Source organism: Methylobacterium sp. E-046 (assembly GCF_022829625.1).
Taxonomy (GTDB): domain Bacteria; phylum Pseudomonadota; class Alphaproteobacteria; order Rhizobiales; family Beijerinckiaceae; genus Methylobacterium; species Methylobacterium longum.
The window spans coordinates 1-49,772 of the sequence record NZ_JAKSYP010000072.1 but is presented as its reverse complement, the minus strand read 5'-3'; the positions used below and the strand labels follow the sequence as shown (position 1 = coordinate 49,772).

Here is a 49,772-nt window from a genome sequence, read left to right as displayed (position 1 = left end):
GCCGTGGAAAGCCGGGCCGCCGGAGCAGGTCGCGGGGAACTCATCACGATACAGCGCCCCATCCTGCCAGCCCGCCCGCGCCGCGGGGCGCGGCGCGCCCGTCAAGCGAAGACCTCCGCGAGCGCCCGCTCCACCCGGGCGGTGGAGCCGGATTCGTCCAGCGGGTTCCGCCGCAGGCGATGGCGCAGGGAGGCCGGTGCGATGCGGCGGATATGTTCGTCCGTGACCGCGTCGGCGCCGTCGAGGGCAGCCAGCGCCCGGGCGGTGCGCATCAGGGTGAGCTCGCCGCGCAATCCGTCGGTGCCGAGGGCAAGGCAGAGCCGCGCCGCCCGCTCCAGGGCGGCGTCCGGAACGCGCACCTCCGGCAGGCGCTCCCGCGCCAGGAGGATCCGCTTCCGGATCTTCTTCTCCTCGCCCTCCTGCGCGGCGCAGAAGGCGGCCGGGTCGCGCTCGTAGGCGTCGCGGGCGCGCACCACCGCGATGCGGGTCGGGATGTCCCTCGGGGTCACGACCTCGCAGGCGAGGCCGAACCGGTCGAGGAGCTGCGGGCGCAACTCCCCCTCCTCCGGGTTGCCGGAGCCGACCAGGACGAACCGCGCCGGATGGCGCAGGGACAGGCCCTCGCGCTCGACGGTGTTGACGCCGGAGGCCGCCACGTCGAGCAGCAGGTCGACGAGGTGGTCCTCCAGCAGGTTCACCTCGTCGATGTACAGGAACCCGCGGTTGGCCCGGGCCAGCAGGCCCGGCTCGAAGGCCTTCACGCCGGCACCCAGCGCCCGTTCCAGGTCGAGGGTGCCGACCACCCGATCCTCGGTGGCGCCGAGCGGCAGGTCCACCACCGGCACCGGTGTCTTGTGGCTCCTGCGCGGGCCGCCCGAAGCGCAGTGCGGGCAGGCCTCGGCCGGGCTGCCGGGATCGCAGCTGTACGGGCAGCCGGCCACCGCCCGCATCGGCGGCAGCAGGGCGGCGAGCGCCCGGATCGCCGTCGACTTGCCGGTGCCGCGATCGCCGAAGACCAGCACGCCGCCGACGACGGGGTCCACCGCTGCGATCAGCAGCGCCTGGCGCATCTCGTCCTGGCCGACGATCGCGGAGAAGGGGAAGGTGGGCACGCGAAGACTCGATGCTGCGGGGGGCATCCGACCCAGCCCCTCCTCCTGAGGTGCCGCAGCACAGCGGAGGCCTCGAAGGAGGCCTCCGGCGCGCGCCGCTGGCGGGAGCCCTCCTTCGAGGCCCGCTGACGCGGAGACCTCAGGATGAGGGTGCGGGTGGGAGAAGGAAACCCCTACTCCGCCGCCTTCTGCCGAAGCCCGATCCGGCCCCAGATCGTGGTCAGCGCCTCGACCAGACGGCCGATATCTGCATCCGTGTGCAGCGGCGACGGGGTGATGCGCAGGCGCTCGGTGCCGCGGGCCACAGTCGGGTAGTTGATCGGCTGCACGTAGATGCCGAACTCGTCGAGCAGGGTGTCGGAGATCGCCTTGCAGAGCACGGGATCGCAGACCATCACCGGCACGATGTGGCTGTCGTTGGGCATGGTCGGGATGTCGGCGGCCTCCAGCGCCTGTCGGACCTTCGCCACGCGCTCCTGATGCCGGGCGCGCTCGGAGCCGCTCGTCTTCAGGTGGCGGATGCTCGCCGCCGCGCCCGCCGCCACGGCGGGCGGCAGCGAGGTGGTGAAGATGAAGCCCGAGGCGAAGCTGCGCACGAAGTCGCAGAGCTTCTCGGAGGCCGTGATGTAGCCGCCGTGGACGGCGAACGCCTTGCCGAGGGTGCCCTCGATCACGTCGAGCCGGTGGGCGACCCCGTCCCGCTCCGAGATGCCGCCGCCCCGCGCCCCGTAGAGGCCGACCGCGTGGACCTCGTCCAGGTAGGTCAGCGCCCCGTGGGCCTCGGCCACGTCGCAGATCTCGGCGATCGGCGCGATGTCGCCGTCCATCGAGTACACGGATTCGAATGCCACGAGCTTCGGCCGCGACGGATCGATCAGGCCGAGCTTGCGGTTCAGATCCTCCGGGTCGTTGTGGCGGAAGATGTGGCGCTCGGCGCGGGAGAACCGGATCCCTTCGATCATCGACGCATGGTTCTCGGAATCCGAGAAGACCGCGCAGTTCGGCAGGCGCGACGCCAGGGTCCCGAGCGCCGCCCAGTTCGACACGTAGCCGGAGGTGAACAGGAGGGCCGCCTCCTTGCCGTGAAGGTCGGCGAGTTCCTGCTCCAGCAGCACGTGGTAGTGGTTGGTGCCGGAGATGTTGCGGGTGCCGCCGGCGCCCGCGCCGCAGCGGTCGATCGCCTCGTGCATCGCTCCGGTCACGGCCGGGTGCTGGCCCATGCCGAGATAATCGTTCGAGCACCAGACCGTGACCGGGCGCGTGCCGCTGGCGTGGTGGTGCGTCGCGTGCGGGAAGTTCCCGGCATGGCGCTCGAGGTCGGTGAAGACCCGGTAGCGCCCCTCCCGGTGGAGACCGGCGATCTCGGCTTCGAAGAAGGTCTCGTAGTCCATGTCGCCTCTCCCCGAACAAACCCTGCGGGTTGATCCCGCCTGTGACACCGGACTTCGCACAAGACCAGTTCCAGATTGGTGGACGTGCGTCGCCCGACTGTGATCCCCGAGGGCGTCATCCCGACGGCCGGAACGACGCTCCCTGTCTTCGTGTCCGCGCCGTCCCGGAAGCCGAAGGCCGGATACCGGGAGACGCGGACCTACACGTGATCCGGCGGTCTGGCCGTCTCCGTGGATGCCCGCGCGGGCAGGCTCCAGCGCCACAGTTCCGCCGAGGGCAGCGGCAGCATCAGGAACCAGTGCTCCAGGGTGGCGAGCGCCGTGAGCGTCGCCAGGACCGTGAAGCCGATCAACTCGTGCTCCAGCAGGTCCGGCCCCAGGGCAGCCCGCCCGAGGAGCGCCGCCGCGATGGTCCCGAGGCTTACCGAGACCGGGAACAGCAGGTTCATCGGCTTCCGGGACAGGTAGCAGGCGAGGTATCCGAGATGGTCCGGCAGGAACTCAGCGTGCAGGTTGCGCACGCCCAGGAACAGGTTGAGCCTCGCCGAGAGGTTCATCACCACCAGGGTCCCGTAGGTCCACAGGGCGAAGCGGTTCGGGCTGCCCCAGACCAGCGCCAGGATCGCGACGCCGCCGATCACGATGGCGAATTCGTGCCAGAGGCTGGTGGCGAGCGCCGCCAGGAACCGGTCGAAACCCCGCACACCGGGCGCGCAGGCGGCCGGCCGCGGGCCCGACAGGAAGCCCATGTAGTAGCTCATCTCCTGCCAGCCCCAGACCGCGAGGGCCGCCGTGAACGCCGTGTAGGCCCCCGTGGCGCTCGTATCCGCAGCACTGGCGCGGATCGCCACCAGGGCGCCGGCGAGAAGCAGCGTCGCCGCCGCCATGCTCCACGGATGGGTCCGCCGAGGGGCGTGGTCGAGCAGCAGGATCAGCCCCGTGGAGAACCACCAGAGCAGAACCGCATACAGGACCGGGGCGGCGTAGGTCCCCATGCTACCAGACCGGCTGGAGGCGGATGTCGGCCGGCAGGGCGTTGGCCTTGACGGGCAGGCAATAGAGCCGGGCGAAGGTCACGGCGGCCCGTGCGGCGTGGACGCCCTGCAGGACCTTGCCGACGGGGCCGCCCCGCGCCTTCGCGTCGGTGATCGCCCGCGAGCAGGCGAGCAGCCGATCGAGCCCCGCCTTGAACTTCGGGTTGTCGAGGTCGAGTTCCAGCGGAAAGGTCTGCCGGGAGATCTCGGAGGTGATCCGGAAGACCTTGAAGTCGTAATCGCTGGGATCGACGCCCAAGGCTTTGTGGAAAGCCGGGCGGTGATGGTCGCGCACGTACATCGTGGCGAAGACCGCCAGCAGGAAGAACCGGATCCAGTAGCGGTTCACGCCGCTCGTCAGCTTCGGGTTGGCGCGCATCAGCAGCGCGAAGGCCTCGCCGTGGCGAAACTCGTCGTTGCACCACAGCTCGAACCACTTGAAGATCGGGTGGATGCGCCGCTCCGGATGCCGCTCCAGCTCACGAAAGATGGTGATGTAGCGGGCGTAGCCGATCTTTTCCGACAGGTAAGTCGCGTAGAAAATGAACTTCGGCCGGAAAAACGTGTATTTCTTGGATTTCGTCAAGAATCCTAAGTCAACGCCGATGCCGAAATCCTTCAGCGTGTCGTTGATAAAGCCGGCGTGGCGCGCCTCGTCGCGGCTCATGAAGCCGAACAGCTCCTTGATGTCCTTGTTCTTCGCACGCTTGCGCATCTCGGCGTAGAGGACGCAGCCCGAGAACTCAGCGGTGATCGACGAGACCAGGAAGTCCAGGAATTCCTTCCGCAGCTCCGGCTCCATCCGCGAGAGGTCGCAATCGAATTCCTCGTTGCGTGTGAAGTGGCGCTTGTTCGGGTCGGCGCGCAATTCGGCGATGAGCACGTCCCAGTCGCGGCGCACCGGCTCGACGTCGGTGCGGTCAAGCTCGTCGAAATCCGTCGTGTAGAAGCGCGGGCTCAGGAACGTCGTCTCCTGCGCCGAGCGGGTCGATTCGTTGATCGGGCTCTTGGGCGGCGGGCCTTGAGGGACGGGCTGGCCGGAGGGCGGGGGGACAGGAGCGTTCACAGCTTCCTCCTCTCGGAAAAACTGACCTCGTAGAGCTCGGTCAGTTCGAGATGGGCGATGAGCTTGGTCCAGGCCCGCTCCAGCGGACCGGCCCGGGTGACGGTGGCGGTGCGGCGCACACTCAGGCGCTCGCCGTAGGGTACCGAGGTCGGCGCGTCGTGGACCTGGACCGCGTCGCCGGGCTCAATCTCGAAGCCGGCATCTAGGGTCACGTGCGCGTGCAGGCTCTCGGGGGTCTGCTCGATCTCCACCGTGCAGGGCACGGTGACGGTGCGGCTGCCGAACAGGCCCATCAGTGCGTCTCCGTGACGGGGGCCCCGGGATCGGGCAGCAGCCGGGCGAAGGCCCCGGCATTCGTCGACCCGAAGGCCTCGAGGGGCACCTGCCGGCCAGTGGCCTCGTCGGCCAGCGCGAGGCGGCCGTCATCGAATCGGGTCAGGCTGAAGGGCTGCTCTGGCCCGAGGCCCCCGCGCTGGCGGGCCTGAGCGAGGCCGCGCAGGGTCCCGCGCAGGAACCCGTCCTCACCGGGGCGGATCCAGGCGACGATCTGCCGGTCGGCGGCGTTGCGCAGGGCGATCGAGCCGTCGACCTGATCCTCGGCGCGAAATTCGAGGCGCGCCACAGCCTTGGCGGCCGGCAGGGCGACGAGGCCGACATCCTCGCTACGGCCGATCAGGACCGCCAGCATGCTGAAGCCCATCAGTGCTCCCGCGCCGATCATCAGCAGCGCCGGCGCCGGTCCCGTGGCGGCCCGAGTCCTGACGGCCTGTGCCGAGGCCAAACCGGCGCCTTCCGCCCGCTCGCCCATCTCGTCTCTCCCCCTACTCGGCCGCGACGAGGCGGCCGGGATTCTCGTTGGCGCGGCCCAACTGGGCCACCCGGACCTGCGGCGCGGCGCCGTCGGCATGCACCGCCAGCGCCCGCGCCAGCAGCGCCGCCACCGCGTCGGCATCCGGCACGGACCGCATCATGGGCTCGGTCCGGGCAAGGCGCCAGGGCCGGGCGTGCGGCCACAGTTGAAGGTAGGCGATGCGCAGCCCCGGCCGCAACCGCAGAGGCAAGTCGCCGCTCCCGTCCGTGAAGGCGCGCAGGGACGCCGTGTCGATCTGTGCGAAGGGCAGGTTGTGGGTCACCGGCAGGGCGATGCCGGCTTGCAGCACGATCCGGCGGTTCGTGACCGTGTAGAGCGTCGTGCGATGGGTCAGCCACGCGAGCAGCCAGAGCAGCGCGAGCCCGGCCGCGCCGACCGCCAGGGTCGGCGCCACGACCTTCAGCGCCGCCGCGGGCGCGCCCGCGGCGAGCCCGAACGCCAGCGCGCACACGGCGAACCACGCAATCACCAATCGGGCGTGGAACACCCGCACCAGCAGCCCCGCGGTGGTCGGCGACCCCTGCCACAGGATGCGCTCGCCCGCCGGCAGCGGACCGGGCAGCCCCCGCGGGGTGCCTTCGGGAAGGAAGTCGCCGCTCATATCAGGGGCTCCGCGCGGGCCGGCGTGGCGTAGAGCGTGCCGGCGCCGAAGTAAGACACGATCCGCTCCTCCTCCAGGAAGGTGACGCTGTCCGGGTCGCGGATCGACGGGATGTCGGCGAACTGGGCGGCGAGCAGCGCCTCGGTCTTGACGGTCTTGGTGAAGCCGCCGGCCCGGCAGAACGTCGTCGGCATCAGGCGGCGGCCCCCCGTGGGCAGCTCGACCTCGTAGTAGCGGATCAGCGATTCTCCCCGATCGACCCAGACGTCGCTGACGACACCGGCCACCGCGTTGTCGGTGCCGAACACGGTCATGCCGATCGGGTTCGGCCCATCCTCGTGGATGACGAAGTTCTTCGCGACCCGCAGGGGCACGATGCGGATCTCGTTGTCCCAGGTCCGGTCGTGCACATCGTGCCGCAGCACCCACGAGCCGGGACCGACGCCGGCCTGGAGCGACGTGTCGGTGCGCTCGTAGGGAGCGCCCGGCCAGGGCTCGACCTTGCGGGCGGGAATGCCGGTCTCGATGTCGTTGCGGCCGTGCACCGCCTGCGGCGCGTAGGTCGTCTCGCCACCGGGCAGGTGGAAGGCCTTGGACCGGGGAATCAGCACCGGATCGTCCGCCTTGCGGCGCCCGACCGTCTCGTTCTCCAGAGGGTAGCCCTCGCGCCGATCCTCGCGGCGCAGCCAGAAGACCAAGCCGGCGAAGAACAGGAAGAACGCGTAGAGCACGACCTGGGCGACGTCGACGTAACCTGTAAGTGCGCCGGTTGGCATGGCTGACCTCCCCGTCTCTTAGGCCGTCCGGCCGGCAAGATTGCCGCCGAGCCGGTCTCGAACCTCTGCACGCGCGTCCTCACGCACCAGCGGCCCGAGCGCCAGGAGCGCGGCGAACAGCAGGGCGATCTCGATGTGGTAGACGATGAGGTAGCCGATGGCGGGCTCGTTCATGCCCTCGCCGAGCACCCCCGACTGGGCGATGGCGCCGCCGACGTCGCGCACGAGGCCGCTGGCCGCGATCGACAGGCCGGCCGCGGTCGCCTGCACGGCGCCCCAGGCGCCGAGCGCCAGACCGGTATCCTCAGGGCCGGCCCGGTTCATCGAGGCGGTGAGCGTGCCGTGGGCGAACAGGCCGCCGCCGAGCCCGATCAGGCTGACGCCCGCGGCGAACAGGTCCGCCGAGGCCAGTGGCGCGGCGAAGACGACGGCCGAGAACGCCAGGATGCCGATACCCACTCCGACCGCCGAGACCCGGAACGGGTCGCCGCCGCGCCCGAGCCACCGCGCCGCGATCAGCAGCCCGAGGCCGCCGCCGGCGGCGAGGAGCGCGGTGAGGGCCGTGGTGGCCGCCACCGACAGATGCAGGATCTGGCCGCCATAGGGCTCCAGCAGGATGTCCTGCATCGAGAACCCCGCGGTGCCGAGGCCGATCGCCACGAGACGGCGGCGGGCGGTGCCCTCTCCCGCATAGGCGCGCCAGGATGCACCGAAGTCGCGCGGCTGCGCCGCCTGGGTCCGGTTAGAATCGCGTGGCTCCTGCTTCCACAGGGCGACGCCGTTCAGGACGATTGTCACGAGCGCTGCGCCCTGGATCACCTGGATCAGCCGCACGGGCGAGAAATGCGCGAGGCACAGCCCGAACACCACGGCGCTGGCCATCATGCCGAACAGCAGGGCCGCGCAGAGCAGCGCCACGACCTTGGGTCGCGCATGCGCGGGAGCGAGGTCCGTGGCGAGCGCCAGCCCGACGGTCTGGGTGGTGTGCAGGCCGGCCCCGACCAGCAGGAAGGCGAGCGCCGCCGCGAGGTCGCCCACCCAGAGCGGCCCGGTCGTGTCGCCCGACAGGATCAGCAGGGCGAAGGGCATGATCGCCAGGCCGCCGAACTGCAGCAGCGTGCCGAACCAGATGTAGGGCACCCGCCGCCAGCCCAGCACCGAGCGATGCGTGTCCGAGCGGAAGCCGACCAGCGCCCGCAACGGTGCGAAGATCAGCGGCAGCGCCAGCATCACGGCGACGATCCAGGCCGGTACACCCAGCTCGACGATCATCACCCGGTTCAGGGTGCCGATCAGCAGAACCGCGGCCATGCCGACCGTGACTTGGAACAGGGCGAGGCGCAGGAGACGCCCGAGGGGCAGCTCGACGGTGGCGGCGTCCGCGAAGGGCAGGATCGCCGGGCCGAGGCGCATCAGGGCGCGGGTCAGTTTCTGGGACGCAGCGATCATGATCGCACCCCCGGCACCGACGGGCTGCCGTTCTTCCTCGGAGACGGCGGGGAGAGGGCGCGCGTCAGCGCCACCGCGTTCGACAGGTAGAACCCGCTGTTGATCCGATGGCTCTGCGACCAGGCGAAGCCGTCGAGCGCCCGCTCGGATGAAATCCGCCGCCGCAGCCCCCTCTCCGTCACGGGCACGATCGCCGGCGACCGGTCCCCGCGCGGGAAGAACTTCCCGGCCGCATGCATCACCGTCAGCAGCGTGGTGCGCGGCGCCACCGTGAACAGCACCGATCCGTCCGTGCGCGCGCCCAGCGCCGCCAGCGCCCGGGCGATGTCGGCGGCGCGGTAGTGGATCAGTGAATCCATCGCCACCACGTAGTCGAAGCGGCCGAGCGCCGGATCGAGCATGTCGCCGACGCGGAAATCGATCCGGCCGGCGCCCGGGATCGCCGGAAGCCGCTCCCGTGCGAGGTCGATCAGGGTCGGCGAGACGTCGATGGCGACCACCTCGGCGCCGCGCCGCGCCGCCTCGACGCTGAGCGCGCCGGTGCCGCAGCCGGCATCGAGCAGACGCAGGCCGGTCATGTCGGCCGGCAGCCAGGAGAGCAGCGTCGCCCGCATGGCGTCGCGCCCGGCCCGCACCGTGGCGCGGATCCGGCTCACCGGGGCGTCCGAGGTCAGACGCGACCACGCCTCGACCGCGGTGCGGTCGAAGTAGGTGGTCAATTCGCCCCGGCGGGCGTCGTAGCTGGCGCTGGCCATCGGTCGCACCCCAAACTCAATCGAAACCGAGGAACTCGAACAGGTCGCGGTCCTTCATCGGGACCGCCTCGCAGGGCGCGGCGCCCGACCAGAGCGTCTCGGCGAGCCGCATGTACTCGGCGGTCACGGCGTCGAGTTCCGGGGACGAGTCCATCTCGAACAGGGTCGACTTCTTGAGCCGCGAGCGGCGGACCACGTCGAGGTCGGGGAAGTGGGCCAGCCGCTTCAGGCCGACTGCGTCGTTGAACCGGTCGATCTCGTCGGTCTTGGCGGAGCGGTTGGCGATGACGCCCCCCAGGCGCACCGGGTAGTTCTTCGACTTGGCGTGGATCGCCGCCACGATCCGGTTCATGGCGAAGATCGAGTCGAAATCGTTGGCGGTGACGATCAGCGCCTGGTCGGCGTGCTGGAGCGGCGAGGCGAAGCCGCCGCAGACCACGTCGCCCAGCACGTCGAACACCACGACGTCGGTGTCCTCCAGGAGATGGTGCTCCTTGAGGAGCTTCACCGTCTGGCCGACCACGTAGCCGCCGCAGCCGGTGCCGGCCGGCGGCCCGCCGGCCTCGACGCACATCACGCCGTTATAGCCCTCGACCACGAAATCCTCGACGCGCAGCTCCTCCGAGTGGAAGTTCACCGCCTCCAGGGCATCGATCACCGTCGGGGCGAGGCGCTTGGTGAGCGTGAAGGTCGAGTCGTGCTTCGGATCGCAGCCGATCTGCAGCACCCGCTTGCCGAGCTTCGAGAAGGCCACCGACAGGTTCGACGAGGTCGTCGACTTGCCGATGCCGCCCTTGCCGTAGACTGCGAAGACCTTGGCGGTCTCGATCTTCAGGTCCGGATCGAGGGCGACCTGGACGCTGCCTTCTTCCTTCCGGGCGACGACCGGATTGCGGATGGCGATGTTCATGCGGCGACTCCTGTGGTGACGCCTTCGAGACGATCCTCCAACTCCTCCTCGGCCCGGTCGAGGGCGTCCCGCATCTCTGCGTTGGGAGTCCAGAAGCCGCGCCGGTGGGCCTCGATCAGCCTTTGGGCGACCTTGGCGGAGGCGGTGGGGTTGAGGGCCGCCATGCGCTCGCGCATGGCGGGGTCGAGGACGTAGGTCTCGGTGATCCGCTCGTAGATCCAGGGCTGGACCGCGTTGGCGGTGGCCGACCAGCCGACCGTGTTGGTCAGGTGGGTCTCGATCTGGCGCACGCCCTCGTAGCCGTGGCCGAGCAGGCCCTCGTACCATTTCGGGTTGAGCATCCGGGTGCGCGTCTCCAGCGCCACCTGCTCCTCCAGGGAGCGGACGCGCCCCTCCCCGCGGGTCTGGTCGCTGATGTAGATCGGCACCGACTCGCCCTTGGCCCGGGCCACCGCCCGGCCCATGCCGCCAAGGCCGTCGAAGTAGTGGTCGACGGAGGTGACGCCGACCTCGACCGAGTCGAGGTTCTGGTAGGCCATGTCGACGGAGGCGAGCACCGCCTGCATCAGGGCGCGCTGCGGCGCCGGGCGGCCGGTGCGGCCGTACGCGAAGCTCTTGCGGCGCGAGAAGGTCTCGCACAGCTCGGCGTCATCGTCCCAGTTCCCGGAATCGACCAAGTGGTTGACGTTGGCGCCGTAGGCCCCCTCGGCGTTGGAGAAGACCCGCAGGGACGCGGTCTCCAGATCGCAGCCCTGCTCGACCTGGATCGCCAGGGCGTGCTTGCGGACGAAGTTCTGCTCCAGCGGCTCGTCGGCGGTGGCGGCGAGGTACGACGCTTCAGCCAGAAGCTTTGTCTGCAAGGGTAGCAGATCGCGAAAAATGCCCGAGAGGGTGACCACCGCGTCGATGCGCGGGCGGCCGAGGGCTTCGAGCGGGATCAGCTCGGCGCCACTGAGCCGGCCGTAGCCGTCGAAGCGGGGGCTTGCGCCGATCAGCGCGAGCGCCTGGGCGATCGGGCCGCCCTCGCTCTTGAGGTTGTCGGTGCCCCACAGGACCAGGGCGACGCTCTCCGGGCAGGGCTTTCCGTCCGCGGCGAAGCGCTCGAGGATGCGGGCCACCTGCCGGGCGCCGTCCGCCACCGCGAAGGCTGAGGGTAGGCGATAGGGATCGAACCCGTGCAGGTTGCGGCCGGTCGGCAGGATAGCGGGATTGCGCAGCAGGTCGCCGCCGGCCACCGGCGGCACGAAGCGGCCGTCGAGCGCCCGCAACAGCGCGGGGACCTCGTGGTCTTGGGCGAGCAGCCGGTCGGTCTCGGCGAGGCTCGCGAAGGCGGCGCGGGTCTCGGGATCGCCCGGCAGTCCGGAGGCCGCGAACGCCGCTTCGGTGCCGGCTCCGGCGACCAGTGCGTCGAGGCCGGCGCGGTCCGGCTTCAGCCCGTGCGAGGCTTCGGCCAGGGCGAGCAGGAGGTCGACCCGCTCCTCCGCCGGGACGCCGTCGCCGACCACGTGCAGCCCGTGCGGGATCAGGGTCTGCTCCAACTCCTGCACGGCGGACCAGAGGGCGCCGACCCGGGCGCCGAGATCGCCGGTCCAGACGGGCTCGGCGGCGACGAGATCGAGGGCCGCGCCCTGGTCCTGAATCATCCGGGCGAGGCTCTCGCGCTCGGGTCCAGCGTCGAGGTCGAGGCCGCGCCAGCGCTCCATCGAACTCTTCAGGTCGATCAGCCCGCGGTAGAGCCCGGCGGCCGCGAGGCTCGGGGTCAGGTAGCTCACGAGCGTCGCGGCCGAGCGGCGCTTGGCGAGCGTACCCTCCGACGGGTTGTTGGCCGCGTAGAGGTAGACGTTGGGCAGAGCCCCGATCAGCCGCTCCGGCCAGCAGGCTTCGGACAGGCCGGTCTGCTTGCCGGGCATGAATTCGAGCGCCCCGTGGGTGCCGAAATGCAGCACGGCGTCGGCGGAGAAATCTTCGCGCAGGTAGCGGTAGAAGGCCGAGAAGGCGTGGGTCGGCGCGAAGCCGCGCTCGAACAGCAGCCGCATCGGGTCGCCCTCGTAGCCGAAGGCGGGCTGGACCCCGACGAAGACGTTGCCGAACTGGGCGCCCAGCACGAAGATCTCGGCGCCGTTGGTCTGGTGGCGGCCCGGTGCCGGACCCCACTGGGTCTCGATCTCGGCGAGGTAGGGCTCGCGCCGCAGGTGATCCTCAGCCGGGATGCGGGCATGGACGTTGGCCTGGGTGCCGTAACGCTTGGCATTGCCGTCGAGGATCGCCGCGCGCAGGGCATCCACGCTCTCCGGCACCTCCACGGCGTAGCCGTCCGCCGCCAAGCCCTTCAGCGTGTTGAGGAGCGAGGCGTAGACCGACAGGAACGCTGCCGTGCCGGTGGCGCCGGCATTCGGCGGGAAGTTGAACAGCACCACGGCGAGCCGGCGCTGGGCCTTCGCGGTCCGGCGCAGGGACACGAGTTGCGTGACCCGCTCGGCGAGACGCATGGCCCGCTCGGGATGGACCCGCATGTCGCGGGAATTGTCGCTGCCCGATGCGGCGGAGCGGCCGCCGAACACCATCGGGGCGGTGGCGCCGTCGAGTTCGGGGATGGCGACCATCATGGTGGCCTCCACCGGCGACAGGCCGCGCTCGCCCGCCTCCCACTGCTCAAGGGTCTGGAACTCCAGCGCCTGGGCGGCGAGGTAGGGCACGTCGAGCCGGGCCAGCATCGCTTCGGCGGAAGCGGCATCGTTGTAGGCGGGGCCGCCGACCAGGGAGAAGCCGGTGAGGGACACGAGGGCGTCGATGCAGGCGCGCCCGTCCAGCATGAAGAAGGACTCCACCGCCGGGCGGTTGTCGAGGCCGCTGGCGAAGGCCGGCACCACGTCGAGGCCCTTCGCCTCCAGGGCCGCGATGACGCCGTCGTAATGGGCGGTGTTGCCGGCGAGCACGTAGCTGCGCATCACCAAGAGTCCGACACGGCCCTTCGCGCCGGGGAGGCGCGGCAGCCGGGACGGGTCGGCGCCGATCCGGCCGGGCAGGCGCGGGTGGTAGAGACCGGTCTCGGGGTAGTCGAGGGGCGCGGGGGGCGCCGGCCCGTCGCGCCACGCCGCCCGCGCGCCCGCCGCGTAGCGGTGCACGAGGAAGCGCACCAGGGCGGCGACGTTCTCGTCGGAGCCCGCCAGCCAGTATTGCAGGGTGAGGAAGTAGGCACGCACGTCCTGCGCCGAACCCGGGATGAAGCGCAGGATCTTCGGCAGCTTGCGCACCAGGGCCATCTGCCGGCCGGCATTGCCTTGCTGGCCGGGCTTGCCGCGCAGCTTCTTGAGGAAGTCGAGGGCGCTGCGCTTGTTGCCACTCATGTCGAAGCGGCCGAGCCGCGTCGTCTTCACCACGTCGCTCGCCGAGAGGCAGCCGATCATCGCGTCGCAGGCCTCGCGCCGGGCCGCGAGCGCCGGCAGGATCGCCCGGACATGCTCGTCCATGAACAGCATGGCCGAGAGCACGATGTCGGCCTGCGCGATGTCGGCCCGGCAGGCTTCCAGCGTCGACGGGTCGGTCTCCCACTCGGCCGCCGCGTGGAAGCCCAGCAGCAGTCCGGGCATCTCGGACCGGAGGCGCAGGCGCGCCCGTTCCACCGCGCTCGCCAAGTGATTGTCGAGCGTGACGATGACGATGCGGATCGGCGGCCTAGCGGCCGTAATGCGCTTTGGCATCGTAGAGGGTCTCGATGGTGATGAGCGGCAGGTGCCGCTCTCGGGCGAAGGTCTCGGTGTTGGTGCGGGCCTTGCCGCGCACGAAGAACGGGATCTTTCTCAGTTCCTTCTCGGCTTCCGGCGACCACGCAGTCGCCACCGCCCTGTCCAGCAGGATCGGAACGGGCGCCGGCGTCGGAGGGGTGTCGGCCGGCGCCGGTTCCGCAGGCCCGGACGCCTCGTCCGCCTGAGTCCCGAAGGACTTGCCGCCGAGATGCGAGGGGCCGACGCCGTCGTGAAATTCGGGGTCCTCCCGGAACATGCCGAGGAGGTGTTCTTCGAGGCCCATCATCAGGGGATGGACCAGGGTGTCGAACAGGACGTTGGCGCCCTCGAAGCCCATCTGCGGGGCGTAGCGGGCCGGGAAGTCCTGGACATGGATTGGCGCCGAGATCACCGCGCAGGGAATGCCGAGTCGCTTGGCGACGTGGCGTTCCATCTGGGTGCCGAGCACGAGCTCTGGCGCCGCCGCGCGGATCGCCGCCTCGACGTCGAGATAATCGTCGGTGATCAGCGCCTCGAGATCGTGCTCGGCCGCCTCTGCGCGGACCTCGCGGGCGAATTCACGGCTGTAGGTGCCGAGGCCGACCAGCTTGAAGCCGAGTTCGCGTGCCGCCACCCGGGCTAGGCCGATGGCGTGGGTCGCGTCCCCGAACACGAAGACGCGCTTGCCCGTCAGGTAGGTCGAATCGACCGAGCGGGAGTACCAGGGCAGGCGCGAGCCCGGGCCGTCGAGCACGGGCGCCGGATCGATCCCGGCGATCTCCGCCACCTCTTCGATGAACCGGCGGGTGCCGCCGACGCCGATCGGCAGAGTCTGCGTGTACCGCTGCCCGAAGCTTTTCTTCAGGTAGTCCGCGGCCGATCGCGCCGTCTCGGGGTAGAGCACGACGTTGAAGTCGGCGTCCCCGAGGCGGCCGAGATCGGCCGGCGAGGCCCCCAGCGGGGCGACGATGTTGACGGCGATCCCGAGGGAATCGAGCAGGCGGCGGATCTCGATCAGGTCGTCCCGGTGGCGGAAGCCCAAGGCCGTCGGCCCGAGGATGTTGCAGAGCGGGCGCCGACCGGGCTCGCGCGCCGGACGCGGGGCCGGCGGACCGGCGAGCGCCCGGACGAGGCGATAGAAGGTCTCCGAGGCGCCCCAGTTCTCCTTCTTCTGGTAGGCGGGCAACTCCAGCGGGATCACCGGGATCGGCAGGTCGAGGGCCTTGGCGAGACCGCCCGGATCGTCCTGGATCAGCTCGGCGGTGCAGGAGGCGCCGACGATCATCGCCTGGGGCTGGAAGCGGGCGTGCGCGTCGGCGACCGCCGTCTTGAACAGCTCGGCCGTGTCGCGGCCGAGATCCTGGGCGCGGAAGGTGGTGTAGGTGACGGGCGGGCGGGCGTCCCGCCGCTCGATCATCGTGAACAGCAGGTCCGCGTAGGTGTCGCCCTGCGGCGCGTGCAGCACGTAGTGCAGCCCGGACATCGCCGTGGCGATGCGCATGGCGCCGATGTGGGGCGGACCCTCGTAGGTCCAGAGGGTGAGCTGCATGGCGCTACACCTCCAGCAGGGCGCGGCGCCGGAGCGGGCGCACGAACAGCTCGGCGAGGTCGCCGGCCTGCTCGTAGCCCTGCACGGGCGTGAACAGCAGCTCGATCGACCACTTGGTCGACAGGCCCTCCGCCTCCAGCGGGTTGGCGAGGCCGAGGCCGCAGACCGTGAGGTCCGGCCGCGCCGCCCGGCAGCGGTCCATCTGGTCGTCGAGGCTCTGGCCCTCGGTTACCCGCGTGCCCTGGGGCAGCAGCTCGATCTCGGCGGCGAGATGCGCCCGGTGCAGGTAGGGCGTGCCGACCTCCACGAGGTCCGCGCCGAGTTCCCGAGAGAGGAAGCGGGCGAGCGGGACTTCGAGCTGCGAATCGGGGAAGAAGAACACCCGTTTGCCGCCGAGCGTTTCCCGATGGGGGGCGAGGGCGGTCTCGGCCCGGGTGCGGCCCGGGGCCGTCGCCCGGTCGAAGTCGGCCTCGGCGACGCCGAACGCCTCGGCCGCCGCCCGCAGCCATCCGGTCGTGCCCTCGGCGCCGAGCGGGAACGGCGCGGGGAGCCGGCGGGCGCCGCGCTCTTCGAGGGCGCGGGCCGTGTCGGCCAGGAACGGCTGGGCCAGGAGGTAGCGCGTGTTGCGACCGACCGCCGGCATCGTGCCGGCCCGGCGGGCGGGCAGGAATCGGACGTCGCCGATCCCCATCGCGGCGAAAATCCGGAGAAACTGGTCCTCCACCACGTCGGCCAGCGCCCCGACCACCAGGAGCGACGGCGCGGCCGTCTCGGACTCGCGGGGCAGGTCCGGCACCAGGGCGGCGAGGCAGGCATCCTCGCCCTGCGTGAACGTCGTCTCGATGCCGGAGCCGGAGTAGTTCAGGACCCGCACGGGGGCGAGACGGCCCGACAGCCGCTGCGCCGCCCGCGACAGGTCGAGCTTGATCACCTCCGACGGGCAGGAGCCCACCAGGAACAGGAGCTTGATGTCCGGCCGCCGCTCGATCAGCCGGGTCACGACCCGGTCGAGTTCCTCGTTCGCGTCGGCGATGCCGGCCAAGTCGCGCTCGTCAATGATCGCGGTGGCGAAGCGCGGCTCGGCGAAGATCATCACCCCGGCGGCGGACTGGATCAGATGCGCGCAGGTGCGTGAGCCGACCACGAGAAAGAACGCATCCTGGATCTTTCGATGCAGCCAGACGATCCCGGTGAGGCCGCAGAACACGGCCCGCTGACCCTGCTCCTGGTGCAGGTCGATGCCGCCACAACCGGGCTGATGGACCAGGGGGGCGTTCATGGAAGCGCCTCCACGAGACGCGTCACACGGTCCTCGGCGCCCTCCAGGCGGGCGGCACGCAGCTTCAACAGGAACTGACCGGCGTTGACCACGTAGGTGGCGTAGGCCGCAAGCGCGAGGAGCAGCAGCGCTTGGCCGCCGAGGGCGCCCGTGGCGAGGGCGGCGAGGTAGGCCGTGTGGAGCGCCAGCACCAGCATGCTGACCACGTCCTCCCAGAAGAAGGCCGGAGCGAACAGCCAGCGGCCGAACACGTCCTTCTCCCAGATCGAGCCGGTGACCATGATCGCGTAGAGCGCCAGCGTCTTCACGACGACCGAGATCTCGGCGGCACCTTGACCCTGCCCCTCGACGAGGGCGCGCAGCACCAGGATCAAGCTAGCTAGGAAGATCACGAACTGCAGGGGTGCGAGCACGCCCTGGACGAGCGTCCAGCGGGACGCGTCGCGCCGTTGCCGCTCGGCGGGCGTGTAGAGCGGTCGTGTCGGCCGGTCCCCGGGACCCATCCATCCGCCCCCAATTTGCCCGGCGCCGATGGCCCCGTCGTTGGCAGAGGCTAGGTCGAGGGTCCCAGAAGTGTCAAGTGCGCTTGACGCGTTTGCTCACTGACAGACGAGCCCATATTTTTCTTCCTCTAAGATCATTGCCAAGTTCGTCAGGAAGCGTATCGTCGCTGCCGCTGACGGACATTGTGGCAACTTGGCTGGTCGGGACCAGGGGCCAACGAAGACGAAGAATAGACAGGCGTGCAACGCCGCACCCGATTCGCGAACGCAGCTGCTGGTCCTTTCCGGGCCGGGGCCGTATCAGGGAGGGATGCCGATGGGAGACTGGAGGCATTTCGGCGAACGCCTGGAATATGGTCCACCGTCGGCCGGCTGCGGGCCCGTCGATGAGGGGAGCTCCGTCTTCCGCGATGCCGCCCTCGCCTGGGCCGAGCCGTACCGGCCGCTGCCGGACGCGCTGGCCCGCGTCGTCGAGGGCGAGATCCTGCCCCGACTGATGCTGGCCCACCGTCCCGCCGCGGGCCGCCGCGGGCAGCGCGAGCGCGGCCCAAGCCCGCGGGAGATCGCCGAGTTCAGCGCCCTGCTGCTCGCCCCCGGGCCGGTGGATCTCGACGCCCAGGTGGATGCCCTGCGGGACGGCGGCCTGCCGCTCGCGCGCCTCCTCCTCGACCTCCTCGCCCCCGCGGCGCGGCACCTCGGATCCCTCTGGGAAGAGGATGCCTGCGACTTCCTCGCCGTCACGGAGGCGCTCGGCCGCCTCCAGTCGGTGAGCCGCCGCCTCTGCGCCGAGCTGGAGAGCGAATCGGTCCCGGCGAACGGCCGCAGCGTGCTGCTGTTCCCCTGCCCCGGCGAGACCCATCGGTTCGGCCTGTCGATCGTTGCGAGCTTCTTCCGGGAGGCCGGCTGGGACGTGACCACGGCGGTGCCGGGCCCCGACCTCGATCCCCTGGCCCTCCTCGGCGCGGACTGGTTCGACGTGGTCGGCCTGTCGCTCTCCGCCGATGTCCTGCTGCCGGCGCTGGCCGCGACGGTGACGGACGTGCGGCGCGCCTCGCGCAATCCCGGCCTCCGCGTGCTGGTCGGGGGGCCCTACTTCGCCCGCCACGGCGGCGAGGCGGGGGTCGTCGGGGCGGATGCCTGCGTGGTGGACGCGTGCCTGGCACCCGCCACCGCGGAAGCTTTGCTGGACAGACAGGCATTGGCCTGCTGAAAGGGTTGCAACCCGAACATCACATTGCGGTGACCGTGACGCCCCAGCCCCGCCCCTCCCCGCAGCCGCCGCCCAAGGCGCTGCAGCAGGTGGCCGGCCACCTCGACGGCGAGGCGGTCGGGCGGATCGTCGCGGCCTCCGCGGACCTGTCGCTGGTGATCGATGCCGACGGGGTCATCCGCGACGCGACCATCGGCACCGATCTGGAGGCGGAGAACATCCCCGGGTGGCTGGGGCGGCGCTGGGTCGACATCGTGACGGTGGAGAGCCGGCCGAAGGTCGATTCCCTCCTGCGCGACGCGCGGCCCGAGGGCATCACCCGCTGGCGCCAAGTGAACCACCCCTCCCCCAGCGGCATCGACCTGCCGATCCGCTACGCCTCGATCCGGCCGGCCGAGGGCGGGCCGATCCTCGTGCTCGGCCGCGACATGCGGGCGGTGGCCGCCCTGCAGCGCCGGCTGCTGGAGACCCAGCAGGCCCTGGAGCGGGACTACGACCGCCTGCGCGCCGCCGAGACCCGCTACCGTCTGCTGTTCCAGATCTCGGGCGAGCCGGTCCTGGTGGTCGACGCCGGCGCGCGCCGGGTCGTCGAGGCGAACCCGGCGGCCGCGCGCCTGCTCGGGCGCTCCGCCAAGCGCATCGGCGGGCAGGACGCCGTCGACCTGTTCGATCCGGTCAGCACCCGGTCCCTGGAGGCGCAGTTCGCCGCCCTGCGGGCGACCGGGCAGGCCGGCGAGATCCGGGCCGTCCTGCCGCACGGCCGCGGCGAGGTGACGGTGTCGGCGTCGCTGTTCCGCGGCGAGGGCGGCGCCAGCGTCCTGATGCGGCTCGTGGCCGATCCGGCTCCCGCGGAGGGGGCCCCCGACCAGGAGGCGCCGACCCGCGCGGTGATCGACGCGATGCCCGAGGGTTTCGTGCTCACCGACCCGGCGCGGCACGTCCTGACCGCCAACGCCGCCTTCCTGGAACTGGCCCAACTCGCCACGGAGGGGCAGGCCCGGGGGCGCAGCCTCGACCAATGGCTCGGCCGCGACGAGACCGAGGCGCAGGCCCTGTTCGCGACGCTCGTCGACCACGGCGCCGTGCGCCGTTTCCCCACCGTCGTCCGCGGCACCTTCGGCGGCATTGAGGATGTGGAGGTCGCGGCCGTGTCGGTGGCCGGCGCCCGCCCCTGCCTGGGCTTCGCCATCCGGCCCGCCCCGCGGCGGATCTCGGAGGGCCGGTTCGGCGTCGGGCGGGAGGTTCCGCGCTCGGTGGAGCAGATGGCCGAGCTGGTCGGGCGGGTCTCGATGAAGACCCTGGTGCGCGAGACCACCGACCTGATCGAGAAGCTCTGCATCGAGGCGGCCCTTCGTATCACCCGGGACAACCGGGCCTCGGCGGCCGAGATGCTGGGCCTGAGCCGGCAGGGCCTCTACGCGAAGATGCGCCGCTACGGTGTCGGGGACCTCGACGGGCAGGCCGAGGAGGCCTGAGGCCCGGATCCGCCCGGGACAGTCCCGGCTGCGCGACGCCTCCCGTTTCCGCGACGCTCCCAGGACCGCCTCGGCACGTCGCGGCCGCCGCAGGGAGGATCGTGGGGCGCCACGGTGCCCGCCGCCAGGACGAACGGGGGCGCCGGCTCGCTCCGTCCCATGACGACCGCTCCGGCGGGTCGGGATCCGGTCTCGGCCAGCAGATCAGGATGGCATCGCCGGTCCGCGCCGCTCCGGGGTGGATCGTGAGCCGGCAGGGCGCGGCGTCCGTGGTGGACGGGACCGCGCGGGAGGTCCGGCGAGCGCGGGCCGGGCCGCACGCCCGCCGCGGAGCCGGCGCACGCCCGGGAGAGGCCGGGATCGGGCAGGATGCGGCAATGCGCCGGGGTCTGCCTCCGCACCCGCATCATGGGCGCGCAGGACGCGCGAAACGCCCTTCGGCGGCGCACAAAACCCCCGCCGCACCGGGCGTCGCATGCGCGCTCGACGCACGTGACGCATAATGTATTTTCGTCCGGCGGTTGTATTCGCCCGACAAAGGCGGCGCACAGCCCAGGCGCCAGTGTAAATCTATCTTGACACTCGGGCGGGGGGCGGTAGCCTCCCGGTATGGCCGCCACGCCCGCCCCGAGCGCAGTCCTCGAACTGCTGAAGCCGATCACGTGGTTCGCGCCGATGTGGGCGTTCGCCTGCGGCGTGATCTCGTCGGGGCAGCCCGCGCACGGCCAGTGGCCGGTCATCGCCGCCGGGGTGCTGCTCGCCGGACCGCTGGTCTGCGCCACCAGCCAGGCCGCCAACGACTGGTTCGACCGCCACGTCGACGCGATCAACGAGCCGAACCGGCCGATTCCCTCGGGCCGCATCCCGGGCCGCTGGGGCCTCTACCTCGCCCTGGTCTGGACGCTGCTGTCCCTGGTGGTGGCCGCGGCCTTGGGGCCGTGGATCCTCGGGGCCGCCCTGTTCGGGCTGGCGCTGGCCTGGATCTACTCCGCGCCGCCCCTGCGCCTGAAGAAGAACGGCTGGTGGGGCAACGCCGCGGTGGCGCTCTGCTACGAGGGCCTGCCCTGGTTCACCGGCGCCGCCGTGATGGCCGCCGCCCTGCCGGACCGCCGGGTGCTGGTCGTCGCGCTGCTCTACGCGACGGGCGCCCACGGGATCATGACGCTGAACGACTTCAAGTCGGTGGAGGGCGACCGGCGCATGGGCCTGCTGTCCCTGCCGGTGCAGATGGGCACCGAGCGGGCCGCCCGCTTCGCCTGCCTGGTGATGGCCGTGCCGCAGGTCGCGGTGATCGCGCTCCTCGTCGGCTGGGAGCAGTACGGGCATGCCGGCCTCGTGGCCGCCCTGCTCGCCGGGCAGGCGGCCCTGATGGTCCGGTTCCTCGAGAGCCCCCGGGAGCGGGCGGCCTGGTACAACGGCACCGGCACCACCCTCTACGTGCTCGGCATGCTGGTCGCGGCCTTCGCCCTGCGGCCGCTGGTGGGAGGGGCGTGATGGCATCGGATCCGAGCGCAGGCCTCGGCTGGCCCCAGATCGTCCGCCTCGGCCTCGTCCAGACGGCGCTCGGCAGCGTCGTCGTGCTGATGACCGCCACCCTCAACCGGGTGATGGTGGTGGAGCTCGCGCTCCCCGCCTTCGTGCCGGGCCTGCTGGTCGCCCTGCACTACGCCGTGCAGGTGCTGCGCCCGCGCTGGGGCTACGGCTCCGACCGGAGCGGCCGGCGCACCCCCTGGATCGTCGGCGGCATGGCGGCCCTGTGCCTCGGCGGGTTCGGGGCGGCCTGCGGCACCGCACTGGCCGCCGAGAGCCTCGCCCTGGGTCTGGCGCTGGCCGCCCTCTCCTTCCTGTGCGTCGGCATGGGCGTCGGCGCGGCCGGGACCTCGCTCCTCATCCTGCTGGCGGGCGGCGTCGCGCCGGCCCGGCGCGGCGCGGCCGCCACCATCGTCTGGGTGATGATGATCGTCGGCTTCGCCGTCACGGCGCCGCTCGCCGGGCACTTCCTCGACCCGTTCTCCGGCCTGCGGCTCGTGGCGGTCTCCGGCACGGTCTCGCTCGTCGCCTTCTGCGTGGCGGCGCTCGCGGTCGCCGGCTTCGAGGGCCGCCTGCCGGCCCGCGCCCCCGAGCCCGCCGAGGCGCGGCGGCCGTTCTTCGCCGTGCTGGCCCAGGTGCTGGCCGATCCCGTGGCCCGGACCTTCACGGTCTTCGTCTTCGTCTCGATGCTGGCCTACAGCGCCCAGGAGCTGATCCTGGAACCCTATGCCGGCCTCGTCTTCGCGATGAGCCCCGGCGCCACCACGAAGCTCGCCGGCCTCCAGCACGGCGGCGTGCTCGCCGGGATGCTGCTGGTGGCCGGGGTGACGCTCGCCGCCCGCGGCACCCCCCTGGCCTCCCTGCGGCTGTGGATCGGGATCGGCTGCGCCGGCTCGGCGGCCGCCCTCTTCACCCTGGCGAGCGGCGCGGCGGCCGGTGCGGAATTTCCCCTGCGCGCGACGGTCTTCGCCCTCGGGGTCGCCAACGGCGCCTATGCGGTCGCCGCCATCGGTTCGATGATGGCGCTGGCCGGACGCGGCGACGCGCGCGAGCGCGGCACCCGCATGGGCGTGTGGGGCGCCGCGCAGGGCGTCGCCTTCGGGGCCGGCGGCTTCCTGGGCGCGGTGGCGGTGGATGCCGTCCGGCTCGTCACCGCCGAACCCGTCCAGGCCTACGCGGCGGTGTTCGCCGCCGAAGGCGTGCTGTTCCTCGCCGCGGTCGTCCTGGCGGCGCGGCTCGAACCCGCTCCGGCACCGGCCCCGGTGTCGCTCGATCCTGCCTTCAGCGCACGGTGATCCCATGGCTCGGTTGGATGTTGGCGGACGCGGTTCCCCCCTCCCCTCCGCGGAGGCGGGTGGCCCCCGCGGGGGGCGTGAGCCGCTCTACGACGTCGTGGTGGTCGGCGGCGGCCCGGCCGGGGCCACCGCGGCCACCGACCTCGCCCGGGCCGGCCACGCGGTGCTGCTCCTCGACAAGCCCGGTCGGATCAAGCCCTGCGGCGGCGCGATCCCGCCCCGCCTGATCCGCGATTTCGCGATCCCCGATTCCCTAATGGTCGCCAAGATCCGGTCCGCCCGGATGGTGGCGCCGAGCGGCAAGACCGTCGACATGCCGGTGGGCGAGGGCTTCGTCGGCATGGTCGACCGCGAGCAGTTCGACCCGTGGCTGCGGGCCCGGGCTCAGGAGGCCGGCGCCGACCTGCGCGAGGCCGCCTACGAGAGGATCACCCGGCCGGACGACGGGCCGGCGCTGGTCCACTTCGCCACGGGGGCGGGGGAATCGCTCGCCCGCCACGCCGTCCGGGCGCGCCTCGTCATCGGGGCCGACGGGGCGTGCTCGCCGGTCGGGCGGGCCGAGGTGCCGGGCCACGCCAAGATGCGGCAGGTCTTCGCCTATCACGAGATCCTGCGGGTGCCGGAGGCCGGCGCTCCCGGGGCGGCGGCGGTCGATGCGGCCCGCTGCGACGTCTACTACCAGGGCCGCCACTCGCCGGACTTCTATTCCTGGATCTTCCCGCACGGGGACACGCTGAGCATCGGCACCGGCAGCGCCAAGAAGGGCTTCTCGCTGCGCTCCTCGATCCGCACCCTGCGCGCGTCGACCGGCCTCGATCGGGCCGAGACGCTGCGCCGCGAGGGCGCGCCGCTGCCCCTCAAGCCCCTGAAGCGCTGGGACAACGGCCGGGACGTGCTGCTGGCGGGCGACGCGGCCGGCGTCGTCGCGCCGGCCTCCGGCGAGGGGATCTACTACGCGATGCTGGGCGGCCGGCTCTCGGCCGAGGCCGCCGCCGCCTTCCTGGAGACCGGCGAGGCCCGCGCCCTGGCCCTGGCGCGCAGGCGCTTCATGAAGCTGCACGGCCGCGTGTTCTGGATCCTCGGGATGATGCAGTGGGTCTGGTACCGCAGCGACGGCCTGCGCGAGCGCTTCGTCTCGATCTGCCGGGACAAGGACGTGCAGCAGCTCACCTGGGACAGCTACATGAACAAGGAGCTGGTCCGCGCGAAGCCCGCCGCCCACGCCCGGATCTTCTTCAAGGACCTCGCCCACCTGTTCCGCTGGGTCTCCCCGTGAATCCCTTCGCCGCGGAGGCCGGCTGGGGACCGGCCGCGGTGGCCGCGGTGGCCGCCCTCGTGGTGGCCGTGGCCGGCGGCCTCGCGACCAACACGGATGCCTGGTACCGGGCCTTGCGGGTCCCGGCCTGGAAGCCGCCGGACTGGGCGTTCGGGCCGGTCTGGACCGTCATCTTCCTGCTCACCACCACCGCCGGGGTGCTGGCCTGGAACGGCGATCCCGACCCCGCCGCCCGGGGCGTGCTGCTCGCCGCCTACGCGGTGAACGGGGTGCTCAACATCGCCTGGAGCGTGCTGTTCTTCCGGTTCCGCCGGCCCGACTGGGCGCTGGCCGAGGTCGTCGCCCTGTGGCTGTCCATCGCCGTGCTGGTCCTGGTCACCGGCCGGGTCGGCCTCGCCGCCGGGCTGATGAACCTGCCCTATCTCGCCTGGGTCAGCGTCGCCGCCTGCCTCAACCTGCGGATCGTGCGCCTCAACCCACCGTTCCGGGCCGCCTGATGGACGGCCCGCTCGCCGCCGGGTTCGCGTCCGGCCGGATCGTCGACGCCATCCTGGTGCTGGTGGCCCTGGAGGCGCTGCTGCTGGTCTGGCTGTGCCGGCGCGCGGCCCCGTTGGCCGGGCTGTCCCGGCCGGCCTTGCTGGCCAACCTCGCCTCCGGGGCCGCCCTGATGCTGGCCCTGCGCGCCGCCCTGGTCGGCGCCCCCTGGAGCGCGGTCGCCGCCTGGATGCTCGCCGGGCTCGTCGCCCACCTCGCCGATCTCGGCCTGCGGATCCGCAGCGCCATGGCGCATCGCCGCAGGGCGCCGGGACCAGGAACAACGCCGGGAACGGACGCGTTCACGCGCGTCACCACTTTCAAACGACTTTAATTTTCGCAGGGGAGACGTGGCCATGCAGCGCCCGAGGCAACGCACGAACCTCCCCGCATCCGGCTGGGCCTCGGCCCCGCTCCTGGCGGGCCTCCTCCTGGCCGGCCCGGTCCACGCGCAGGACGGCACCGATCCGGTTGAGCGGGGCAAGTACCTCGTGACCATGGGCGACTGCGCCGCCTGCCACACCGCGCCGGGCGGCAAGTACCTCGCCGGCAACTACGCGCTGAACATGCCCTTCGGCGTGATCATGACCCCCAACCTCACCCCCGACAAGGAGACCGGGCTCGGCGACTACGCGTATGCTGACTTCGAGAAGTCCTTCCGGGGCGGCTACAGCAAGCATGTCGGCTACCTGTATCCGGCCTTCCCGTTCGGCTGGTACACCAAGGTCAGCGACGAGGACACGAAGGCGATCTGGGCCTACCTGCAGTCGATCCCGGCGGTGAGCGAGAAGCGCCAGGAGAGCCAGATCCCGTTCCCGTTCAACGTCCGCACCGCCCTGGTGACGTGGCGGACCGCGTTCTTCACCGAGGCGCGCTTCAAGCCCGACCCGAACGCCAGCGCCGAGGTGAACCGCGGCGGCTACCTCGTGGAGGGGCTCGGCCACTGCGCCATGTGCCACAACGAGAACAAGCTGGTCGGCAATTCGAGCTTCGCGGGCCGCTTCGGCGGCGGCGTGATCGACGGCTGGTACGCCCCCAACATCACCCCGGACGGCCACCAGGGCATCGGCGCCTGGACCGACGAGCAGGTGGTGACCTACCTCAAGACCGGCACCGCCCCGGGCGACCGGCCGGGCGTCGCCGCCGGCCCGATGCGCCAGACCATCATGGAATCCCTCTCCAAGGTGAAGGAGGAGGACCTGAAGGCCATGGTGGCGTATCTCCGCACCGTGCCGGCCAAGCAGACCTACAAGCCCAAGGATCTCGCGGCCTTCGACACGCCCGACGCCCCGGGCGCCTCGACCTACCTGACCTACTGCTCCTCCTGCCACCAGCCCGACGGCAAGGGCATCGAGGGCGCGGTGCCCGCGCTGGCCGGGAACACCTCCGTCCAGTCCGAGGGGCCCGAGACGGTGCTGCGGGTGATCTACGGCGGGCTGGCCGCCCAGAGCGGCCTCGCCCCGATGGTGGCGATCGGCCAGCAGATGACCGACGTCGAGGTGAAGAACGTCACCGACTACATCCGCAACTCCTGGGGCAACAAGGCGCCGGTGGTGACGGGCGAGAAGGCGTCGGAGGCGCGCGCCGCGACCCAGACCATGCTGGCCGGCACCGCCCCCTGCGCGGAGATCGAGCAGGACAAGCTCAAGGCGGCCTTCGACAAGATCGGCGTGCAGGAGATGCTCAAAGGTCTGAAGCAGCAGGACTTCGTGCCGACGCTGGTCCGGCTGGTGCCGCAGATCAAGGGGGCCTCGACGGGCGCCACGGACGACGACGTGGTCAACGCCCTGACCACGGCCTTCTGCAAGGTCGGCCGCGACGACCCGCAATACGGCAAGCCGAGCTGGCCGGCCGTGATCGGCACCTTCGCCAACGTCGCCTACAGCCAAGTGAAGAATCCCGAGAAGCAGGCGGTGAACGTGCCCTCCGCGACCACGCCGCCGACCGGTAAGAACTGAGGCGGCGGGCGCCCCCTCGTCCCGGAACGCCGCCGCGGCGCCCCGGGACGAGGTACAAGGAGTTCTCGCCCCAAATTCTCGCCCGAAGCTCCGGTCCTGAGTGCCGGCCCGAAATCCGGTTCATCGCGGAGCGGCGGGAACGGACATGGCCGCGCCTTGTTGGGCGTGGATCCCTCAGGACCACAGCCCGGAGTCCCGCGTGTCCAGCCTCGTCCGCATCCTGCTCGCGATCTTCTTCCCGCCGATCGCGGTCCTCGTCACCACGGGTTTCGGCCTGCAATTCCTCCTCAACATCGTGTTGTGGATCCTGGGCTGGCTGCCCGGCACCGTCCACGCCCTGTGGCTGATGAACCGCGACCGCCCCCTCGTCTGAGCGCCCGCCGCCGCCGGGCGATGCCGGGGCGCATCGATCGATGCATCCTTCAAGTTGGACAGGCGGGTTGAACGCCGCCACCGGGACGGCCGGCCCTGCCGCGGCCGGCGGGCCCGGGGGAGGACAGCATGGCTCAGGACATCGTCACGGGCATCCGCCTGCGCTCCGTCGCCCTGCCGCTGCAGACGCCGATCAGCGACGCCAAGGTGCTCACCGGCCGCCAGAGGCCGATGACCGAGATCGCGATCCTGTTCTGCGAGATCGAGACCGGCGCGGGCCACCGCGGCCTGGGAATCAGCTACGCGAAGCGCGCCGGCGGGCCGGGGCAGTTCGCCCATGCCGGCGAGATCGCGCCCGCGCTCCTCGGGGCGGATCCGAGCGACATCGCCAGGGCCTGGGACACGCTCGCCTGGGCCGGCGCCTCGGCCGGCCGGAGCGGCCTCGCCGTGCAGGCGATCGGCGCCTTCGACGTGGCCCTGTGGGACCTCAAGGCGCGGCGGGCCGGCCTCCCGCTCGCCAAGCTCCTCGGGGCGCAGCGCGAGTCCGTGCGCTGCTACAACACGTCCGGCGGGTTCCTTCACACGCCGCTCGAGGAGCTGCTGGTCAATACCGACCGGTCCCGGGCGCATGGCATCGGCGGCATCAAGCTGAAGGTCGGCCAGCCGGACTGGGCTCAGGACATCGCCCGGGTGTCCCGCGTGCGCGCGCATCTCGGCGACGCCTTCCCGCTGATGGTCGACGCCAACCAGCAATGGGACCGGCCGACCGCCCTGCGGATGGGCCGGATCTTCGAGGCGTTCAACCTGATCTGGATCGAGGAACCCCTCGACTGCATGGACGCCGCCGGCCACGCGGCGCTGGCCGCCGCCCTCGACACGCCGATCGCCACCGGCGAGATGCTGACGAGCGTCGGCGAGCACTGGGACCTCATCCGCCAGGGCGGCGCCGACGTCCTGATGCCCGATGCGCCGCGGGTCGGCGGCATCACGCCCTTCCTCAAGGTGGCGACCCTGGCCGAGTTCGCCGGACTGACGATCGCGCCCCACTTCTCGATGGAACTGCACATCCACCTCGCCGCCGCCCTGCAGCGGGAGCCCTGGGTCGAGCATTTCGAGTGGCTGGAGCCGCTGTTCAACGAGCGCCTGGAGCTGGAGGACGGCCGCATGATGGTGCCGACCCGACCGGGCCTCGGCCTCTCCCTGAGCGACCAGGCGCTCGCCTGGACGCGCGCGACGGCGGGGTTCGGCAGCCTGGGCTGAGGAGCACGCCCCGGTCCGCTGTCCGGAACCGGCGCGGCAGACTTCCAGGCCCCTCCCGGTATGGTGGCGACGCGGGCCGGGCCGCGATGGCGTCCAGGGTGACCGGCACGGCACCGGGATCGCCGGGATCGCCGCTCCGTGACCGCGTTCGAGAGCGTGAAGCAGGATGTCGATGAGAGTGTTGGCACTCGCCGCCCTGGCCTGCCTGGCCGCCGACCTCGCCGCCGCTCAGGTCGCCGGGCCGACCGGTCCCGGCGCGGGCAATTGGGATCTGCGCAGATCGGGCGACGGGGCCGCGCCGGATTCGGCCTGCATGTTGATCCCGAAGACGCAATCGCGCATCCAGGTCGGCGGGAAGCGCCTCACGGTCACGGGCCTGCCGAAGAATTCAGTCTTCAATTATCAATACCGGATCGACGACAAACCCGCATCGACGCCCGCCATTCCGCCCGCCGACATGCAGAATGCCGGCGAGATCTATTTCGAAGGCGATGTCTTCAATGAAATCCTGAGCGGCCAACGGTTCAGGATCCGGATCCTCGACCGGTGGCACGAGGCCATCACCGAAGATGTCGATCTCGCCGGCCTGGATGCCCTGCACGGGCGGATGCGCGACGCCTGCACGCCGGGGGGCGCTGCGACGGGCGTGAGATGATCGCCTGACGCGGCCGTGCGGATCATCCGAGGTGCGCGGCGCCTCGACTCGATGTGGCCGGCGGCTCGTCCGTCCCGTTCCGGCGCGCCCCAGCCGGGCGCTCGATCTCCACGACCCCGCCGCGGGTTCGCCGGCCTGGGCTTTCGACGGGCGGGAGCGGGGGGCGCCCGGGACCTCCCGTCAGGGCTTGGCCTTCTCGGCCTCGGCCTTCCGCAGGACCGGCTTCGCGCCACCCTTGGCCTCGGGCTTGGCCTCTCCCTTGGGCTCGACCTTGGCGGTCTTCACCGGGTGGGCGGGGGCGTGCGCCCTGGCCGCCGGCTTCGGCGATGCCGGCCCGGCGGCATGGGCGACCTGCACCGGCTCCGGCACCACGACGGCGTCGACCGCAGGCGTCGGCGTGGGGGGCGGCGCGGAGGGCGGAGTGTCCTTCGCGAACATCTTGCCGAACAGCTTCGAGTAGCTGCTCGGATCCCCGTCCGCGTCCGCCACCGCGATCCGGGCGGGCTTCTCGGGGAGCGCCGCGGTGGTGTCGATCTGGGCGCCGGGCTCGACGCGGTTGGCCATCAGGGTGGTGGCCGGGGGCGCGACGCCCGGCCTGGCCGGTCCCCGCCCCCTGACGTCCGCCTTGGCGGCCTTGGCGGTGCCCGCCGGCTCGGCGGCCGCCATCATCGTGGGCTGGCCCTTCGGGCTGACCTCGATCTCCTGCGGGCCGGCCGCCAGGGTCTCGGGGCGGCTCACGTCGCCGAGGTTGTGCCGGCCGTATTCCTTCGCGTCGTAGGGGAGGACCGTCTCGGTACCGCCCAGGCTCGCGAAGGCGCCCGGGTTCTGCGGGCGGAAGACCGGGTTCTGGCCGCCGTCCTGGTAGACAACCCGCACCGCCGGCGTGCCCTTGGCGACGAATTCGGCCACCGCGTGCTCGTCGCGCTCGCTCTTCTGCGCCACAAGGGGATCGACCTTCGGCTTGCAGGCGCCGGCCGCCGCGTCGCCGCCGCCGAACACGTACTTGGTGCCGCACTGGCCGACCTTCGGCTCCTCGCGCAGGGCCTCGAAATAATCCGATCCCTCCTTGAGGTTGCGCCAGAACCCGATGTTCGGGTCGTTGCGGAACTTGGCCATGTTCTCGGCCGTCATCCGGAACGGGTAGGACTGGAACTGGAAGCTGCGCTGCCCGCCGATGAAGGCGTCACGGGCCACCGCGTAGATCTCCGCGATCGTGGCGTCCGTCATGGCGAAGCAGCCCGCCGACGAGCAGGTGCCGTGGACCATCAGGTACCTGCCGCTGCGCCCGTTGGCGCGGTCGACGGCGTTCGGGAAGCCGGTATCGAACGACAGATAGTACGAGGAATTCGGGTTCATCAGGCCCGGGGTGATCGTGTAGAACCCCTCCGGCGCCTGCCGGTCGCCCTCGCGGGTCTTGGGGCCGAGCTGGCCGGACCAGCGGCAGATCGGGTAGGTCTTCAGCAGGGCGTAGCGGCCGTCGCCGCCCCGCTTCCAGACCTCCATCTCCGCCTCCTTCTTGTAGGTGCGGATCAGGATCGGGTCGGAGGGCTGCATCCCCTTGGACTGCATCAGCGCGACCGTCTGGGGGGCGATCGGCGCGAGGCTGCGCGCGCTCGGGCCGTTGATGCCGGATCCGTCCTGGCAGGCGGCGAGCGACAGGGCCAGCAGGGAAGCGGCCGCCAACATCCGCGCAGTCGCGAGACGCGCCGTCATGGGGAACCTCAATCGTCCTACGCGCGCCCGCGGGCCTTGTTCGGCCGACGTCGGGCGCCACTCCCCAACCCAATAGGCTCGTTAAGCTTGCGCCTTCCTTACCGCAAGGACGCCGGCGCAACACTGCACCGCTCTCGCGGGGGAAAAGCTCACGCTTTTCACCGGGATCGGTCCGGAAAAAGCCCGAAACCGCGGCCGTGGCCGCGCCGAATCCCTGGCGCCTAGCGCGTTGATCTGTATTTCCCGCGGGCTGCGCCCGGCGCCGCGCTCAGCCGAACAGGGCGGGCCGCCGCGCCGCCTCGCCGCGGATGATCTCCACCAGCGCGGCGTCGTCCGCCGGGTCGGCCAGCCGGAGGCCCACCGGCTCCGAGGGGGTCTGCACGGTGAGCCAGCGGAGCGACGGCCGCAGGTCCACGGCCTCCGTCACCGCCATGCGGGGATGCCCGGTCTCGAGCTGCAGGAAGGTCAGGTGGTTGCGGCTGGCCCGCTGCGCCAGCAGGGCGTCGATCGCCTCCACCACGTCCCGGGGCGTGTGCAGATGGGTCATCATCCACAGGCGGTTGTCGGTACCGGGCGTGTCCAGCGCCGTGCGGATCCGGCGCACGCCCTCGGCCAGGAAGGCGTAGTCCCCCGCGTTCGCGGCCGGGTCGTGGTGGTTGAACACGCATTCGAGGCCGTGACGCTCCCGGTAGAGGCGGTGGCGCCCGCGCCAGATGTCGGGGCCGCGCCGCTCCGCCTCCGGGATGCTCTCCAGCTGATCGCGGTCGAGGAGCTCGGAGAAGTCGTCGGCGAGGCAGTCCCGGGCCATGCCCGGCATGGAGAAGATCCAGTCCAGCGGACCCGACCAGCGGCGCAGGTCCAGGGTCTTGAGCACGTGCGCCATCTGGCAGTTGCAGCCCAGCGAGACGTGGTTGGTCCGGCCGGGCTCCCGGGCGTCGCGCCGGCCGAGCAGCCGGCCGAGGGCGTTGAACAGGCTCCCCGTCGCGCCGGCTGGGGTCACAGGGTCCGGCCGATGGCGAGGAACTTCTCCGCGCGCCGGTCGCGGATCTCGGCCGGGCTGAGGCCGTCGAACGGGGCGAGCGCCTCGGCGATGGCCTGCCCGGCGGCCCGGATCGCCGCCTCGCGGTCCCGGTGGGCCCCGCCGGTCGCCTCCGGGATGATCCCGTCGATGACGCCCAGCCGCAGGAGGTCCTGGGCGGTGATCTTCATGGCGGTGGCGGCGTCGGCGGCGCGGCCCTGGTCGCGCCACAGGATCGAGGCGGCGCCCTCCGGCGAGATCACCCCGTAGATCGCGTGCTCCAGCATCAGGACCCGGTTGGCGGTGGCCAACGCGATCGCGCCGCCCGAGCCGCCCTCCCCGATCACCACGGCGACGTTGGGCACGCCCAGCGCGAGGCACGCCTCCGTCGAGCGGGCGATGGCCTCGGCCTGTCCGCGCTCCTCCGCCTCGATGCCCGGATAGGCGCCGGCCGTGTCCACGAAGGCGAGGACGGCTAAGCCGAACCGGTCGGCGGTCTCCATGAGGCGCACCGCCTTGCGGTAGCCCTCGGGCCGGGCCATCCCGAAATTGTGCCTCAGCCGCGCCTCGGTGGTGGCGCCCTTCTCCTGGCCGAGCACCAGGACCGGGCGTCCGCGGAAGCGGCCGAACCCGCCCAGGATGGCGGCGTCCTCGCCGAAGCTGCGGTCGCCGGCGAGCGGGGTGAACTCGGTGATGAGCCCGCCGCAATAATCGACGAAGTGCGGCCGCTGCGGGTGGCGGGCCACCTGCGTCTTCTGCCAGGGGGTGAGGGTGGCGTAGATCTCGGCGAGCGCCTGGCCGGCCTTGGCCTCCAGCCGGCCGACCTCCTCGGCGATGGAGACCGCGCCGTCGCGCGCGCTCACGGCGCGCAGCTCCTCGAGCTTCGCCTCCAACTCGGCCACCGGCTTCTCGAAGTCGAGGTAGGTGCGCGTCACCGCCATCGTGTCACAGGTCTTCCCGGGATCCGCCGCGCGGGGGCGGCGGGCGCGAGGTGTTGGCGATGCCGGGGGTGGTGTCAACCGGCGTGTTGGCCGGACGGCCGCGCGGGATCAGGCCGCCTGCGGCTCCACCCGGTTCCGGCCCGCCGCCTTGGCCCGGTAGAGGGCGAGGTCGGCGCGCTTGAGCATGGCGCCGGGTTCGGCATCCTCCGCGTGCCGCACGGCGACGCCGATCGAGACGGTGACGGGGATCGACCGGGTCGCCCGCTGCACCGGGAACGGCGCCGCCTCGACGCGCTCGCGGATGCGCTCGGCGATGATCTGCGCCTCGGCGAGGCCCGCCTCGGGCAGGATCACCACGATCTCCTCGCCGCCGTAGCGCGCCACGATGTCCACCGGCCGCGTGTGCTGGCGCACCCGCTCGGCGAAGCCGCGCAGCACCTCGTCGCCGGCCTCGTGGCCGTAGCCGTCGTTGATGCCCTTGAAGTGGTCGATGTCGAGGATCAGGGCGGCGAGCGCCGGGCGGCGGGCCCCCGCTTCGGCGAACAGCGCGCCGAGATGGTTGTCGAGGTAGCGCCGGTTGTGCAGGCCGGTCAGCCCGTCGATCACGGCCATCTGCAGGGAGGCCTGCATCGCCCCCCGGAGCGCCTCCGTGAAGCGCTTGCGCTTCACCTGGGTGCGGGCCCGGGCCAGCAGCTCGTTGCGGTCGACCGGGCGCATCAGGAAGTCGTGCACGCCGAAATCGAGGCCGCGGACCACCCGGGCGCGGTCGTGCTCCTCCGCCAGCATGATCAGCGGCATGGCGCGGGTCCGGTCCAGCGACCGGAGCTGGCTGCACAGGCGCAGGCCGTCGAAGCCGTCGAGGTCGAGGCTCACCAGGGCGAGGTCGAACCCCGCCTCGGCCGCGAGGCCGAGTGCCGCCTGCGGGTCGGGCTCGATGGTGACGGCGTGGTGCTGGCGCAGCGCCCCGGCCAGCCGCTCGGCCGAGCCGGGCCGGTCCTCGACCAGCAGGATCCGGGCGTCGAGGCCGGTCTCCGCGGTCGCGAGCGCCAGGGGATCGCCGATGCCGAACTCCCGCGAGGCCAGCGCCCGCTGGCGCAGCTCGTCGGTCACGGCCTTCAGGCGCACGAGGCTCCGCACCCGGGAGAACAGGGCGGTGTCGTCCACGGGCTTCGTCAGGAAGTCGTCGGCGCCGGCATCGAGGCCGCGCAGCCGGTCCGAGGGCTGGTCGAGGGCCGTGACCATCACCACCGGGATGTGGGCGGTGACCGGGTTGCTCTTGAGGTGGCGGCAGACCTCGAACCCGTCCATGCCGGGCATCATCACGTCGAGCAGCACGAGGTCGCACAGACCCTTCTCGCAGATCGCGATGGCGTCCGGGCCGTTCATGGCGGCGAGGGTGTCGAAATATTCCAGCCCGAGCTTCGTCTCCAGAAGCTTCACGTTCGGGAACAGGTCGTCGACGATGAGGACGCGGGCCGACATGGTTCCTCGCTGACGCGCGACCGGGCGGCCCGCACGGGGCGGACCGGGCTGACGCATCGGGACGGACGATTGAGGAGGTCACCCGGTCCGGCGCGGCCGGGTGACCTCCTCAACGGTGCGCCCCTCCGGGGTCACCGGGGTTCAAGATACGCGCGAACCGTTGCCAAAAACTTCGCGACCGAGATCGGCTTCGACAGGTAGGCCTCGCAGCCGCCCTCGCGGATCCGCTCCTCGTCGCCCTTCATGGCGAAGGCCGTGATGGCGATGACCGGGATGCCCTTGAGGTCGTCGTCCTCCTTGAGCCACTTCGTCACCTCCAGGCCGGAGACCTCGGGGAGCTGGATGTCCATGAGGATCAGGTCGGGATGATGCGCGCGGGCGAGCTCGATCGCCTCGATCCCGTGGGCGGTCTTCAGGGTCGCGTAGCCGTTCGCTTCCAGGAGGTCGTTGAACAGCTTCATGTTCAACTCGTTGTCCTCGACGATCAGCACCGTTTTCTTCATGATCCCCTGTCCCGGTGCGTGCCGATCATGATTAGCGGGCGGTGAAGCCCTCCCTCGCCTTTGTAGCGTTCACATGTTGATGAATGGCAAACCTCTTCAAGGGCATGAGCCCGCCGAACGGCTCGCTCTGGACGTTCTGTTGTGGATCGCTGGGGACGAAGACCGTCTTCTGCCCTTCATGGCGGCGAGCGGGCTCAGCCCCGACACGCTCCGCGAGAGCGCCCGGGAGCCCGCGTTCCTGGTGGGCGTCCTCGACCACGTGATGGGCGACGAGAACGTCCTCCTCGCCTGCGCGACGGCGCTGGAGATCAAGCCGGAGCGGATCGCCGAGGCGTGGCAGCGGCTGTCGCCGCGGCCGGACGACGAGTGGGCGTGAGGCGGGCGCGCCGCGCCCGCGCGGGCCCGCCGAGGGGGAGGGTGACGCCTGCGGGCTCGGCCGACCCCACCGTCAGGGCGTGCAGCCCTTACCGGCGTCCTTGCCGGCCTCCCGGTCGCCCCGTCCGGCCTGGGCATCGATGTCGAGGGCGGTCATGTCGCCCAGGATGGCGAACTCGCCGTAATCGAGCTTGAGCGCGCCGCTGACGCCGTTCTCGTAGAGATCGAAGCCGAGGGTGTAGATCGGCGTCCGCTCCCCGGCGCCCTCCGTGTAGTAGCTCAGGCGCACCGGCCAGTGCGGCATGGCGGCGAGCGAGCCCTCCCGCAGGGGCTTGTCGCGGGTCGAGCCGGCGGCGGGGGCCGGGCCCGTCTCGGTGTGGCCGATCACCGCGAAGGTGTCGTAGATCTTCCGGCCGTCGTCGGAGCCGTCGAAGACCTTGACCGACAGGGTCGGCTGGCCCGCCCGCGCGGTCTCGATCAGGCGGCGCATGTGCTCGCTCGGGAACAGCACCGGCCCCGCCACGGTGAGGGGCTTGCCGGGCCCCTTCAGCTTCACCGTGAGGCTGTCGCCCTGCTCGGAGGCGGTCCCGTCCACCGGCGCGGCGGGCTGGTTGTTGGTCAGCGTCGTCGTCTTGAACCGGAACTCGCGGCCCTGCCCGCCCTCGAAGGTGGTGCTGCGCATGTCCGACAGGCGCGCGCCGGTCTCCCCCGAGGACAGCTCCGTCACCTGCCGGGTCTGCATCGTGTAGCCGCGGCAGGCATCGCCGCGGAAGTCGATGACGATGCGCCCGCGGGCGCTCTCCACCGAGCGGGTGCCGCCGCCCTCGGCGAGCGACAGGTCGTAGACCGCGCGGTGGTTGGCCAGCACGATCGCGGGCGCCGGTGCCGGCGCGGCCGGCTTGGCCTCCGGCTCGGGGGCGGCGGGCGGGGCCGCCTGCGCCCCCCAGGCGGAGACGAGAAGGCCGGCCGTCAGCAGTCGGGAGAGGCGCAGGCGCATGGATGACCTCGGTTCAGTCCGCCGCAGATAGCAGGCTCAGGGAATCGGGCAATCCTCGGCCGTCGTCGCAGACCCGGGAACCCACCCGCGCCGCAGCGTGGCGGCATCCCCGCCGCGCGGCACCTAGCGGTAGCCCTCCGCCTGCAGCGTGAACAGCTCGGCGTAGCGCCCGCCCCGCGCCATCAGGGCGGCGTGGCTGCCCTGCTCCAGCACCCGGCCGCCCTCCAGGACCAGGATCCGGTCGGCCATGCGCACCGTCGAGAAGCGGTGCGAGATCAGCACCGCGGTGCGCCCGGCCGACAGCTCGCGGAACCGGGCGAACACGTCGTGCTCGGCCCGGGCGTCCAGCGCCGCGGTGGGCTCGTCGAGGATCAGGATCTCGGCCTCGCGGATGTAGGCCCGGGACAGGGCGATCTTCTGCCACTCGCCCCCGGAGAGATCGAGGCCGCCCGCGAACATCTTGCCCAGCGGCTGGTCGTAGCCCTCGGGCAGGCGCTCGATCACCGGGGCGGCGAGGCCGCGGGCGGCGGCGGCCGCGATGCGGTCCGCGTCGCCCGCGGCCTCGATGCGGCCGACCGCCACGTTCTCGCCGGCGGTGAGGCTGAAGCGGACGAAGTCCTGGAAGATCGCGCCGATCCGCGCCCGCAGGGCGTCGAGGTCGTAGGCCGGCAGCGGCACCCCGTCGAGGAGCACGCGGCCCTCCTGCGGATCGTAGAGCCGGGTCATCAGCTTGACGATCGTGGTCTTGCCGGCGCCGTTGCCGCCGACCAGCGCCACCGTCTCCCCGGCCCGGACCGTGAAGGACAGGCCGCGCAGCGCCCAGGTCTCCGTGCCGGGATAGCGGTAGCCGACATCCTCGAAGACCAGCCCCTCCCGGATCGGGCTCGGCACCGGCAGGGCCTGCGCGGGCGAGCGGATCTGCGGCCGGACCGCGAAGAACGAGAAGAAGTCGTCGAGGTACTGCGCTTGGCCCGTGATCTGGGTGACCCCCAGCAGCAGCCCCTCGATGCCGCCGCGCAGGCGCTGGAACGCCCCGGCCAGGAAGGCGAGGTCGCCCACGGAGAACGATCCCGCCACCGTGCGCCAGACGATGACCGCGTAGGCGGCGTAGTAGGCGAGCGTCCCGAGACTCGCGAAGGCGAAGCCCCAGCGCGCGCGGGCCGTGGCGAGGGCGCGCGTCTCGGCGAGCAGCCGGTCGGCGACCTCCGCGTAGAGGCCGATCAGGTAGCCCGAGAGGCCGAAGAGCTTGACCTCCTTGGCGGTCTCGACGCTGGCGCCGACGTAGCGCAGGTAGCCGAGCCGGCGCCGCTCCGGCGAGCGGTACCACGCGAGGCGGTAGCCGGCGCCGGTGAAGTGCCACTCGTTGAGCACCGCCGGCACCACGGCGAGGCCGATCAGCACCACCAGCCAGGGGGTGAAGGCCGCGACGCCGATTGCCAGGGCGGCCAGGGTCACCAGGGCCTGGAACTGCCCCAGCACCGTCCCGATCAGCCCGGTGCGCCCGCTGACCTGCTGGCGCGCCCGCTCCAGCCGGTCCTGCTGGGCGCTGTCCTCGAACTGCGCGAGGTCGAGGGCGGCGGCGTGCGCCATCAGCCGCAGCGAGGCCGCGCTGGCGTAGAGATCGCCGATCAGGGTCTCGGTGAGGTTCGTGAGGCGGCCGGTGAGGTCCGACAGCAGGGCGAGGCCGAACTCGGCCGCCACCAGGCCGGCCAGCCGCGCCCGGGCGGGATCGGCGAGCCATTCCGCGAGCCCCGCCTCCGGCGCCGGCCGGGCGTGCTCGGCCACGATCCCGTCGAGGATCAGCTTGGCGAGGTACAGGGTCAGCACCGGCAGGCAGGCCGCCACGAGGCGGAGGCACAGGCTCGCGGCGAGCAGCCGCGGACTCGCCGCGGCGACCTCGCGGAACAGGGTGGGCAGGTAGCGCAGGGATCCGAGTCGCTCGCCCAGGCGCGGATTCCGCCCCGTCATCCCCGGTTGATTTCACGCCGGTCGCGGTCGGCCGGTTGGACCGCGGCCGAAGACAACATAAATTGGAGCGGCATATAGTTTAAATCCTCATCGAGTGGTGCGTGCTCAGCGGTCCCGCAATCCTCAGAATTTCGGTCTTGCTCATCATCGCCGGCATATTGGCGGCGGTGGTTCAATTCCTGCTGCCGAGCCCGGGCCCCGTGCTCCAGCCCGCGCCCTCCCCCGCGCCCACCCAGATGTCCGAGTCGCCGGCACCCGTCCAGCCGCCGGCGCCGTCCGCTCCCGCCCCTGCGACAGCGACGCCGCCTGCGATGCCCCCTGCGACGGCTCCCATCCCGCCCGCGGCGGCCGAGCCGACCCGGGAGCCCCCCGCCCCGCCCCGGAGCATCGCGGCGCCGGCGGCCCCGAACCAGATGCCGTCCGACGCCCTCGCCTTCCCGTCCGAGCCGGCGCCGCCGGCCGGGTCCGGGGAATCCCCCGCCCAGGAGGCGGCGGCTGAGGCCGAGGTCGACCGGGCAGAGGATAACGCCGGCCCCCGGGCCGTGGCGGTGGTCGACCTCAACACCGCGTCGGTGGCGGATCTGAACCGCCTGCGGGGCGGCGGCACCATCGGCCGGGCGATCGTCGCCAAACGCCCCTACGCCTCGGTGGACCAGCTGCTGACGAAGCGGGTCCTCAGCCGGACGGTCTACGAGCGGATCCGGGAGCAGGTGACGGTGCGGTGAAGCGCCTCGGCCTCCGGGAGGGTCTGGCCGCCCGTCGCGTGCGGCGGGATCGGCCGATCACCCCCTGGGGCCACGCATGTCAGGTGGCGCGGCTGGATTGCTTCGCCCCGGTCGCGACGACGGCCGCGCCGGAATCGGCGAACGGCCTGAGACGGGCGGCGCCAGCGGCGCCCTGATCGTCGGGGCCCGGGTCACCGTCCATCGCGTTCCAGGCCCCTGTCACAGGGTGCGGTTCCGGCCCGGGCTGGCCCTCAGAGCGTCGTCCCGAAGATCTCCGCGACCTGCGGGATGTCCTTGTCGCCGCGGCCGGACATGTTGAGCACCATCAGGTGCTCGGCCGGGCGCTGGGGTGCCAGTTCCAGGATCTTGGACAGGGCGTGGGCCGGCTCCAGGGCGGGGATGATCCCCTCCAGCATCGAGCAGAGCTTGAACGCCTCCAGCGTCTCGGAATCCGTGGCCGACAGGTAGGTGACCCGGCCCATCTCGTGCAGCCACGCGTGCTCGGGGCCGATGCCGGGATAGTCGAGGCCCGCCGAGATCGAGTGGGCGTCGGCGATCTGGCCGTCCGCGTCCATCAGCAGGTAGGTGCGGTTGCCGTGGAGCACCCCCGGCTTGCCGCCGGTGAGCGAGGCCGCGTGCAGGCCGGACTGCACCCCGTGGCCCGCCGCCTCGACGCCGAAGATCTCGATCTCGCGGTCGTCGAGGAACGGGTGGAACAGACCCATGGCGTTCGAGCCGCCGCCGATGCAGGCCACGAGCGAGTCCGGGAGCCGGCCCTCCTGGGCGATCATCTGCTCGCGGGTCTCGCGGCCGATCACCGACTGGAAGTCGCGCACCATCGCGGGGTACGGGTGCGGCCCCGCCACCGTGCCGATGCAGTAGAACGTGTCGGCGACGTTGGTGACCCAGTCGCGCAGGGCCTCGTTCATCGCGTCCTTGAGGGTCTTGGTGCCGGATTCCACCGGGATCACCTCGGCGCCGAGCATCTTCATGCGGAACACGTTGGGCGCCTGCCGGGCGACGTCGACCGCGCCCATGTAGACGACGCACTTGAGCCCGAAGCGCGCGCACAGCGTCGCGGTGGCGACGCCGTGCTGGCCGGCGCCGGTCTCGGCGATGATCCGCGGCTTGCCCATGCGGCGGGCCAGCAGGATCTGGCCCAGCACGTTGTTCACCTTGTGGGAGCCGGTATGGTTCAGCTCCTCGCGCTTGAAATAGATCTTGGCCCCCTGCCCGGCCGGCGCCTTGGCGCGCAGGTGCTCGGTCATGCGCTCGGCGTAGTAGAGCGGGCTCGGCCGGCCGATATAGTGGGTGCCGTAGCTGGCCATGTCGGCGGCGAAGGCGGGGTCCTTCTTGGCCGCCTCGTAGGCCGCCTCCAACTCGAGGATCAGCGGCATCAGCGTCTCGGCCACGAACCGGCCGCCGAAGATGCCGAAGCGGCCGCGCTCGTCGGGGCCGGTGCGGAAGGAGTTGGGCTCGGGGGCGATGGTCACGGGACGAATCCTGCGCGCGGGGTCGATCTGTTGCCGGGTGCCTAGACCCATGTTGCCGCCGCCGCAATGCGGCCTGCCGCCCGCGTAACCGGAACGGGCCTCAGGACGAACGGGCTGTCAGCGCATGCCGCCGCATCTGAGACCGCATCCGGCAGGAGATCAGCATGGCTCTTCGTGACACGCTCCGCCCGCTCCTCGGCGCCGCCCTCGGGCTCGGCCTGGCGGGGGCGCTCCTGCTGCCCCGGCTGCCGGCCTTCGCCGAGGAGGCGCCCCGCCGCCTGCCGGAGGCCGCCGCCCCCGCGGCCGAGGCACCGGGCTCGCGCGTGGCCGTGTTCGCGGGTGGCTGCTTCTGGGGCGTGCAGGGGGTGTTCCAGCACGTCCGCGGGGTGACGAACGCGGTCTCGGGCTATGCCGGCGGCACCCGCGAGGACGCCGAGTACCGGAGCGTCAGCGGCGGCGGGACCGGCCACGCGGAGGCCGTGGCGGTCACCTACGACCCGGCCGCGATCCGCTACGACGAGCTCCTGCGGATCTTCTTCTCGGTGGCGCTGGACCCGACCCAGGTGGACCGTCAGGGCCCTGACAGCGGGCCCCAGTACCGCTCGGCCCTGTTCCCGCAGGATGCCGAGCAGGCCCGGGTGGCGCGGGCCTACATCGCCCAGCTCGACGCGGCCCGGGCCTACATGCGGCCCGTCGCCACGCGGGTCGAGCCGGGGGCGGCCTTCTACCCGGCGGAGGGCTACCACCAGGATTTCATGGCGCTGCACCCGACGCACCCGTACATCGCCGCCAACGACGCGCCGAAGCTCGAGGCGCTGCGCGGCCTGTTCCCGGAGCGGACGACGGCGCGGCCGGTTCTGGTCAACCGCCCGCCGGCGTGACGCGGGCTCCCAGCCGGTCCAGCCCGCTCATCCCGCGGTGACCGCCCGGCGGGCCGCGGCGGCGGTGTCCCGCCGGCCGCGCGACCCCGGCCCCCTCCGCCGGGGCCTCCGCTGCGTACCGGTGCCGCGGGATGGGGGCGGTCGATCGGATGGGCGCGGGGTCCGCTCACGCCTCCGGCGGGCGCGGCCGGCCGAAATCCGGGGCCGCGGTCTCCTGGCCCTGCGCCACGATGCTGCGCCGGATCGCCCGGGTGCGGGTGAACATCGCGTGGAGCGCGTCGCCGTCCCCCCAGCGGACCGCCTTGGCGAGCGCCGAGAGATCCTCGTTGAACCGGCCGAGCATCTCCAGCACCGCGTCGCGGTTGTTGAGGAAGATGTCCCGCCACATGGTCGGGTCCGAGGCGGCGATGCGGGTGAAGTCGCGGAAGCCGCTCGCCGAGAACTTGATCACCTCGGACTGCGTCGCCGATTCGAGGTCGGCGGCGGTGCCGACGATGTTGTAGGCGATCAGGTGCGGCAGGTGGCTGGTGATCGCCAGCACGTGGTCGTGGTGCTCCGCGCTCATCGTCTCGACGTTGGCGCCCATCCCCTCCCACAGCGCCCGCACCCGCGCGACGGCGGCCGGCGCGGTGCCCTCGGGGGGCGTGAGGATGCACCAGCGGCCGTTGAACAGGGTCGCGAAGCCGGCATCAGGCCCCGAGAACTCGGTTCCGGCGATCGGGTGGCCGGGGACCAGGGCGACGCCCGCGGGCAGGTGCGGCCGGATCGCAGCCACCACGGCACCTTTCACGGAGCCGACATCCGACACGATGGCGCCGGGCTTGAGGTGCGGGGCCATCTCGGCGGCCGCCGCCCCGATGGCGCCCACCGGTACGCAGAGAATCACGAGGTCGGTGTCGGCCGCGCCCTCGGCCGCATCGTCGGTGACCGCGTCGGCGATGCCGAGTTCGCGCACCCGGGCGCATACGGCCGGGTCGCGGTCCACCGCCACGATCGTGCGGGCGAGGCCGTAGCGCCGCGCCGCCCGGGCGATCGAGGATCCGATCAGGCCGAGACCCACGATGGCCAGCCGGCCGACAGCGGGCTCCCGGGCCTCGGGCAGGGTTCCCTCAGGCATGGGAGCCCCGCACGAAGGCGCCGAGCGCCGCCAGGAAGGCCTCGTTCGCCTCGGCGCCCGCCACCGTCACCCGCAGGGCGTCGGGCAGGCCGTAGGCGGTGACGCGGCGGGTGATGAGGCCGTGCTCGGTCAGGAACGCGTCGGCGTCGGCCGCCGAGCGGCCGGGGGCGTCGGGGAAGTGGATCAGCAGGAAGTTGGCGACGCTCGGCGTCACGGTCAGCCCGAGGGCGCGGGCGCCTTCGGTGAGCTTCGGCAGCCACTCGGCGTTGTGGGCGGCCGCCGCCGCCATGTGCGCCTCGTCGGCGATGGCGGCCGAGCCTGCGGCGATGGCCGGTCCCGAGACGTTGAACGGGCCGCGGATGCGGTTGACCGCGTCCGCGACGTGGGGCGGCGCCACCATCCAGCCGATCCGCACCGCGGCGAGCCCGTGGATCTTCGAGAAGGTCCGGGTCATCACGACGTTCTCGGATTCCAGCGCGAGTTCGAGGCCGGCCGAGTAGTCGTTGGCCCGGACGTATTCCGCGTAGGCGCCGTCGATCACCAGCAGCACCTGCGGCGGCAGGCCGGCATGCAGCCGGCGGATCTCGTCGAAGGGCAGGTAGGTGCCGGTGGGGTTGTTGGGGTTGGTGACGTAGACGATCCGCGTGCGCTCGGTGACCCGGGCCAGGATCGCGTCGACGTCGACGGTCAGGTCGCGCTCGGGCGCCACCACGGGCTCCGCGCCCGAGGCCAGGATGGCGATCCGGTAGACCAGGAATCCGTGCTCCGAGTAGATCCCCTCGGTGCCCGGCCCGCCATACGCGTAGGCCAGCAGCGACAGCAGCTCGTCCGAGCCCGCGCCGCAGACGATCCGCTCGGGATCGAGACCGTAGCGCTTGGCGATGGCGGTGCGCAGCGCCGTGGCGCGCCCGTCCGGATAGGTCTCGAGCTTGGCGGTGGCCTCGTGCAGGGCCGCCAGCGCCGCCGGGCTCGGGCCGAGGGGCGTCTCGTTGGACGAGAGCTTGTAGACCTTGCCGCCGCCGGGCCGCCCGCTCTTGCCGGGCACGTAGGTGTCGATCACCAGGACGCCGGGACGCGGTTCCGGACGGGCGGGTCGGGGGGCGGACATGGGCGGGCGACTCGGAATGCGCAGGGTGTGGTGGGTTCCGCGTCCGTCTACAGCATTTCCTCGGCCGGTGAACCCGGGCCGTCCTGTCGCGCGGCGGACCGGTCCGGGCTGAACCGGAGGCTCGTCCCGGCGGGGCCGCTTCCCGGGCGGGGCCCGGAGCGACGGTCTGCGCTCCGGCTCCATCCCCGCGCGACCGCGCCGCCCTAGATAGTCCCGGTCACGCCTCAGACCGCGAAGGACAGGCCATGCCCCTCAAACGCTACATGGATGGCGGCGCCCATATCTTGCCCGCCGACGAGACCCTCATCCGCTTCGCCATGACCAACGGCGAGCGGGTGATCGGGATCGACGTCCCGATTCCGGTGCTGCGCCGGCAGTTCGGCGGCGGGGACGATCTCGCGCCCCTCGACCTCTTCGCCCGCAACCAGGCGGTGATCGAGGCGGCCGCCAGCCAGGCCTACGACCGGACGCCGACGCCGAACGACCTCCTCGACATGGGGCCGGAGGATTTCGGCCCGGCGGCCTCCGGCACCCCGCCAGCCCCGGCCAAGCTCTGACCGGCAGGATCGATCCGCGGCAAAACGGCGACGCGCAAATGCCGCGGGGCACTCGCCACGTTTCGGCCTGTTGAACCCGGAGAAGGGTGCGCATCGGGCGTGCCGCGCCCCGAATGCTCCTTGGCGGATCGACGATGCCCGGTGACCTGATCCTCTGCAGCCTGTTCCTGATCGGGATCCTCACCTCGGTCGCCGCGGATTGCCGTCTGCGGCGCGCGGAGGCCGCTCCGTGGATGAACGGCTGCATCACGGCGGCCGGTGCGGCCCTGGTCTTCGTCGCCTGCGCGGCGGCGCTGCGCTGAGGAACCGTCCGGCCCCGGTCGGACTTGCCCAGCCGTGATCGCGTACCGCGCGGCCGGCTGGCGAGGTGTTCATGGTTTCGATACAGGCCCTCGTCGGGTGCGCGCTCGTGCTGGCCGGCATGTTCATCGAGAGCGCGGCGAGCCGGCACTGGCGCGGCGGCGTCCGGGCCGACCGCCTGGATGCCCGCGCCGCCCTGGCCCTCGGCCTCCCCGCTCTGGGGCTCGCCCTGATGGCGGCCCCGATCGCGTAAGTCCGGCACCGGTCGTATAGGACCGGCACCGGCGCCCCGCTCCGGGCGGACCCGCCGGCCTCGCGCGTTGACGCTCGGCGCCCCGCGCATTACCTCCCGACTTCGCTGGCCGCGTCGGGCGAGTGCGGCGCGTCAGGCGATGCCGTGCACTCCCCGTTCGGACCGGCTCGGAGACACGGTCGTCAAGACCCGCCATGGACACCCAACCGGACACGGCCCTGCGGCCCGACCCGATCGACGAGCCGGCCCGGCGCGCGTCCGAGCGCTCGCAGGCGCTCGACCCCAGGAGCCCGGTCGCCTGCTTCGGCATCGACACGCCGCTGCGCACCGATGCCGGCCTCGAGCTCGCTCCCTTCCAGATCGCCTACCAGACCGCCGGCACCCTCAACGCCGCCCGCTCGAACGCGGTGCTGATCTGCCACGCGCTCACCGGCGACCAGTACTTCGCCCACACCCATCCGGTCACCGGCAAGGGCGGCTGGTGGGAGACCCTGGTCGGCCCCGGCAAGCCGATCGACACGGACCGCTACTTCGTCGTCTGCTCGAACGTCATCGGGTCCTGCATGGGCTCCACCGGGCCGGCCTCGATCGACCCCGCGACCGGGCGGCCCTACGGGCTGAACTTCCCCCTGGTGACGATCCGCGACATGGTCCGCGCCCAGGCGATGCTGCTGGAGCACCTCGGTATCCAGGACCTGTTCCTGTGCATCGGCGGCTCGATGGGCGGGATGCAGGTTCTGCAATGGGCGGCCCTCTATCCCGAGCGGGTCTTCGCCGCGATGCCGATCGCCACCGGCGCCCGCCACTCGGCGCAGAACATCGCCTTCCACGAGGTCGGGCGGCAGGCGATCATGGCCGACCCGGCCTGGGCCGACGGACGCTACCTCGAGGCCGGCACGCGGCCCGCGAAGGGCCTGGGCGTCGCCCGGATGGGCGCGCACATCACCTACCTGTCCGAGCCGGCCCTGCACCGGAAGTTCGGCCGGCGCTTCCAGGGCGGCTCGGCGCCGACCTTCTCGTTCAACGCCGACTTCCAGATCGAGAGCTACCTGCGCCACCAGGGCCTGAGCTTCGTCGAGCGGTTCGACGCCAACGCCTACCTCTACCTGACCCGGGCGATGGACTATTTCGACCTCGCCGAGGACCATGGCGGCGTGCTGGCCAACGCCTTCCGGGGCACCAAGACCCGCTTCTGCGTGATCTCGTTCACGTCGGACTGGCTGTTCCCCACCCGCGACTCGCGGGCGATCGTGCACGCGCTCAACGCCGCCGCGGCGCCGGTGGCCTTCGTGGAGGTCGAGAGCGACAAGGGCCACGACGCCTTCCTGCTCGACGAGCCGGCGATGTTCTCCGCCGCCCGCGGCTTCATCGACGCCGCCGCCCGGGCGCGCGGCCTGTGACGCGTCTGGCGAGCGGCGGGTCCGGCAGGATGACCTTCGGCAAGCTGTCCCCGGGCAAGATCCGGCACGGCGCCCCTTGGGAGAGCGCGGACGCCCTGCCCCATACGGCCGAAGGCAACGGCGCCCGGGTCGACCACATCGTCGTCCTCGGCCTCGTGCCCGCGGGCGCCCGGGTCCTCGACATCGGCTGCGGCGACGGCTCGCTGCTGGCGCTGCTGCGCGACCGCCGCGGCATCGACGGGCGCGGGATCGAGCTGTCCCGCGAGGGCGTGAACGCCTGCCTGGCCCGGGGCCTGTCGGTGATCCAGGGCGACGCCGACACCGACCTCGCCAATTATCCCGACGGCGCCTTCGACGTGGTGGTCCTGTCCCAGACCATCCAGGCGACCCGCAACCCTCGGGTGGTGCTGGAGCACCTCCTGCGCATCGGCCGGCAGGTGATCATCTCGTTCCCGAATTTCGGGCACTGGCGGGTGCGCTCGGAACTCGCCTTCCGGGGGCGGATGCCGATCACCGAGATCATGCCGGATGCGTGGTGGGAGACGCCCAACATCCACCACTGCACCATCCGCGACTTCGTCGGGCTGTGCCGCCTGATCGGCGCCCGGATCGAGCACGCCACGGCGCTCAATGCCCGCGGCCGCCCGATGCGGTTCTCGATGCCCTGGTGGGTCTGGAACCTGTTCGGCGCCCAGGGGGTGTTCCTGCTCCGGCGCGAGGGCGACGGAGACGGAGAGGCCGGGCGCTAGGGCGCGCCGTGCACCCGGCGCAGCTCCGGTCGAGGCCCGGTCAAGCTCTCCGGTCGAGCCCCCGCGCAGTTCGACCCCTGCACCCGGGCGCCGCGCGTTGGGATCCACGGGGAACGCTCCCGGATGCGCCCGGTTGGTCCGGCGGGCCCCCGATCCGGGCCGCAGCCTGAATCCGTGGAGGTCCCGTGAGCGCACCCCATCGCACGATCCTGTTCGCCGTGGCCATCCTCGCCGGTGCGGCCGGTGCAGCGCGCGCGGCGGAGGGACAGGGTGCCGCGCCGTCGACCGAGATCCGCAAGGAGGGCAGCGGCCTCACCACGAGCGTGGGCGCGGGCGGCCTGACCGGCACCGGCGCCGTCAAGGACGGGGCCCGCACCGGCGACGGCACGGCGCGGACCGACGGTGCGAAACCGCCCTCCGCGCCGGCGGCGGGAACGACGCGCTGACCGGTCCGGCGCTCTACTGCGAGCGGCGGCCGAACGAGACCGCGTAGGCCTGGACGCGGGCGTCGATCAGGGGATCGTCCGAGACCTCGATCCCGTCGGTCAGGTTGTTGGGCATGAACAGCAGCGCCTTCTCGGCCTCGGCGCTGTCCGGCACCGCCTTGGACACCGTGAGCGTGCCGAGATCGACCGTCTTGCGGTCGTCCGGCCAGGGCTTGGTGGCGTCGTTGGTCGGGTCGCCGGTCGCGGCGAGCTGGGCCAGCACGCGGAACTTCGCCGGCTCCTTGGCGATGCGCGGGCCGATCTCCCCCATCAGGAAGTTCGGGTCGCGCTTGGCCGCATCCTCGGGCGGCAGGATCTCCTCGCCCTGAACCGGCTCGATGCGGAAGCGGAACGGCTGACGCTTGCCGGACGCGTCCACGAAGATGAAGGCGTTGACGCCGTTATAGGTCTGGCGGGCGAGGCTCGACGGGGTCTTGGCGGTCATTCCCGCCGTGGCGGCGGCCGGGTGGGCGGCCGCGAAGCGCTCCAGCGCGGTCGGGTGGGCCGCGTTCGGCCCGCTCTCGGCGACCGCCTTCAGCAGGTCGCGGAACTCCTCGCCGGTGGCGACGGGGAAGTACTTCAGCGCGTTGGTGACGACGTCCATCTCCGTGCCGTCGCTGAGCTTGAACTTCAGCGACATCCCGTGCGGGTTGGCGTTGGCCGAGCCGTCCGGGATGGTCGGGATGCCGGTGGCGTCCGAGAACCGCACCGTCACGGGCACCGGCGGTCCCTTGAACAGCGAGGCCTTGCTGAGGCCGGCCGCCTCGGCCGACGGGGTGAAGCTGCCCTCCGCGACCAGGCCCTTGGCGTGGTTGGCGCGCGCCCCCGGGTGCTTGCCGAACAGCGTGTTCATCACGTCGATCGTCTGCTCGGCCGTGGAGGCATCCTGGGCCAGGGAAGCGGCACCGGACGCGAGCGCCAGGGCGACGCCGACCGTCACGGCGCACCCAAATCGAGTCAACAGCATGGAAATCCTCTCGGCTGCGCCGGTCCTTCGGACCGGCGACGTCGGTCGGCCCACCTTCTAGTGAGCCTGACACCGCGTGCACAACCCGAAGCTTCGCAGCGGACCCGGGCCGGTTACCTCCCCGCGAGCAATTTCCGCGCCGGGCCTCCCCGGCGGGACCGCGGCGCGGCGAGTCCCTACCGCGCGCCCCGATGGAGATCGCCGTCGATCAGCAGCGCGCTGCGGCTGTCGAGCCGCGAGCGGTAGACCTGGAGGTTCTCCATGACCCGCTGCACGTAGTTGCGCGTCTCCGTGAACGGGATGCGCTCCACCCAGTCGATCACGTCGACCTCGCCCTTGCGCGGGTCGCCGTAGGCGTCGATCCACTTCTTCACGTTGCCGCCGCCGGCATTGTACGACGCGAAGGCCAGCACGTAGGAGCCCCGCCAATCCTCCATCAGCTCGCCGAGATGGGCTTGGCCGAGTTTGGCGCAGTAGGCGGGATCGCTGGTCAGGCGGTCGACGTCGAACGAGGCGGCGACCCGGCGGGCGGTGCGCTGGGCGGTGGCCGGCATCATCTGCATCAGCCCCCGCGCGCCGACGCCGGACTGGGCCCGGGGATCGAACTGGCTCTCCTGCCGGGCGATGGCGTAGACCATGGCCCGCTCCACCTGCGGGACCGCCGTGAAGGTCTCGTAGGTTGGGATCCCGATCGTCGGGTAGGCGTGGGCGTCGAGCGGCAGGCCGCGCTGCACCGCGAGCTTGCCGATCGCCACCAGGGCGCGGGGATCCTTCATGTCGGTGGCGAGGTCGCCGAGCGCCTGCAGCTCGCGCGGGTCGGACAGGTCCCGGGCCGCGTCGATGTAGAGCGGCAGGGCCAGCTCCTTGATCCCGGCCTCGCCGAGCAGGCGCAGGGCCCGGATGTAGAGCCGTCCGTCGAAGGCCTGGCGCTCCGCGCCCTCGAGGTCGGCCGGCGCCCGCAGGGGCAGGCTGGTCTGGCCGAGCCGCGCCCGCGCCACCTGGCCGTAATAGGCGATCGGCTGGAGGGCGGCCCGCCCGTAGTAGCGCTTGGCGTCCTCGGATTGGCCCAGCGCCTCGGCCGCCCGGCCCTGCCAGTAGGCGGCCCGCGCCACCGAGATCGGGCTCTCGGCGACCGCCGCCACCTGCGCGAAGTGCTGCGCGGCCGCCGCCGGATCGCCGGCGAAGCGGAGGGCGATCCAGCCCGCATGGAACTCGGCCTCGATCCGCTTCTCCGGCGTGCGCGCGGCCTGGCCGCCCGCGACCTTGTAGGCGGTCTTCGCGTCGCCGAGGTCGAGGAGCCGGCGCGCCACGATCCGGCGCTCGACCCACCACTCGTCGCCGTCGACCAGCACGTCCGGGTTGCTCGGCGCGGCGGCGAGGATCGCGGCGGCCTCCGCGGGCTTGTCGGCCCGGCGGTAGAACTGCGCCCGAGAGAAGATGTAGGAGGCGTCGTTGCGCAGGGACGGCGGCACGGCGGCGAGCGCCGCGGTCGCGCCCGGGGACTTGTCCTCCACGGCCCGGCGGGCGCGCACGAGGCTGGCATAGGCGCCGCCCGCGTAGCCGGCCGCCCGGCCGGCGCTCTCCCAATCGTCCTTCAGGAGCGCCCGCTCCATCCGGTAGCGGTGGTCGACCCGGGTCAGCGCGTCCGGGAAGGCGTCGAGCACCTTGCCCTCCAGGCTGCGCCCGAAGCTCTCGGCGCGCCACAGGTCGCGGACCATGTCGGCGGCGTCCGATTCGTAGCCGTCGGCGCGCAGGGCGAGCGCCAGGGCGAACTTGCCCGGCGCGCTCGACGGCTTCGCGGTGGCGAAGAAGGCCCGCACCGTCGCGGGGGATTTCCGCTCGGAGAGCAGCGCTTCCTCGGCCCGGCGGCGCAGCAGCGGGCCGGCCGGCCAGTCCGGATTGGCCCGCGCGAAGGCGATCGTGCGGGCGAAGCCGATGCCGGCGCCGGCGCGGATCGCCACCCATTCGAGCAGCGCCTTGGCGGCCGGATCGGTGAAGGTGTCGCGCATCCGGTCGCCGTCGGCGACCCGGCCCTTGCGGTAGAGGTCGATGGCGCCGCGCAGCAGCGTCGGGTCGGTGTCGCCGGAGATCTTCGGCCGGGCCGGGTCCGGCACCTCGGGCACCGGCGCTGCCGGGGTGACGGCGGCGTCGGGC

At 72.1% G+C, this 49,772-nt stretch carries 47 protein-coding genes; 20 read left to right on the top strand and 27 right to left on the bottom strand.

Annotated features, from left to right (window positions below):
• Positions 1 to 101 precede the first annotated feature (101 nt).
• The 15 genes from bchI to bchF form a co-directional block, all read right to left on the bottom strand.
• A complete protein-coding gene (gene bchI, locus MKK82_RS04605) occupies positions 102 to 1,112 on the bottom strand; it encodes a magnesium chelatase ATPase subunit I (RefSeq protein WP_238286084.1) in 1,011 nt (336 codons plus the stop codon).
• 173 nt (positions 1,113 to 1,285) lie between these two features.
• Complete coding sequence (hemA, locus tag MKK82_RS04600; protein WP_238286083.1) at positions 1,286 to 2,503, bottom strand: 5-aminolevulinate synthase; 1,218 nt, start codon at positions 2,501 to 2,503, stop codon at positions 1,286 to 1,288.
• Between the two features lie 200 nt (positions 2,504 to 2,703).
• Positions 2,704 to 3,498 carry a putative photosynthetic complex assembly protein PuhE gene (puhE, locus tag MKK82_RS04595; protein ID WP_238286082.1) on the bottom strand — a complete coding sequence of 265 codons (795 nt, stop codon included), beginning with the start codon at positions 3,496 to 3,498 and terminating at the stop codon, positions 2,704 to 2,706.
• A gap of 1 nt (position 3,499) precedes the next feature.
• Positions 3,500 to 4,603 carry a magnesium-protoporphyrin IX monomethyl ester (oxidative) cyclase gene (gene acsF / locus MKK82_RS04590; RefSeq protein ID WP_238286081.1) on the bottom strand — a complete coding sequence of 368 codons (1,104 nt, stop codon included), beginning with the start codon at positions 4,601 to 4,603 and terminating at the stop codon, positions 3,500 to 3,502.
• Positions 4,600 to 4,896 carry a hypothetical protein gene (locus MKK82_RS04585; RefSeq protein ID WP_238286080.1) on the bottom strand — a complete coding sequence of 99 codons (297 nt, stop codon included), beginning with the start codon at positions 4,894 to 4,896 and terminating at the stop codon, positions 4,600 to 4,602. The genes acsF and MKK82_RS04585 overlap by 4 nt, the downstream gene beginning before the upstream one ends.
• Positions 4,896 to 5,411 (bottom strand): photosynthetic complex assembly protein PuhC, encoded by a 516-nt coding sequence (puhC, locus tag MKK82_RS04580; protein ID WP_238286079.1) that lies wholly within the window; start codon positions 5,409 to 5,411, stop codon positions 4,896 to 4,898. Before puhC ends, MKK82_RS04585 begins: the two co-directional genes overlap by 1 nt.
• 13 nt (positions 5,412 to 5,424) lie before the next feature.
• Positions 5,425 to 6,075, bottom strand: a complete 651-nt coding sequence (gene puhB, locus MKK82_RS04575) for a photosynthetic complex putative assembly protein PuhB (protein ID WP_238286078.1) — start codon at positions 6,073 to 6,075, stop codon at positions 5,425 to 5,427.
• Positions 6,072 to 6,851, bottom strand: a complete 780-nt coding sequence (gene puhA, locus MKK82_RS04570) for a photosynthetic reaction center subunit H (RefSeq protein WP_238286077.1) — start codon at positions 6,849 to 6,851, stop codon at positions 6,072 to 6,074. Before puhA ends, puhB begins: the two co-directional genes overlap by 4 nt.
• A gap of 18 nt (positions 6,852 to 6,869) precedes the next feature.
• Positions 6,870 to 8,300: a BCD family MFS transporter gene (locus MKK82_RS04565; protein WP_238286076.1), complete on the bottom strand. Its 1,431-nt coding sequence runs from the start codon at positions 8,298 to 8,300 to the stop codon at positions 6,870 to 6,872.
• Complete coding sequence (bchM, locus tag MKK82_RS04560; RefSeq protein WP_238286075.1) at positions 8,297 to 9,055, bottom strand: magnesium protoporphyrin IX methyltransferase; 759 nt, start codon at positions 9,053 to 9,055, stop codon at positions 8,297 to 8,299. The genes MKK82_RS04565 and bchM overlap by 4 nt, the downstream gene beginning before the upstream one ends.
• Positions 9,056 to 9,071: 16 nt before the next feature.
• Positions 9,072 to 9,965: a ferredoxin:protochlorophyllide reductase (ATP-dependent) iron-sulfur ATP-binding protein gene (gene bchL, locus MKK82_RS04555; RefSeq protein WP_238286074.1), complete on the bottom strand. Its 894-nt coding sequence runs from the start codon at positions 9,963 to 9,965 to the stop codon at positions 9,072 to 9,074.
• A complete protein-coding gene (locus MKK82_RS04550) occupies positions 9,962 to 13,666 on the bottom strand; it encodes a magnesium chelatase subunit H (RefSeq protein WP_238286073.1) in 3,705 nt (1,234 codons plus the stop codon). The genes bchL and MKK82_RS04550 overlap by 4 nt, the downstream gene beginning before the upstream one ends.
• Complete coding sequence (gene bchB, locus MKK82_RS04545; protein ID WP_238286072.1) at positions 13,641 to 15,239, bottom strand: ferredoxin:protochlorophyllide reductase (ATP-dependent) subunit B; 1,599 nt, start codon at positions 15,237 to 15,239, stop codon at positions 13,641 to 13,643. Before bchB ends, MKK82_RS04550 begins: the two co-directional genes overlap by 26 nt.
• 4 nt (positions 15,240 to 15,243) lie before the next feature.
• Positions 15,244 to 16,518, bottom strand: a complete 1,275-nt coding sequence (locus tag MKK82_RS04540; RefSeq protein ID WP_238286071.1) for a ferredoxin:protochlorophyllide reductase (ATP-dependent) subunit N — start codon at positions 16,516 to 16,518, stop codon at positions 15,244 to 15,246.
• Positions 16,515 to 17,021 (bottom strand): 2-vinyl bacteriochlorophyllide hydratase, encoded by a 507-nt coding sequence (gene bchF, locus MKK82_RS04535; protein ID WP_238286070.1) that lies wholly within the window; start codon positions 17,019 to 17,021, stop codon positions 16,515 to 16,517. The genes MKK82_RS04540 and bchF overlap by 4 nt, the downstream gene beginning before the upstream one ends.
• A 316-nt stretch (positions 17,022 to 17,337) precedes the next feature.
• Here bchF and MKK82_RS04530 point away from each other — a divergent pair, with 316 nt between their 5' ends.
• The 11 genes from MKK82_RS04530 (at position 17,338) to MKK82_RS04480 (ending at position 28,586) form a co-directional block, all read left to right on the top strand.
• Complete coding sequence (locus tag MKK82_RS04530) at positions 17,338 to 18,231, top strand: B12-binding domain-containing protein (RefSeq protein ID WP_238286069.1); 894 nt, start codon at positions 17,338 to 17,340, stop codon at positions 18,229 to 18,231.
• A 29-nt stretch (positions 18,232 to 18,260) separates the two neighbouring features.
• Positions 18,261 to 19,706, top strand: a complete 1,446-nt coding sequence (gene ppsR, locus MKK82_RS04525; protein ID WP_238286068.1) for a transcriptional regulator PpsR — start codon at positions 18,261 to 18,263, stop codon at positions 19,704 to 19,706.
• A 609-nt stretch (positions 19,707 to 20,315) separates the two neighbouring features.
• Positions 20,316 to 21,200, top strand: a complete 885-nt coding sequence (chlG, locus tag MKK82_RS04520; protein WP_238286067.1) for a chlorophyll synthase ChlG — start codon at positions 20,316 to 20,318, stop codon at positions 21,198 to 21,200.
• On the top strand, positions 21,200 to 22,531 hold the full coding sequence (locus tag MKK82_RS04515) for a BCD family MFS transporter (RefSeq protein ID WP_238286066.1): 1,332 nt from the start codon (positions 21,200 to 21,202) through the stop codon (positions 22,529 to 22,531). Before chlG ends, MKK82_RS04515 begins: the two co-directional genes overlap by 1 nt.
• A gap of 4 nt (positions 22,532 to 22,535) precedes the next feature.
• A complete protein-coding gene (locus MKK82_RS04510) occupies positions 22,536 to 23,807 on the top strand; it encodes a geranylgeranyl diphosphate reductase (RefSeq protein WP_238286065.1) in 1,272 nt (423 codons plus the stop codon).
• Entirely contained in the window at positions 23,804 to 24,304 is a 501-nt protein-coding gene (locus MKK82_RS04505) for a TspO/MBR family protein (RefSeq protein ID WP_238286064.1), read from the top strand. Before MKK82_RS04510 ends, MKK82_RS04505 begins: the two co-directional genes overlap by 4 nt.
• Positions 24,304 to 24,675, top strand: coding sequence for a hypothetical protein (locus tag MKK82_RS04500; RefSeq protein ID WP_238286063.1), 372 nt, complete (start codon positions 24,304 to 24,306; stop codon positions 24,673 to 24,675). Before MKK82_RS04505 ends, MKK82_RS04500 begins: the two co-directional genes overlap by 1 nt.
• 22 nt (positions 24,676 to 24,697) lie before the next feature.
• The gene (locus MKK82_RS04495) at positions 24,698 to 26,299 is read left to right on the top strand and encodes a cytochrome c (RefSeq protein WP_238286062.1); all 1,602 of its coding nucleotides are present in this window, start codon (positions 24,698 to 24,700) and stop codon (positions 26,297 to 26,299) included.
• Positions 26,300 to 26,498: 199 nt separating this feature from the next.
• Positions 26,499 to 26,672, top strand: a complete 174-nt coding sequence (locus MKK82_RS04490; RefSeq protein ID WP_010686369.1) for a YqaE/Pmp3 family membrane protein — start codon at positions 26,499 to 26,501, stop codon at positions 26,670 to 26,672.
• A gap of 128 nt (positions 26,673 to 26,800) precedes the next feature.
• Positions 26,801 to 27,931: an L-talarate/galactarate dehydratase gene (locus MKK82_RS04485; RefSeq protein WP_238286061.1), complete on the top strand. Its 1,131-nt coding sequence runs from the start codon at positions 26,801 to 26,803 to the stop codon at positions 27,929 to 27,931.
• 181 nt (positions 27,932 to 28,112) lie between these two features.
• The gene (locus MKK82_RS04480) at positions 28,113 to 28,586 is read left to right on the top strand and encodes a hypothetical protein (protein WP_238286059.1); all 474 of its coding nucleotides are present in this window, start codon (positions 28,113 to 28,115) and stop codon (positions 28,584 to 28,586) included.
• Between the two features lie 180 nt (positions 28,587 to 28,766).
• On the opposite strand, the gene MKK82_RS04475 is transcribed toward MKK82_RS04480, so the two are convergent.
• From MKK82_RS04475 to MKK82_RS04455, 5 genes are all read right to left on the bottom strand, one after another.
• Positions 28,767 to 30,299: a murein L,D-transpeptidase family protein gene (locus MKK82_RS04475; RefSeq protein WP_238286057.1), complete on the bottom strand. Its 1,533-nt coding sequence runs from the start codon at positions 30,297 to 30,299 to the stop codon at positions 28,767 to 28,769.
• A gap of 268 nt (positions 30,300 to 30,567) precedes the next feature.
• Positions 30,568 to 31,299: a DUF1796 family putative cysteine peptidase gene (locus MKK82_RS04470; protein ID WP_243984782.1), complete on the bottom strand. Its 732-nt coding sequence runs from the start codon at positions 31,297 to 31,299 to the stop codon at positions 30,568 to 30,570.
• A complete protein-coding gene (locus MKK82_RS04465) occupies positions 31,296 to 32,258 on the bottom strand; it encodes an acetyl-CoA carboxylase carboxyltransferase subunit alpha (protein ID WP_238286053.1) in 963 nt (320 codons plus the stop codon). The genes MKK82_RS04470 and MKK82_RS04465 overlap by 4 nt, the downstream gene beginning before the upstream one ends.
• A gap of 108 nt (positions 32,259 to 32,366) precedes the next feature.
• Positions 32,367 to 33,740, bottom strand: a complete 1,374-nt coding sequence (locus tag MKK82_RS04460; protein WP_238286052.1) for a PleD family two-component system response regulator — start codon at positions 33,738 to 33,740, stop codon at positions 32,367 to 32,369.
• Between the two features lie 131 nt (positions 33,741 to 33,871).
• Positions 33,872 to 34,243, bottom strand: coding sequence for a response regulator (locus tag MKK82_RS04455; protein WP_012318846.1), 372 nt, complete (start codon positions 34,241 to 34,243; stop codon positions 33,872 to 33,874).
• A 73-nt stretch (positions 34,244 to 34,316) separates the two neighbouring features.
• Between MKK82_RS04455 and MKK82_RS04450 the strand changes: the two genes are divergently transcribed.
• Positions 34,317 to 34,619, top strand: a complete 303-nt coding sequence (locus MKK82_RS04450; RefSeq protein WP_308445420.1) for a DUF3572 domain-containing protein — start codon at positions 34,317 to 34,319, stop codon at positions 34,617 to 34,619.
• Between the two features lie 72 nt (positions 34,620 to 34,691).
• On the opposite strand, the gene MKK82_RS04445 is transcribed toward MKK82_RS04450, so the two are convergent.
• Together MKK82_RS04445 and MKK82_RS04440 are read right to left on the bottom strand one after the other, a co-directional pair.
• Positions 34,692 to 35,615 (bottom strand): cell envelope integrity EipB family protein, encoded by a 924-nt coding sequence (locus tag MKK82_RS04445; RefSeq protein ID WP_238286050.1) that lies wholly within the window; start codon positions 35,613 to 35,615, stop codon positions 34,692 to 34,694.
• Positions 35,616 to 35,738: 123 nt separating this feature from the next.
• Positions 35,739 to 37,583 (bottom strand): ABC transporter ATP-binding protein, encoded by a 1,845-nt coding sequence (locus tag MKK82_RS04440; RefSeq protein WP_238286049.1) that lies wholly within the window; start codon positions 37,581 to 37,583, stop codon positions 35,739 to 35,741.
• 311 nt (positions 37,584 to 37,894) lie between these two features.
• On the opposite strand from MKK82_RS04440, the gene MKK82_RS04435 reads away from it, so the two are divergent.
• Positions 37,895 to 38,308 carry a helix-hairpin-helix domain-containing protein gene (locus tag MKK82_RS04435; RefSeq protein ID WP_238286048.1) on the top strand — a complete coding sequence of 138 codons (414 nt, stop codon included), beginning with the start codon at positions 37,895 to 37,897 and terminating at the stop codon, positions 38,306 to 38,308.
• Between the two features lie 251 nt (positions 38,309 to 38,559).
• Here the strand turns inward: MKK82_RS04435 and trpB are convergent, their stop codons facing one another.
• Entirely contained in the window at positions 38,560 to 39,801 is a 1,242-nt protein-coding gene (trpB, locus tag MKK82_RS04430; RefSeq protein WP_238286047.1) for a tryptophan synthase subunit beta, read from the bottom strand.
• A 164-nt stretch (positions 39,802 to 39,965) separates the two neighbouring features.
• On the opposite strand from trpB, the gene msrA reads away from it, so the two are divergent.
• On the top strand, positions 39,966 to 40,682 hold the full coding sequence (gene msrA, locus MKK82_RS04425) for a peptide-methionine (S)-S-oxide reductase MsrA (RefSeq protein WP_238286046.1): 717 nt from the start codon (positions 39,966 to 39,968) through the stop codon (positions 40,680 to 40,682).
• Between the two features lie 166 nt (positions 40,683 to 40,848).
• On the opposite strand, the gene MKK82_RS04420 is transcribed toward msrA, so the two are convergent.
• Both MKK82_RS04420 and MKK82_RS04415 read right to left on the bottom strand, forming a co-directional pair.
• Positions 40,849 to 41,799: a prephenate/arogenate dehydrogenase family protein gene (locus MKK82_RS04420; RefSeq protein ID WP_238286044.1), complete on the bottom strand. Its 951-nt coding sequence runs from the start codon at positions 41,797 to 41,799 to the stop codon at positions 40,849 to 40,851.
• Entirely contained in the window at positions 41,792 to 42,907 is a 1,116-nt protein-coding gene (locus tag MKK82_RS04415) for a pyridoxal phosphate-dependent aminotransferase (RefSeq protein ID WP_238286043.1), read from the bottom strand. The genes MKK82_RS04420 and MKK82_RS04415 overlap by 8 nt, the downstream gene beginning before the upstream one ends.
• Positions 42,908 to 43,152: 245 nt before the next feature.
• On the opposite strand from MKK82_RS04415, the gene MKK82_RS04410 reads away from it, so the two are divergent.
• The 6 genes from MKK82_RS04410 (at position 43,153) to MKK82_RS04385 (ending at position 46,612) form a co-directional block, all read left to right on the top strand.
• Positions 43,153 to 43,464: a hypothetical protein gene (locus MKK82_RS04410; protein ID WP_238286042.1), complete on the top strand. Its 312-nt coding sequence runs from the start codon at positions 43,153 to 43,155 to the stop codon at positions 43,462 to 43,464.
• Positions 43,465 to 43,598: 134 nt separating this feature from the next.
• Positions 43,599 to 43,766, top strand: coding sequence for a hypothetical protein (locus MKK82_RS04405; RefSeq protein WP_238286041.1), 168 nt, complete (start codon positions 43,599 to 43,601; stop codon positions 43,764 to 43,766).
• Between the two features lie 71 nt (positions 43,767 to 43,837).
• Positions 43,838 to 44,017 carry a hypothetical protein gene (locus MKK82_RS04400; RefSeq protein WP_238286040.1) on the top strand — a complete coding sequence of 60 codons (180 nt, stop codon included), beginning with the start codon at positions 43,838 to 43,840 and terminating at the stop codon, positions 44,015 to 44,017.
• Positions 44,018 to 44,211: 194 nt separating this feature from the next.
• Positions 44,212 to 45,417, top strand: coding sequence for a homoserine O-acetyltransferase (locus MKK82_RS04395; RefSeq protein ID WP_238286039.1), 1,206 nt, complete (start codon positions 44,212 to 44,214; stop codon positions 45,415 to 45,417).
• A gap of 29 nt (positions 45,418 to 45,446) precedes the next feature.
• On the top strand, positions 45,447 to 46,166 hold the full coding sequence (gene metW / locus MKK82_RS04390; RefSeq protein WP_238286038.1) for a methionine biosynthesis protein MetW: 720 nt from the start codon (positions 45,447 to 45,449) through the stop codon (positions 46,164 to 46,166).
• 185 nt (positions 46,167 to 46,351) lie between these two features.
• Positions 46,352 to 46,612, top strand: a complete 261-nt coding sequence (locus tag MKK82_RS04385; protein ID WP_238286037.1) for a hypothetical protein — start codon at positions 46,352 to 46,354, stop codon at positions 46,610 to 46,612.
• A 13-nt stretch (positions 46,613 to 46,625) separates the two neighbouring features.
• Here the strand turns inward: MKK82_RS04385 and MKK82_RS04380 are convergent, their stop codons facing one another.
• The gene (locus tag MKK82_RS04380; protein ID WP_238286035.1) at positions 46,626 to 47,618 is read right to left on the bottom strand and encodes a catalase family peroxidase; all 993 of its coding nucleotides are present in this window, start codon (positions 47,616 to 47,618) and stop codon (positions 46,626 to 46,628) included.
• 176 nt (positions 47,619 to 47,794) lie between these two features.
• Positions 47,795 to 49,772 (bottom strand): lytic transglycosylase domain-containing protein (locus MKK82_RS04375; RefSeq protein WP_243984780.1); only part of this gene is annotated, 1,978 nt, incomplete at its 5' end.

Excerpts from the sequence above, each read along its gene's own strand:
- hemA (WP_238286083.1), bottom strand. The coding sequence starts at position 2,503 with ATGGACTACGAGACCTTCTTCGAAGCCGAGATCGCCGGTCTCCACCGG.
- puhE (WP_238286082.1), bottom strand. The coding sequence starts at position 3,498 with ATGGGGACCTACGCCGCCCCGGTCCTGTATGCGGTTCTGCTCTGGTGG.
- MKK82_RS04585 (WP_238286080.1), bottom strand. The coding sequence starts at position 4,896 with ATGGGCCTGTTCGGCAGCCGCACCGTCACCGTGCCCTGCACGGTGGAG.
- puhC (WP_238286079.1), bottom strand. The coding sequence starts at position 5,411 with ATGGGCGAGCGGGCGGAAGGCGCCGGTTTGGCCTCGGCACAGGCCGTC.
- puhB (WP_238286078.1), bottom strand. The coding sequence starts at position 6,075 with ATGAGCGGCGACTTCCTTCCCGAAGGCACCCCGCGGGGGCTGCCCGGT.
- puhA (WP_238286077.1), bottom strand. The coding sequence starts at position 6,851 with ATGCCAACCGGCGCACTTACAGGTTACGTCGACGTCGCCCAGGTCGTG.
- MKK82_RS04565 (WP_238286076.1), bottom strand. The coding sequence starts at position 8,300 with ATGATCGCTGCGTCCCAGAAACTGACCCGCGCCCTGATGCGCCTCGGC.
- bchM (WP_238286075.1), bottom strand. The coding sequence starts at position 9,055 with ATGGCCAGCGCCAGCTACGACGCCCGCCGGGGCGAATTGACCACCTAC.
- bchL (WP_238286074.1), bottom strand. The coding sequence starts at position 9,965 with ATGAACATCGCCATCCGCAATCCGGTCGTCGCCCGGAAGGAAGAAGGC.
- MKK82_RS04550 (WP_238286073.1), bottom strand. The coding sequence starts at position 13,666 with ATGCCAAAGCGCATTACGGCCGCTAGGCCGCCGATCCGCATCGTCATC.
- bchB (WP_238286072.1), bottom strand. The coding sequence starts at position 15,239 with ATGCAGCTCACCCTCTGGACCTACGAGGGTCCGCCCCACATCGGCGCC.
- MKK82_RS04540 (WP_238286071.1), bottom strand. The coding sequence starts at position 16,518 with ATGAACGCCCCCCTGGTCCATCAGCCCGGTTGTGGCGGCATCGACCTG.
- bchF (WP_238286070.1), bottom strand. The coding sequence starts at position 17,021 with ATGGGTCCCGGGGACCGGCCGACACGACCGCTCTACACGCCCGCCGAG.
- MKK82_RS04530 (WP_238286069.1), top strand. The coding sequence starts at position 17,338 with ATGGGAGACTGGAGGCATTTCGGCGAACGCCTGGAATATGGTCCACCG.
- chlG (WP_238286067.1), top strand. The coding sequence starts at position 20,316 with ATGGCCGCCACGCCCGCCCCGAGCGCAGTCCTCGAACTGCTGAAGCCG.
- MKK82_RS04515 (WP_238286066.1), top strand. The coding sequence starts at position 21,200 with ATGGCATCGGATCCGAGCGCAGGCCTCGGCTGGCCCCAGATCGTCCGC.
- MKK82_RS04510 (WP_238286065.1), top strand. The coding sequence starts at position 22,536 with ATGGCTCGGTTGGATGTTGGCGGACGCGGTTCCCCCCTCCCCTCCGCG.
- MKK82_RS04500 (WP_238286063.1), top strand. The coding sequence starts at position 24,304 with ATGGACGGCCCGCTCGCCGCCGGGTTCGCGTCCGGCCGGATCGTCGAC.
- MKK82_RS04495 (WP_238286062.1), top strand. The coding sequence starts at position 24,698 with ATGCAGCGCCCGAGGCAACGCACGAACCTCCCCGCATCCGGCTGGGCC.
- MKK82_RS04485 (WP_238286061.1), top strand. The coding sequence starts at position 26,801 with ATGGCTCAGGACATCGTCACGGGCATCCGCCTGCGCTCCGTCGCCCTG.
- MKK82_RS04475 (WP_238286057.1), bottom strand. The coding sequence starts at position 30,299 with ATGACGGCGCGTCTCGCGACTGCGCGGATGTTGGCGGCCGCTTCCCTG.
- MKK82_RS04465 (WP_238286053.1), bottom strand. The coding sequence starts at position 32,258 with ATGGCGGTGACGCGCACCTACCTCGACTTCGAGAAGCCGGTGGCCGAG.
- MKK82_RS04460 (WP_238286052.1), bottom strand. The coding sequence starts at position 33,740 with ATGTCGGCCCGCGTCCTCATCGTCGACGACCTGTTCCCGAACGTGAAG.
- MKK82_RS04455 (WP_012318846.1), bottom strand. The coding sequence starts at position 34,243 with ATGAAGAAAACGGTGCTGATCGTCGAGGACAACGAGTTGAACATGAAG.
- MKK82_RS04450 (WP_308445420.1), top strand. The coding sequence starts at position 34,317 with ATGTTGATGAATGGCAAACCTCTTCAAGGGCATGAGCCCGCCGAACGG.
- MKK82_RS04445 (WP_238286050.1), bottom strand. The coding sequence starts at position 35,615 with ATGCGCCTGCGCCTCTCCCGACTGCTGACGGCCGGCCTTCTCGTCTCC.
- MKK82_RS04440 (WP_238286049.1), bottom strand. The coding sequence starts at position 37,583 with ATGACGGGGCGGAATCCGCGCCTGGGCGAGCGACTCGGATCCCTGCGC.
- MKK82_RS04435 (WP_238286048.1), top strand. The coding sequence starts at position 37,895 with ATGCCCCCTGCGACGGCTCCCATCCCGCCCGCGGCGGCCGAGCCGACC.
- msrA (WP_238286046.1), top strand. The coding sequence starts at position 39,966 with ATGGCTCTTCGTGACACGCTCCGCCCGCTCCTCGGCGCCGCCCTCGGG.
- MKK82_RS04420 (WP_238286044.1), bottom strand. The coding sequence starts at position 41,799 with ATGCCTGAGGGAACCCTGCCCGAGGCCCGGGAGCCCGCTGTCGGCCGG.
- MKK82_RS04415 (WP_238286043.1), bottom strand. The coding sequence starts at position 42,907 with ATGTCCGCCCCCCGACCCGCCCGTCCGGAACCGCGTCCCGGCGTCCTG.
- MKK82_RS04410 (WP_238286042.1), top strand. The coding sequence starts at position 43,153 with ATGCCCCTCAAACGCTACATGGATGGCGGCGCCCATATCTTGCCCGCC.
- MKK82_RS04405 (WP_238286041.1), top strand. The coding sequence starts at position 43,599 with ATGCCCGGTGACCTGATCCTCTGCAGCCTGTTCCTGATCGGGATCCTC.
- MKK82_RS04400 (WP_238286040.1), top strand. The coding sequence starts at position 43,838 with ATGGTTTCGATACAGGCCCTCGTCGGGTGCGCGCTCGTGCTGGCCGGC.
- MKK82_RS04395 (WP_238286039.1), top strand. The coding sequence starts at position 44,212 with ATGGACACCCAACCGGACACGGCCCTGCGGCCCGACCCGATCGACGAG.
- metW (WP_238286038.1), top strand. The coding sequence starts at position 45,447 with ATGACCTTCGGCAAGCTGTCCCCGGGCAAGATCCGGCACGGCGCCCCT.
- MKK82_RS04380 (WP_238286035.1), bottom strand. The coding sequence starts at position 47,618 with ATGCTGTTGACTCGATTTGGGTGCGCCGTGACGGTCGGCGTCGCCCTG.